We start from the raw sequence: 57,671 nt of genomic DNA on the forward strand, positions 1-57,671 counted from the left end.
TTATAGCCAAACCATCGCAAGTCTCACAGAGCGAGAGTTCACTGTGACCCAAACGGCCCAAAACCCACTCAACCAAATCGCAGAGATAAGCACAACGAATCCTGGCAAAAAAGGCTTAGCACCCGATGCTATGGATTTGGGCTATACAGTTCGATTGGACTTGGGGCAATCTTTATCCCCAAACATTGGTTTGTCTTCGGTTCCAAAGGTTCCAGTTGCAAGACAAACCTATTCTCTCTTCCAAGCAAACTCTCAGCTCAAAGTGGAAACCTCTGTAACAGAAGTGGATGTCGCAAGCACCTTCCAAAAGACAAGCAATGGGATTTACCAGTACAGCCAACTCCTTTCCATGAATGAGAACAATGACCGGTCCGCACTCTTTGAACAAAGGAGGATGATCAACCAAAATGCATATAACATTGATTGGGGGGCAAGGTCCGTAGCTCGTTTTGATGACAATGGCAATCTTGAAGGGGATGCTAGATTCAAAGACATCCTTACCATTCTCACAGACACAAAGAAGTCCAAACCTCTCATCGACTCCTGTATGGCAGATACCAATAAGTCCTACCAAGATTGTTTTAACAAAGTCCATGGCCAAACTCTCGATAGACTGACAAAGATAGATGGAAGCCTCCGCTTTGAAGATGGGATGATTGTTCGTTCTCTTACCGAAAATGAGAGTAAGCTCCTTGGCCTCTCTCCGATCCAAGATCCAAAACAACCTGACGCTAGGCATGGAATCTGTTATATCAATCCTAATGACCCAGAGTGTGTTGCCTTGAAGTTACTACGAAAGGACTTTGATGTGGATTTTAACGAGAGCACACGAGTCGCGACATTCACCAAAATCATCAGCAATGGCAAAATAGGTGGCCGCAATGCCAAAGGAGAATACATCAGCGGGACGCAAGCAGAACGCAGAAGTATGTATCTATCGAGTGTAGATCCAGTGATGGCTCCGAAAGGCAAAGACCTCTTTGACATCTGGGGGAATGATGATTGGAAAGATCTGGAAGCACAAAACATGGCTGTCAACCAAACATTTTACAGCCGTAAGCTTACAGCTGATTCTAAAACTATCCAAAGCTCTGTTGCCTCTATCTTAAAAGTAGAATCAGAAAATGATGCCAAGTTCCGCAAAGCAAAACAAGACCAAGAAGCCCAAGATTCCCTCATCAAAGACCTGATCATCGCTTACATCTCGGGTGGGATGGCTGGTGTCAAAGGAGCCATCAAAAGTAAAGTAGAAGATAAAATCAATGCAAGCCTTGCCGAAGCCTGGGCACGAGCCTCAGGTGCCGACGAAGACCAGATTGCCTTACTCACACAAGCTGTAAGCTTTCTCCGTGGGAAGGTAGCTGAGAAGAAAATCAAAAAAGACATGGCAAAAAATAACCTAACGAACGCAGGTATGGCTGTTGTAGCCGGTGGATTATCTTATGCCACGGGAGGTATGTCGAATCTTCTCATGGCGAATGGCCCGATGGCTGCTATGAATGTATTCGGAGGTGGAGTTTCGAATATGTTTGGAGCTGCCTCAGGCCTTCTCTCGAATCCGATGGTGGTAGGTGCTACTGCAGCTTTTGGGCAAGCGGCGGCAAGTATCACTATGGGTGTCACAAATGCCGCCTATCGGGGGATAGCTGGTGACAAAAAGGCAGATGCCTTTACCAATAAGATGACAGGTCCAAAAGACAGACTTGCGGCCATCAAAGCTAATGAACAGTCCATTATCCAATCACATGTTACACAAGCTGTCGCAAAGTCCACCGGCCTTCCTATGGAAGTTGTTGGTAACATCATTACGGATTACAAAGGTGCTCAGGCCGCTAAAAAAGTAAGGAATGCCGTAAACGGAAATCCCTTTGCCAACATAGGCACTCAAGTCGTAGGCGCAGTGGGAGGGATCATCAAAACAGCAATCGTCGCGACAGGCATGCCAGAACGAGATATCCAGAAGTCCTTTTCCGATGGCAATCGTATGCTCTTTGCAGGCTCAAGGGACAGCACCTTGGAAGCCCAAACACTTGCCTATACCAACCAGGCATTTGGTATGAAAGCCCCTGGCACTAGCTATACATCATCCACTCCCACACTGAAAGACAAGAAGGGATTCGTGAAAGAACTCTTCCAGAGGGAGGCAGTCAATCAATTGTCTGTTGGCATGAGCGAAGATGAACGAGCTGTCTTGAACTCTGCTCTTCGTGGGACTATTAGTCGAGTGGAACAAAGCAAAGCTGACAAAAAAGCAAGGGCGGAGGCGGTTAGATCCACTGTCGTAACAGCTGTGACTACGGCTGTTACCTTAGGCGCAGCATCTGGATTGAGCGTTTTCTCTTCCATTGGGCAAACAGTATCCAATGGAATCAACGCGGTTGCTCGGTTTTTGGGATCTGGGTTTACCATGGCAGCAACAGCAGCACCCCACGTAGGTGCAGCCGTGATCAATGCAGGAATTCAGATGGCGGATGGCGCGAGAAACGGTGTAGATGGCATGACGGCTGGCTTTCTCAATGGGGCAATCGGAGTCTTTACTGCGGGCGGAGCGTTCGACTTTGGTGAGGTTACGGATGCTGTTACCAAAGTAACTTCAAAGTCTACCTTGGGTCTAGGTGTAAGCTATGATAGGCAAAATGGATGGGGAGGTATGCTTGGTGTTGGTGGAGCATCAGCTAACGCGAGTATTTCTTTCTCACAAAGGGGGAATACAACGATTAATGGATCTTGGAACACAGGTTTCCGAGGAGTCCAGGTAACCGCATCCAGCACGACGAATGGAGAACAGACGTTAGGTGCGAATTTTAACCCATCCAATGAAGGACCAAGGCGAGGTTGGAACATTGGAGCTAATTATGATTTCAATGGTGGTGGGGCATCTGCCAACGTTGGATATACAGATGCTGCGACAGGTCTTGGTCTGACCTCAACGATTGATAGAAATGGTCTTTCAACATCGTCATCTTTGAATGGAAATAATTATGGCACGATGACCCAAGATGGGTATACAGCTGAAGAATTCAACTGGGCGCAGAATAACATCAACATGGCACAAAATAGGACAGATGATCTTGCTCGTGATGCGAATTCAATAGATGTATTGAAGAAATCAGGAATGTCGGATGCGGATATTAATGCCATGTCTCCTGAGGATAGAGATAGGGCAGCCAATAAAATCCTACGAGAAAAAGAGAACAAAAAACTGCAAGACTCAGGTAAAACTCCAGAAGAAATCGCAAGGATGACCGAATACGAAAGGGAACAGGCACTTGATCGACTCGAGGGAGTGGCGACCATCGACAACTTTACTGCTGACGACATCGCAAGAGCAGCCTTAGGATTGGTGGGTGCGTTTACAGGCATCGCGGGTCTTGCCTTTGCAGGGGGAACAACTGGAAATAATGTTCCTAATAGATCTCATGCGGTAACTCCTGAAGTATTGGCTAGAAATGAGGAAGAGGATAGTGAAGTCGCGGTAGATAGTGATGGTAATCCTCTTCCACCAAAACCTATGAAAATGCCTGAGAGAGTGGCAGACATTGTTCCACCTAAGCCAGCAGAACAAACAAAACTTCCATCTGCTCCAAAACCTAAGGCACATCCTGGAAAGGAACCCGATGTCAAGGCTAAACCACCAAAGGCGGAACTACCGCCTAGACCAGGCATAGCAGCAACAGTTCCAGTATCAGATTCGAATAACGGAAGTTTGACTGATCGACTTGTGAAACTTGGGAAAGATGGGTTACAAATTGCTGGCGATGTGGTAGGTGCGATTATTGGACCAGTTGATCTTAGCGGACAAGATATTCCAAGGAATCCACAATCTTCTAGAATCTTAACAGAATATTCAGCTAATCAGAGTAAAGCGTTCCTTAAGCATGCAAAAGAATTGGATACCAGAATAAAAGCGCGAATTAAGCCAGAGAATTATTCTCCCGAAGGAAAGGCCTTGTTAGCTGAGCGTAACAATTTGAACGATCAGATGAGCATCATAATGATTTTTGGAGATTATAAAGAGAAAGATCTACAGCTTAGAGATGCTGAGAAAGCAAAAAAAGTCTTAGAGCAGCAAATCAAAAAATTTATAGATGAGAAAAAATCTCCAAATTCACTAGAGGTAAAAAGCTGGAAAGATGCACTTGCTAGAACAAATAAGAGTATTTTGGATCTACAGAAGTCAATGAGTGACCAGCTGAAGCCATATAGCAGCAAATTAGCGGAAGTAAACCGAAAATTAAATGACTATGAGAAGGCATTTGAAAAATCGGCGAAGCAATCCGAGAGAAATAGAAAGCTAGTAGAGATCACTGCTGAAATTCTCGCTAGTGAATCCGCTGATTTTAATGGAGACGAAAAGTCAAAGCTCCAAACTTTATACGACAACTATCAGAAAGCTGTAAAAGATCTTAACGCAGTGGCTTTAGACCCAAATGATCCAAAATCACGTGATAAATTTGACAAGGCTATAAAGGCGAGGAAAAAAGCTGAGAGTGCGCTTTACGAATCCTCTACAGGAAAAGATATCCTTAGGACACTGGACTTATCGACTCGTCCAGATGTGGATTTAGATGTAAAATATCCTGATTTGGATGATAGTTATGTAGTGAAAGAAACAGTTTTTAGTCTCAACAATGCACAGCGTAAAATGATTCACGAGCTGAGATCTGGTCTGGAATCACGGGATATCCAGGATCCTGTTAAGAGGAAAACAATTGCTGAACTTCAAGAGAAAGCTGAGACGGCAAAAGCAAATCTAGAAAAAAAATTACAAGAAGTGTCGCCAAAAATTAACCAATTGAATATTGAATTTAGTAAGAAAATGGCTGAGATTAATGCTGGAAACTTTTCTGAAAAAGTAAAAGAATCCAAAATAAAATCACTTACTTCAGAACATAAAGGAAAAATGGACAGATTGACTCAGAAAGAAAGCTCAGAATATGCTACAGCGGATGCAAAATACAAAAAGGAAAGAGTGTATGCAGCCATTTTGGAAGATCCAAGCTTGAACACCAATCTCCCATTAGACAGCAAAGACACTAAACAATTACCTTTTGAGAATACGAAAGCAGCAATTTACGACCTTTTTTACTCAGGAGATGAAAAGAAAATGGCTTCTGCCGCCAATGCCTTGTTTGATTCTAAGATGAATCTTGGACAAACTGGTCCGTTAGGTGATAGAAAACTAGTAGATAAGCTTGTCCCCACTGAGGATAATACACTTCGGGAGGGAACAGGTCACATCCGCACCTTTGAGTTCATGGGGAAAGAGATTATGATTCCAGGAGTTGCCGGTGAAAATATCAGTAGTGATTTTGGAGTGCGCCATGATCCGACTACAGGAAATGATGCGAGACATGGTGCCCTTGACAATGCAATTCCCGTGGGGACTCGGATCGGGTTTCCTGTTGGAGGTGAAGTGATTGAATTCAGAGAAGGTGGTGATTCGGAAATCAACTCTTTACACAAAACTGGTGGCCAGTATGTTGTGATTAAGATCGATAACTCTGATCTTGTAATTAAAGTTCAGCACAATAGTAAGCTATTGGTACCGAGAGGTAAGGATACGAAGGTCTTACCAGGGCAAGCGATCGCCTTATCTGGAAATTCTGGACGCTCTACCGGCCCTCATGCGCATATACAGTTTGAAAAAATATTACCAGATGGTAAGCGTGAATTATTTATTCCAGAAAAAGCTGAGGATTTGGAAATTTTAAGAAAGGCAGGGTTAGTTAGATGAGGATTTTATTCACGATACTCCTAATTACTGGTATGATGCATTGTAAAGAGAAAGCGGGTGATGAAGGGCAGTCTCGTCGAGACCAAGAGCTTTCCGTTAAACCAACACCATCACTGGAAGTGATTCCGGAGATGCCACCTCTCGTGATCACTGATGGCTCCATTTACATAAAGCCAGAAGAGGACCCTGAGCTCAAACTTGATATGAAAGAAATATCGATTGGAGAATTCATGTATCTCTTCGCAGAGAGGTATGAGAAAAGCCCATACCGAAGGATTAGTGTTGTGCCAATGGTCGCAAACTTTAAAACGGTACATTCATTTACACATGGAGATATTGATTTCTCTCTATATGAGGATGAGAATCAAATCGTTCATTACAATCTTTATTTTGGAGATTATGAAATGTACGGTGAATATGCATCGACTGGAATAATTCAAAAAGTACTATGTCGGAATTTAGACAAGGCAAGAAAAGAATGCAAATTATTTGTCAAACAGGATGTTAAAAGATCTGGCGGATATCCATATTTCCCTTACGACGCGTTTTTATTTTTTGTCAAAGATAATTACCTGTTTTATGTAGTGGGCATGAATAAAGAAGGAGTCTTCCATAATGCGGGTGTATTGGGTTTTAATTTTAGAGGAAATGATTTTCCAAAGGCTTCATTGATTTATTTAAAAAATGCATTTAAAATTATGTACTCTGAAGACAAAGATTTTTATCCCAATAAGGCATTCGTAACGAAAGATGATATTGAATTCTTATTAGAGTGAAATGCATTATAAGAAGGCAGGGTTAGTTGTTAGATGAAAAAATTAATTTTGACTCTCCTAATCTTTTGCTTACACGACTGTAAAGAGACAAAACCTGAAGTGAGTAAAGCGACCGTAAGTCAACAGATGGATGAGGTCAAGACTGAAACAGAAGTCGTTCCAGAACTTGGCGAGTTGAGAATTTCGGCGGGCTCCATTACTTTAACTTCAGACGAAATTCTTGCATTTGATGACGGAATGAAGGATATTTCTATATCAGATTTTTTAGATTTTTTTGGATTAGTCCATCCAGCAGTGATTGGAAAAGATATCACGCTAGTAGACCTGAACGGAAATGAAATTAATCCAGTCAATTTTTATCAGACGATGAACTTCTCGATACGAAAAGAGGGCGATGGAAATTTTACGTATAATCTCCATTATCCATATTCAGAAGATGAATATTTTGATTCATTGGGAAAAATTCGAAGTGTAAAGTGTCGAAATCTTGATCGCCCTAGAAACGAATGTAAAATTTTCGTAAAAGCAAACAAACTTTCAAATAGTTTTCCGAACCAATATTTTGATTACAGCTATTTTCATTTTATCGTCAAAGATAAGTATCTCTTTTTGGTTCAGGGATTCGATGGCAAGGGCATTGGGCAAATGAGCTTTTTTACGTTTCAAGTAAAAGGTGCCGACTTTCCAAGAACTAACTTAGAATATCTTAAGGCAGCCATCAAAATCCTGAATGCTGATGAAAAGAATAAACATATTTTAAAAGACTTTAAGCCAGATGATCTAGAGTATTTTTTACAATAAAAAAAAGGATTTAGAGCCTGGCTGAGCCTCGCAAAAACTATAATATTGGACACTTTGTTCGTTAGAACGATTATTTACCCCCGCACCTCGGATCGAAGCGGAAATCCTTTGCAAAGCAAAGATTGGAGCGAAGAGCTGGATCGATTGTTGACAAAAGTTACAATCCACTAACCCTTCCGAGGTGCCAAAGCAAACATATATAAAATGTAGAATTCGATCTTCTAGGCCGTTTAGACAAACTTTGTTTCCATCGGAAGCGGAGTCCAGGGAGGGCGTAGCGCCGCCATTCGAGCAGGAGTGCGAGACAGGCGGGAGATGGAAACAGATGTTTGGCGATGATTTATGATTTCACTCTGGTTTGTTTGTTCGCCTTTTTACACCTTTCTTGGCAATTTGACCATTTCATTCAAAAATCCTAGGTCTGACGGGGAATCAATATTTTCCACTTTTTTGAAGACGAGCTTGCCGTGATCTATTTTGAGCTATTCTAAACAAAATTAATTGTTTGTAAAAAATCTTGCTCTACCTGCTCCTGTACAGCTGGTATTTGCTGCACCAGTCGTGGTATAGGTACCGTCATTATAGTAGGTAAAACTGTAAACAGTATCTGCACCTTCGGCAAAAAGCCAGGTGCAGCGACCAACTATTGTTTTAGCAGGAAACCTTGTGGCGCAAGATGACGTGCTATAATTTGTAGTTAAGGTTGGGCAAGAGTTAAGAGTCGAACCGCTTGGGTAGTCATAGCAGTCAGTGGATAGTGTGGCTTGACAGCTGGCTTTACCAGAAAGGTGGTTGTTTAGAACGATAAATTGGAAAGTCAAATTTGATTCACTTGTTGTCGAAATTTCAAAAGCATACTCTTTATTTGCTTCCAATGCAATGCTGTTAGCCTCGCCACTATTTGTTAAAAAGCCGGATGTTTTTGTCTGCAATTGAGTAGAAGAGTCTAATTTGGAGGTTGAATTGAATAGTTTTAACGTAATCTCAAAGCTATTGGATTTTCCGAAACCCGCATAATAATAAGTAGCTGCACTTGTAGTGGTAAACTTGAAGTATGCAGGTGAGTTCCTCCTAGCCGATCCAGAAACCTGGGTTCCTAACGTTAAGGTTGTGAAGTTTGGCGGAGTGGTCGCTGTGCCGGACGAAGAAGAGCCAGAATTAGACGAAGAAATTCGCTGCAATAAAAGCAAATTTGTAATACTTTCACTTTCATTATTTTGTGATGGCTGATTGCAGGCTCCTAGTAAGAGAATACAAATAATAAAGGATATATATTTCATAAGACTTTCTAAAAATATTTAGATAAAAAAACAAGTTCTTTTTTTCGCATAACAAAAATGCATTTGCAAGGTTTTAACTACAAAAAATTGAGTAAATACCCTACGTTTGGTGAATCAGATGTGAATTAGAAAATTTTTTCTAGGATCAAATAAATCAGTTCTTAAGTATTCTTATATTATCGAAGACAATGAAAAGAAATAGGACATAATCACTGATAACGTCGGACTCATGCCAAGATAAACAATGAGAACATCCAAATGGATTATGGGCCTTCCATTCAATTATTTTGAAAACACTCCCCAGCTATGCCTCCGATCCTCTGTGGAGAGTTGGGATCAAATTACAAATTTCTTATGGGATGCAACTGGAAGTATAATACAGGCATTCTATGATTTCTAATTCTCTCCTTCGAAAAACTGAGAAGTTCAGAAAATCTATCAGAGAAATTTAATTGACACTACAATCTTCTCAAGTTCCGCAAAGCCTCCATTTGCCTCATCAGATCTAAATCCGGCACCGATTATAAAAGATTGGCGCTTATGGGTTACTATCCAAATTGCTGAGGTTATATCATAGGACGTACTACCTTCAACAGACAATTTATACGAGTACTTAATAAATGCAGACTTGTGACCATCGAGTTTGGTTAAAACAGGTTTTGACAATAGTTTAAAATTGGCAAAATTCGATTTCATCGTCTTTGCAATCGATTCTAAATACAGTTCAGGCTTTTCAGGATCGACCACTGCTTTAGGAGCAACATTAATTTTCAAAGATGGATTGATATCATCATACGGATTCTTATACTTTAAAATTGAGAAAAATGGAACTTGTGTGTATTTCTTGAGTAGGGCATCAAATTCCTCGTCCGAGGACTTAACTCGGTTTAGATTTTCTGTAAAATCTTCAGATGAACTATCATGCCAACTTTTAGGTTTTTCAATTGAGAAACCAAATGCCTTGAATGTAACTGTCTTTGTGTCACGTGCAAGTAAATGCGTTGAAACAAGAAAAAGGAAGGTAAATAGAAGATACTTAATGAAATTCAAATTGCTTACCGGAAGTACAGAAATCTTTTCCTTTGAAACCTTTACAGAATCTTTGGACGCTTCCTTTTAGAGTCCAAAGAGTAGTAAAATTGCTCAAGTCAAAAATCTATTAATCTATAACAAAAGCTACATTTTTTGAAAGAGGGATTTGTTATGGGAAGTTTTTCCTTTTCTCATTTAATGATTAAAATTTAAGAAAATCGATAAGCAAACTAGACTTTTGAAAGATTCACTTTCCTAATATTCTAGAAACAAAAAATAAGATCATACCGAAAGAGACTATCCAGGCCAAAAGAGCTCTACGATAGTTTTGTCTGGAACTCCAATGCATCGATCGAATGTATATAACTGCAGAATACACAAATCCCACTGCTAACACGAGTATCAAGGCACCAACATACACTCCTAATCCAAAAGTACCTATTGGCTTGTCAAAAGGGAATAGGGCATTGATCAGCAAAAAGGGAAATAGTAGAACATTCACCAAAGCTACTGAGTTGAGGATAGCTGATAAATTTTTTATGAAAGAGGGTTTTACATCTTCAAGATATACTAGGAAAAGATAAGTAAATATTGAAAGAAATCCCACCGTCAAAATAAGTGCAAACACTAGATAGATTACATTGAAGGGGTATAAGTTTAAATAGGTTCCGAGTCCCGTAATTCCTTTTTTTGTATATCCCAATACCATTTGTTCATTAAGAGCTGAATAGTATCGATATCCTATTAAGAACAAACATAGATAAAAACCTACGTAATTCAACATAGTGAATGTAAATCGTTTTATCGAATCCATGAGTATTTGCTTATCTTCTGCCGGATTCTCGAACGCCTTCTCGAAATCAGGTCGAATGATTCCTTTCCATTGTTTTAAATATTTTTTAAACCAGTCGGTTCTTATATCCAAGGCTAATTCTTTATTCATTTTCATTTCCTATTTGTAGATTTAATTGCTTTCTCACCATCATTCGGGAATGGCCTCTTTTTCTGTGATCTCTGTATCACCATGTTTGCTAATATTATCCTTATAATATTGGTTTTTTATTTCATCGCTGCTTTCAGAAAAACTTCGTGTTTTCATCTCAGTCGAGTTTTGGCTTCCACTGCTTTTGATATCATTTTTCAAATCGTCTAGTTGTATTTTCCCTTGTTTATCAAATTCTCCTTGTATTAGGGCTAGAAGTCCAAATCCCGCAGTCCCTAGTGCACCATAGGCGGCACCTATCGGTCCTACCCATTGAATTTCTGGATTCGTAGAGAGAGTCTGTCTAACCCAATTAGCCTCATTCATGGTTTTGTCATGCGGAAACGAGGCCGCATCGGAATTATTCACTCTGAGACCTTCAGCTAACTCACCGATTCCAAATTGGTCAATTCCCCATGACTTACCACCTAACCATCCATATTCCGGAATGGCAATATCAGCAAAAAGGTTTATCGTCGCTTCTGATATTCTTTCTTCTAGATTCAAATTTTCTCTACGTAGTTCTAGAGTTGCTTCACCTTTAGGATCTTCTTTAGTTCCGTAATGGACTATACCTTCAGCAGGTCTAAGTGGATCGATGATTCCCAACGTTAAGAAATTAGCCACACTCTTGGTTGTGGTTAGCGCTGTTCCCACTAAACCTGCCGCCCCTGCAACTAAGTCCCGCACCATAATGTCCCCAAAATTATAAAATCCATTTCCGATTTGTTTCAATCCTTGTGTAATTGATCCATATTGACCTAGGGTGATCAGTCCAGTTGCTGTTTGCAGACCTCCGCTGACAACATCGCCTGCAGATCCGAGCATACCGCCTATCAATGGGATATTTCTCAACATTGATCCAATTTTCGAATCATCTGCTCCTCCCCAGAAGGAGGAGTACTCTTTAGTATCCGCGGCCAAAGGTGAAGAAAAATCAAAGTCGAAAAAGCTTGTTTCTTTTTGTATTTTTGTTTCGAGATCATTCTCAGAATGACTGATTTCATTTATCTTTACATTGTTTGCTGGGGAGGATACATTTGGAAGTCCTGAAAGATAAACTGGACTCGATTTATCAGAAGCAGGTTGCGGATTTGGGCCAAGGGGAGCTAGTGGGCCAAGAGGTACCTCCAAATTTAATTGGTTCCTGTTGTTATTAGATTTCTCGGTAGGTCTTGTTTCTGTTTGATTGTGATCTCTGTCAGATTTCTCAGTTAAGAAATTTTGTAAACTATCAGCCCCAAATTCCAGAATGGTATCTTGGAACGTTTCATGAGCCTTTGTTGCTAAAGGATCTTGTCCCCGAAAAAGTTGATCACGACTATTCTTAATTATTGCGAGACCTGATGATTTTAAAATATTTAAGAAATTTTCTTGATTGAATGTGAATTCTCCGTTTTCTAAAGAGTTTGAGGTCACCTTTATTCCTTCTTCTACAGTCGCGATTCCAGTCTCAATCAAAACTCCTTTCGTGATTGAACTAAATGTAGAAGAGTTTTCAGCAACAAACTTTTTTGAAAGAAGACTACCTAAGGCACTTTGAACATAAGACTTACTCATATCTTCTAGGAGATTTTTAGTTATAAGAGGCTTTTGTTCTTCATTAACCCAATATCTTCCTTCACTAATGTTTTGAATACTTGTTGCTAGATTTGAGAAACCATTGGAGAAAAAATTTGAAGCAAATGTTGAACTTGCTCCTATTGCTCCATCAACCATTGCTTCACATGCTACGTTTGACAAACATCTAGATACACCAACTGAACCTGGTCTGCCCCCTGGTGCTCTCATTAACATTGCTGTCAATGCGATCTCACCTACCGATTGTGAAAGATCGGAACCATTTCCCACACGATTCATTAAGGCTGTTCCCAATCCATTATCCATGGAATCTAACAGCAGTTCAGCAAACTGACGATTGTATTCATAGACAGAGAGGAGGCTTGGCGGTCCATCCGTTATGGATCCACTTACTCGCATTTCATCCCACAATTCATTGCTAAAACTTCCGTCTCTCAATAAATTTCCAACATGATCTCTACTTAAAAACTCTAGACCATTTCGAACTAAACTACCAAGGGTTCCATGTTCAGGTCTTTGATCTCCACGAATTTCGGCCCTTTGAGATGTCAAGCTCGTTGGGTGATTAGTCTGATTTACTATTCCATGATTCCTCTCAAACGCGACTCTTTCAGGATCAAATGGTGGCAAAGCCAATATCCTTTTCATATCATTGATCTTCTCAATCTCTACTTCTTTCTGAATGATATTCGTCATCTGCTCAATGGTCTTACCTTCGCGCATTGCTCGATCACGAACTTGATATACATCCAATCCAGCACGATTCGTTACAATTCTATCCTGGATCAGTTGGCGATCATACCCTGCCAATTTTTGAGCACCAATGATTGCGGCCGGGCTGAGTAAATAGTTTACATCGATTCCATTGGCATTCGCAACCGCAATGACGTCTGCCATAGTTAGCTCGCCACCCGAGGCAGCTTTCAGTTCATTTAACTCTCGCTCCATTTTTAACCAAGCGGCTCGAGCTCGATTGGCACTAGCTGTACTTCTTTCCCCATAACGGCCATCTTGTGCCGCACTATGACTTAGCATGTAAAGAATTGAATTCACATTCAGTGGAGCATTTCCCAACATATTGTTGATGATCTCCTTCTTATCTGCCTCACTTATATCCATGCTGTAAACAGAATTGATGGCAGCAGCAGTGTCACCTGATGAACGATAAGCTTCCATTTGAGCCAATTGTTTTTCGTTCCAAATTTGTTTGTCAGTGGAAAAGCCATTTCCTGACATTAAATTTGCCGTTTTTTCGAAGAAGTTATCCATTCCATTTTGATATATATCTTTAATCCCATGACCAAAATCCTTTATGAAATTGTCTACATCTACTCCAAATGACGACAATAAATTCCCAATTATATCTAGATCGCTATCATTAGTACTCTTTTTCCCTTCAGCCTTCGCAGAAACTGATGCTTTTTCATTTCGAACTCTTGCATCGTTCAAATTGTCTGATACGAAATCATATGTAGGAGCTTGGTAACCATTTTCGGTTGTGGTTCCGAGTTGAATCACTCCATTTGTTAAGCGGTTTTTCGATGTTTTTGTATCATCTTGATTTTGGCTTTCCACCTGAATACTCGCACTTGTCGAAAGTCCAACCTTTCCTATGTTAGCAGAAAGCACTGCTCCACTTTCTTTTTCCGTATAACTTACATTTGCTGATATACCGGCTTTGGAATCCCAACCTGCTCCTAGTTTTACTCCTTCCATTACCTGAGTATTGTAACCGACATTCACAGATCCATTAGCTGCATTATAGGATAAGCTAGCATTCCCAGCAGAAAATTTAATTTGTGTTCCTTGGTGTTCCGTAAGGGTGAATCCCATATTGCCACTTGTATTTCCAATACCTAAGGCCGCACCCCAGCCACCTTCCGGCGTGTAGCTGATACCTACTCCCATTCCCGCCTTATCCATAAACTTGGATGCATCACTGATAAAGGAACCATCAAAAGCGCCTGCTCCAATAGTGCCTATAAGGCCATTTGCAAGTCCAGCTAACATACCTTTTGTTCCATTTGCAGAACCCGCTGCCACTTGGATCCCTGTTCGCATAACTGCCGCTCCCACTTGCGTGGCTGTGCTTGCCGCTGCACCGAGTGCTGTTCCAATGGATTGCATGACACCGGCAAGTCCACTTAGCACACCGGATGCCCCTAAGGTAACAACTGCCATCGCAGCATTCACTGCTGTTTCTGCTTGGGCTTTCTTTTGGGCTTTTTTGTCGGCTTCCCTTTGTTTACGTGCTTGGAATTCCTTACGGAAGATTGCATCGACAAAATCTTTATCAAAGCCTGTTCCCTTTGCAATCTCTGCGATCATAGCTCTTTGTCCAATTTCCTCAGCAAAGGCTTGTTTGTTTTTTAAAGTCGGAACATTGGATGTGTATGTTGTCCCTGGAGCCGCCATGCCCAAAGCCTTGTTCAAAAAGGCTTCAGACTGAATTTCCGTATACGTTGTTTCTAGTGAACCGGAGAAGGCTAGTTTATTTGAGTCACTAATTAATTTTTGAATGTCTCGATCTTTAGCACCGAAGGCAACGGCAGCCGATTTTACCATACCCCCAACTATTCCGACAACTTGTCCACCAATGGCTGCCACTGGATTCGCATTAATTGCTTTCCTTACCTTCTTTGCTTTTTGCGCACCGTCGTAGTCAACGGTAATTTGAGATACTAGATCTTTTGGAAGCCCTGTTGCTGTTGCGATCGCATTTGAGGCGTAATTTCTAATCATGGATCTTTCTTTACTTTTTAATTCTTGATAAGTAGCCTTAACATCGAGGCTACGGTCCATTCCCTCTTTAATCGATTTACCTGCCCCGAAGGTGACAAGTGGACTTTCAAGAATTTTCAATTGAGAACTCACCGTTGACATTGTAGCAAGAGCACCAATCGGATTTACCAACATCCCAAGTGGGCCTGCCATATTCGAGAGCGTAGATCCTATTTTTCCTAGCGTATTCGCATTCGATCTTCGTTTGATTTTATCTGCTTGCATTCGGCCACGAACCAAAGAAACAACATCCGACATCATTTGGATGGACTCATCCGTACCACCCGTTGCCTTAACCAAAGCTGTGGCTATATTCGTATTGATCAGGTCTTCGATTTTGTTCTTAATGGTTGCATTTACGCTAGCCATACCTCCAGTGATATAGGCAAGCAATAGCTCTTTAAGATTTGCTTCGAGCTCTTCAGCAGATTTTTTCTTTTCTTGGAATATTTTTTCATTTTTCTCCTCTACGTGAGAGATACTTTTCTGCATCTGGGCAAGAGCGAGTTGGTCGTTTTCAAATTTTCCTTCGATTCCTTTTTCTTTATTTCCAAAAAACTTCTCTAAGGCGGAAGAGGCTAGGGATTCAACAGAATGCCAATCTTCATCCTCCCATACCTCAAAGAAATTTTTATCTTTGTGAATGTTAACCGGAGAAATTTGAGACAACATAAAATAACGAGTTTCTTCGGTTTTGCCTGATATGAAGTTCCCATCTCTATCTTTACCAATGAGCTGACCATTATTGATTGTTTTTGTGAGAGTCACAAGACCCAGGCTATGATCTACCGAATAGTCATAGTCTTTTTTCAAAAGATCTGAACATTTTGTTGGCTCGTAATAACAACTTTCTATTTTTTGTTTTTCCAAATCCGTTAGAGATCGAACAATTTTTCCGGATTGGATTTCAAGGCCCAAGGAAGCTAATTTGGCAATGTCCTGATTGAATTCATTTTTATAGTGGGCAGATTGTCTTTCTTGATACGATTTTTCATTCGCTATACATTGATTGTACGAGGCAGATCCTCTAATACATACCTCTCCTGGTGCCTTCTCGGCATAGGAGTAATTCGAAATCCGAGTCAATAGGTCATGCAAGTAAGAATCTTTAATTCCTGATGGATATTCTCCTGATGTTTTCAATGAACCATCTGCAGGATCAATCTTTGCAAAAACACGATCATCGTAATTTACTGAATACGCAATTTTATGAATAGCCGCTAATTGTTCACGCTTGATTGCTTTCTCATTCTCTTCATTCTTCGCCTGGACGTGCATATACTGTCCGACTCCGACAGTGACGTTAGTCAATTTCTCTTTTAAGTCCTGACCGTTTATCTTGATTTCAGTTTCAATTTTTTTATCTTTCGCAGCGGTTAAGATCGAGAAAGATTTTACTGTATTTGGCTCTCCTGAAAGGGGGGAGGAAAGGTTAAACCAATTTCCGCCAGACGGTGTGGGCAAGATGCTTGCGAGATTTTTGGCACTACTGGAATTCGATGCACTTGGAATCAGCAAAGAAGTTTCCAATCCAGAAATTTGCTCTTGGACAGATGACCGAAGATCAGAAGTTGTGGAACTGATCAACTGTCCAACATTTGAAGCTGATATCTCCTTCTTGATCCAAGTGTAGCCTGCAGATCTATCATACGCAAAGCCAGTTTGGTTGCTAACAGATCCAGGGAGACTAGTCTCAGTGATGCCTAAGGCTGCCCTAACAACTTTAGGCTCGATAAACGGTAAACTATTGGGCTGGTTTGTAATGTTTTGCGTAACATTTTGAGGTTCATTAAATTGAAATTCTTGTTTTGATAGTTCTGCCAACTTCGTTTCATATTGATTTGCTGTTGAAAATGCCAATTGAGATGCATCGAAGTTCGCACTCCTTTCCAACTGGGAGACTTTTTCTGAAATAATTTTCTCATACTCGCTTGGATTCTGAGATTTTGTAGCCTCCATATGCAACTTTTCAATCTCTAACCATTTCTGCTCCCCTAACTTTCGCTCATTTTCCATTCTTGCAATCCAAGCAGATCGATTGTTAGTTACTTCAGAAATGGATTTTGTATAATCTTCTAGAGCTTTTGCTTTTAGATCCTCAGCGGCTACCTTATACTGTTCATAGAATGAATTATAACTTGCCACATGCGATTCCCAATTGCTGATTGCAGGAAGGATCTCGTCTCTAAATTGTGTTAATTGACCATTTAAAGATGAAAAATTTCCGTTCCAATAAAGAGAATTTTCCTCTGCAACCGAATCATACATATTGTATGCAACGGAATACCCGATCTCTCCCATTTGAAACCAGTTTGTCCACGCCAATGGTATAGGTAATAGAGTACCTCGGTTTGCACCCCAATGGGTAAAGCCTGCTGGATTGGCTCTAAAATTACTCTCTTCGTTTTGGACATCTATCCATGCAAAACCGTCACCGTTTGCTCCCCATCCCTTTGTGTAGATATTCGTCCCACGAATTGTAATTTCCTTTCCACCGAGATTTGATTCTAATATGTTTTTCAATTCCTGGTCATTTCCGCTATGAATAGCTCTTACGATCGCTCGTATCTCAGGATTTGAGACTCCACTAAATAAACCTTCAGATGGATTATCTAAAGTCCATTGTGATCTTTGGAGTGAACTTAGATGATGAATAGTATAATTCCCATTTACCATTTCACTTACATAGTTATCAATATTTCCGGATCCGTACAATGTAGGAGGCAACGTTGTTTGCGAAGTATTTATTCTGCTGGAATAATCCGCATACCTTTGGTTTGCGAGATTGGATTGTTGATCTAAAAATGAAGTTATTTGTTGTGAAATAGCCGTAAAAATATTCGTAACATCTAGCTGAGAATTGTTAAGTTCTTGATTCAAAGAATTAACGAATGCTTGTAAGGTTTCCCCAGCAGTATTTAGAATGCCTGTCGATGCTGAACGATACAAACACTGCTCGACACCACTGCATGGCTGGTCTAGAGCAGATTGAAAATTACCAACAATCCCTCTTATTGTATCCTTAATAACATTTTTATATTGGTCTATCGCATTCAAATTAGCCTGGAATACTGCTTCAGATTCATCTAGCGAGTTTGTAAAGCTTTGGTATTTTTCATTGATTTGCTGAAGTGAGGCAGCGAAATCGTTTAAGCCACTTTGGAAGTTTTGATCAAATCTATATTCCCATTGTTCATTTGCATTTTTGATATGATTGCTGAAAGAATCTATATCGTTGCTGCTTGATTCTACCTTGATTCCCAGATTTGAAAGGTATGCTTCATTGACCTTGTTGGTTGACAATCTCTGCAAAAACTCGGACTTGCTTTCCAAGAAATGTAGGTTTGCTTTTTCTTCCCACTTCTGAAGTGCAAAAGTTTTCTGGGCTTCAAGCTCGGTTCGAATATAATCTTGGTATGCTTCCGTGCTATGAAATGCATCTGATTGATTGACTGTTGATACGTAGTCAAATATCGCTTGATCCGCACTGTCCTCCCAATATGCTTTATAAAGCCCTCGGTATGAACCTACTTGTTCTTCCCAATGAGCTGAAGATTGCAAAAAGTAAGACCTACCATACACTTCATCCATTAGTGAGGGAGAGTAATCCGAAAGTTGTAGTTGAATGACTGGAACTGGTTGCGCATACAAAGGAAGCGAAATGAAAGTTGTGAAAACCATTCCTACGAGCGCAAGGAAAGCCTGCAATTGAACCAGCAAATTCTTTGTAGGTTTTAAGTTCTTACGTATTGTTCGATCCATAGGATGCCTCCAACAATCGTAAGTGTATTTGATTTCTGACTTTTAGGCGACCTGCATCATGAATCTGAACGTTTTTTTTAAAAAATTGAGATACTTTTCGAACATTCTTTTTGGCATTAGTGAAGATCTGGGAGAATATTTACAAAAAATAAGGCTGCCAGGAAACATTTAACATAGATAGAATGGCCGTTTACCTAAATGTCCTCCATAAAAAATGAGTTGCTGGATCTAAATGCCTCCTGAATGCAAAATAACTATTAAGAATGGCGTCCGTTTTTCGAAACACATCACCTTACGGAGGAGAGATAGACGAAAACTTTAGAATCTAACTACTATTGCTGAAGAGACCGCTGCAAATTCCGGACGCAGAAATTATTAGGAAAGCGAAACATAATTTTCATCCCACTTGAAATCTAGCAATTTCTTTCAATATTAGAGTTTATGAAGTTTCTAATGTATGGAAACAAACGAAATGGATCCGACCAGGTGAAGTAAATACTCCGATTGAAAAGAAACGCGAGGAAGCTAAACAACAGCGTAGGCGACAAGTAAGTTTGCCAAATCACTCGGATGAAGACAAAGCCAAAATCGAAAAAATGATATCGAAGCACAAGGAATTTGAAAATCGCGCACGCGAACAGAGGCGAGTGTATGGCTCCGGCCCGATGTTACCAAAGCCTGGACTGATTATGAGGGTTTATGCGAAGGGGAAGGTGAACGTAGGTGGGATGTTAGCGGAAATAAAGAAGGTTGCGGAGGATGGTAAGACTATATTTGCGGAATTGACTTCAGGAAAAGTTTACAGCTTCCCAATTGATCAGCTGCAATTTGCAAAATCGAAATTGGCAAATGATCACCTTAGGAGGGATAAATGACAGGTTACGGATACGAAGGCACTCTCAATAAAAATGAATCCAATTACGACTACTCTGATCTAGCCATAAAAGTTTATCCAGATGAGTGTAGAAGAATCCTTTTTCTCGGTGAAATCGAAGAATTTGCAGAATGGGAAGATAGGTATGACTACAATCCGACTAGGTCGTCAAAGTTCGTCGTTCGCTTGCGGAAGAAAAACGTATGCGCTGTGCAAAAGTGGATGCGTGTGATTCCATGGTGCGGGAGTAGGTTTATCGATCTTCGAGAGAGAATGGTAGCGAAATTCAGAGAGGGGGTTTTGGAAGCGGTGTTTGTGAGGACACCTTGGGGTGGGCTTGCACCGAATCCAGTTGGATTACAGGCATGGAGAGGAATGGGAGTTGGGGGAGGAGTTTTTCCTGGAGCTTAGGAAATCGATTACACAACCGGATACGAGGTCGAAGTCCCGAAGCGAAGCGGTTAGTCACTATTAGCCGCAGTTCTACATTTAAGTTATTTGATTATTTTTGGTTAAAAGCTCTTTATATTCTTCCGCTGTCATGGGGCAGTTTATAAAATCGAGTAACTCTTTTTTTGTATTAAACTTTAACTGTTTTTTTAATTGTGCAATTAAACTATCGTTGTAGGTTTTGTAGCTTGATCCAGTTGATATTTTGGTTCTTATCGATGTTAAAATTCCATTATGTTCAAAGTAATAGAAACGATGATGGGACTCTATCAATTTGAAGCCTTTTTTGATTAAAGATGATTCAATTTTATCTCTTTCAATATCTCCCATAGAGTAATATCAAATCAAAAGCTCTTTATATTTTTGTAGAATTGTCTTAAGTTTGGCGTCAAGTTTACTAGACTCTAATTTATTAATGTTATCAAAATCCTCATATAGAAAAGCCAAAAAGTTTTCTACTGCTTCCTGATATGTTATACCTTGTTCAGTTATATCTAATTCCTTATTTAGAACTAGATAGTACCCATCTTCAATTTCAGTTTCTACGAGTAATCCCTTCTTTAAACGATCGCTAAAAATTAAAGAAAATTGCTTTCCTAAGTTTCCATTCTCTGACTTTGCAATTGCCTTTGTATTTATCGAAGAGGCATGGTTTGCTTCTGAAGAAAATGTATTATCTAGTAGAATATAATTTTCCATATTTATTTATCCTGCTGTTTGCTTTATTTGGTCTACTATCAATGCTCTTGATCCAATCAGTTCTCCATCAATGTGGAGGGATAGATTATATTTTCCAGGTTTTGGAAATGCCAGTCCACCTAAATTAAAACTTAATTCTACAGTACCTTCTGCATTAACTGAATCAAATTCTCCATTAATTGGAAGAATCACCTGATTGGCCTCTATATAAGTTAGTGTAAGAGCGAAATTATGCTTTCCGACAATATTGGTAAATGCTGTGTAAATAGCCCATGGAGGAAAAATTGCAGGAAACGTTCCCGACATAAACCTATCAAAAGTCCCAATAATTCCCTTTTTATTATTATTTTCTGTAATCACTCTGTCTGCGAAAAGCATGGCGAGAAGGACTGGTTCACTCATATATATTAGATTCGGTTCCTTCTTTTTGTGAGCAATAATATTCTTTGAAATTTTAACCTTTTTCGAAAGTTTCTACCGAATTGCGGCTAACGAAATAGCCTTAACGACGAAGGCTGGCCCTGAGTCCCAACGGGACGGTAGGGACTGGAACGACACTTGCGAATGCAAGGGAAGTGGCAGAAGTCTATGTGGCATAGCCCGAGCGAGGGCGAAGACCCGAAGCGAAGTGTTAAGGCGCTGTTATGCGCAGTTGAATTTTATAAATTATTTTTTAGAATTGCTAACAACTTTCTCTGACTTTTTAGTCGTTGCTTTAGTTGGAACTGATTTTGCGGACACACTATTTTGAAAACTGGTCGCCACTTTCCCGAAAGCGGAAGAATGAGCAGAGGTTTTATCTACTTTGTGACCAATTGACATATTTGCTAATTTGCTCATGTTTTACTCCTGATTTTTGGCAATGTAGAACTGTTTCATCCAATTCAAAAAATAGGATGAATAATATGTCTGAGATACCCGAAATCGAGTCAATGAAAAATTTATCATCTAATTTACCTTTGAAGTTATCAATGCAAAGAAATCCTAGAATTACTCTTTCATGCGGCTTCTCTTTATTTGGGACTAATGAAATTGGGATTACGGCACAAGCATTGTAATAATTATTCCATTTTGGATTAGAATTTGTGTATTTTCCCTCGTCGAAAAGAGATTTTAGATTGTTCGATATAAATTTAGTATCTTTGAAATCAGGACTACAAATTGTATTAAAAGCTGTATTGTCTGTAGCATAGTAAATTTTAGGATGTTTTGCATCTATAAAATCACTCTCTTTACGTTCTCGGTAACTACTGGAATCTCTAATAAATGTTTTAATCAAAATATCATTATCAATTTTTTTAATTAACTTTATAGTAATCGAACAGTCATCCTGAGTTACTTTATCACAATAGATTTTGATGTTATCGGCTAATGTAATTAAAAATTGAGTTAAACTATTAAAAGTATTGGTAGCAATAATTTCATCCACTTTTAATTTTTTCTTAGTAACCATATAATTCAATTCTCTAAATGAATAGATGATATATCTCAAATGGTGTAGGACGTTATGGATTAACTTGCTTTGTGCTGTAATTATTTTTATAAAACTATTTAATTTTTCTTCGATTTTGTAATGTTCGACTGGAATGGTAACCAATCGGTTTACTTTGAATCCATAGTATAAATTTGTTATTACTAAAGATAAAGATAATATCGCTACTGATAAAGCCATGGATATGAATGGAATTTTAAGTGCCTCGAGTTCAGGTGAGGTTTCATTAAAGTATAGGAATGCAATAGGCACTATTCCGATTATCAAGCCGATTAAACTTGATATTCCGAAAACCCATGTAAATAGTTCATTTAAAAAGTTTTTCATAATTTATTCCATTTAGCATTACGCACAAGCCTCAACGACGTAGGCTGACCCTGAAGACCAACGGGAGGTTAGGGACTGGAACGAAACTTGCGCAGGCAAGGGGAGTGCCAGAAGGGGAATTTGCCGCAGGCCGAGCGAGGGCGAAGACCCAAAGCGAAGTGTTAAGTCGCTGTTATACGACGTGCTAAAGACCATTTAGAAAGTTCTGTGCCAATTCATATAATGATTGTCCATCTTTATTTTCCCAATAGAAATTTCCATTGTCGTAGAAATATTCTCCATTGAATTCTGTAAATATCTTGGAGGTTAGAGGAGATATAGCATATTCATTATTATCAAAATTCCATCTCACATTGTTGCTTCTACCTAGTTTTCCAGTAACAATGCAGGTGAGTTTATTTTTGTGATCTTCGAAATTTATTCCGATTGGTAAATTTCTTTTTAGAAAAAGCAGATCATTTTCCTTTATTAATCTATTTTCAATTAGAAGATTAAATGTACGTTGATAATACTTTCGAGCTCTATCTTCTTCCTCTTCCTTTATTTCCCGAACGATTTCTCTATCTGAGCTAAATAATTCGAGAAAATTTGACAATTTAATAATATTAAATGATTTGCCACCAGAATAGTCAAAAAATTCAGTAATCAGTTCAAATCTTGGAAAAAGAGCTTGTTGTTCGCTTCTATAGAACCAATCACTTTTTTCATCACCAGAAATGAATACTAAATCTTTTTTTTGTTCTGCTCCAATCTCTAGAATTGTTTTCCAAATTAAATAATCTCCAATGCCTAGATCTTCTTTTGCACTGTCTTTGAAACCTGGAGGGATTTTATGTTGATAGCGTTTTTCAAGTTCTTTTTTTATATTTATCTTTATTTCTTGGCTTAAATCTAAATCTTTTATTACTTCCTTTTTAAATAAATTTCTATATATTTCGGATACTGGATCATTGAAAGACCAAAGCTTTATTTCTTTAGCTAAAAATGTTATCTGTTCATTATATTTTTCTAATCTATAGTTAATTTCCTTCTCTAATCTTTGAATTTCTTGATAAGAGGCAAGATTTGACAAAATAGGATAATTTCCAATTTTTATTGTTTTGGAATTATTTTTTTGACGATTAATTGTTTGAAATAATTCTTTAATTTTGTTTGGTCTGTTATTCGCAAATTCCCTTGCAACTTGGCCTGGAATAAATAATCTTAGCTGATCTATGAGATTTTTATAGATTTCCGTTAGTTTTACCAAGCTTCCTGAGCTTGTAGAATAAGGAATCAACAAGGCATTTGTATCTATAACAAAAATACATTTTTCTTTAATTTCCTCAACTGAGATAGATTTTATTTCAAATATATCTGAAGCTTTCTTGTAGATTTCATTATTTATGAAAATATCATTTGTCATTTATTTTCTCCTTTTTTTCGCATGTCGTATAAAGAAATAGCCTTAACGACGTAGGCTGGCCCTGAGTCCCAACGGGACGTTAGGGACTGGAACGACACTTGCGAATGCAAGGGGAGTGCAAGAAGCCTATGTGTCGCAGACCGAGCGAGAGCTTGTCCCGAAGCGAAGCGTTAAGGCGCTGTTATCTGCAGTGCCAGTTTTTTAAGTAAGTAGATTGGTTGGAATTAATTTTAGTTTTCCATCCCACCATTTTTCTACGACATGCTTTTGATACCATGGATATGGTAAATCTGCATGATCAGTCAGTATAATTTGGAATCCTGCATTTTTAACAAACGATTCTAATAATTTAAACATTTTAATCACTGAAATATTATCTGTATTTTTTACTTTTTTGTCTCTAGTTTGAGGGGGGAAGAATGCTTGAGTAGGTTGATCGAAGAAAATGAAGTTTGGTATTGGTAGTTTTTGTTCTGCAAACCATTTGTGGAATACCAGGTAAGTAATTAGATGGATAGATACCCAGTTTTCCCCGCTTCCCATCGTATTCATTGGTATTGGTCCTTCCTTAGTATCTGCAACTACCGTTAATTTTTTTAAATCAAATCTGAAAGGATACTCTGAGTGTTCTAATTTTAGATTCTTAGCGGCCTTAGATATTTCACTTGAAATCAATGAAAGTATTGAATTTAACTTTTGATCTATAGATTCATTCTCAATTTGGGTTTCAAGATTCGAGATTTTTTCCTTTAACAGAATTAAGTTAGAGTTTTCTGGTTTATTTGGAATGAAATCTTTGATAGTATCATAATAGTAGGAGATTCTTCCTCTTACTAAATTTTTTAGATTTTGTTGATCATTAAATTCTTGTATGCGTATAGTACTATTTTTTAATGAGATTATTTGTTGGTTAATTTGATTAAGATCGTTTTTTAAAATTTCTTTTTTTTCTGCAGATCGATTAATGAGTTTTTGAAGATGAGGTAAGTCGGAAGAAAGTTCATCTAATTGTTGGTTAATTCTTCGTAAATTCTTGTTTATTTCAATAACAGTTGGGATTTTTTTATTTAACTTTGAATTACATAAAGGGCAGGTTGGATTTAGACTTAATTTCTCTGGTATTAGTCCTATGCTTTCTAATCTAGATTTTTGTTCACGATTTTCATTGCTATATCCGCTTGCATTTAACTGCAGATTTTTATACTCTTCAATATCCTCACTAATTTTCTTATATTCTTCTCTGAGATTATTATGAATTGAATTTAGTCGATTTAATTCATCTTGAGATTGACTTTCTGGAATTCTGTTTTCATTTATGTTCTCAATTGCATTCAATAAAATTTGCTTTATCTCAGCAAAATCAGCAGAAAATTCTGTATCTTGATCTAGTAAGCCTGCGGAAATTGCCTCAGTTATCATCGAATGTGCCGTTGATACCTCATTATCAATATTTTTGAAATTTTTCGTTTCTTCTGATTCAATTTTATTTAATTCTATTTTTAATTTTTTCAATTCATCTTGTTTCGCTAAAAAATCTAAGGACACGGCGCCAAGAAAGTAGGGCATATAATCTTTTATACTTTGAGGTAAGAAGGGCTCACCTTGTCTATGAAACAAAAGATTTTTATTGGCTATTTCTCCTTGCTCTTGAAAACAGTAAATGAGTGCTTTGGAAATATTCGCTAAGCCAGTTTGTCTCGTTTGATTCGGTTTTAGTTCGTGAGAGTATTCAGTTATATTGCAGAATTCATTTAAAACTGTAGTAAGGCCTTCTAAATTTATATTCTGGCTTAATTCAGTATTGTTTTCAATATTGATTCGTTTTCCCCTTTCAATATAGATTTCTTCTGACGTTAAATATCCATTTTTTGGATTTTTTCTCGCGATGAAAATTTCTTCAGATTTTTTTGACAATATAATCCCGTACCAAAGTGTATTGTTAGGTATAACACCAGCGGGTATACTGCTTTTGCTAGCTGCCATACAATAGTTTACAATATGAATTAACGCTGATTTTCCTGTTTTTGAGCCACCGGTTATAATATTTAATGTATTTAACTCAAAAGATAAAATTCTAATTTTACCATTTTTTAAAAATAGTATTATCTGTTTTAATTGAACATTCAAGGTTTTACTCCTAGCAAAGCAAATATTGTCTCGGGTTTTCCTGATATAGAAATCCAACGCCCGCAAAATGCTGCTTTTTCAAAACATAGATTAACTTCAGGAGTAAAACCAATGTTATGGTAGTCTGACTTTTGGATCGTTTTAACTGGAGTAAGATTTTCATCTGAAAAACGGAATAGATCGTGGGAACAGCCAAATAATATCGCCTCGGACACATAAGGTTTTAGAGATTTAGTGCGCTTTGGATATGATATTCTAAATCTAGTATTTTCTTCTTTGGCTAGCCAACTTCCAAATTTAGTCCCAAGAGTTTTAGGAATTGCGAATCTAGTTTGTTTGTGCAGTACTATAGATGCTATTAAATACGAGAAAACGTACGGCATATTTTTTTTTGACTCGTGAAAAAATCCCTGTGCCGAAAAGTAAATTATTAATGATAAGAAAGCTGGGTTAAGTAAGTTAGCTTCCTCTAAATTTCGTTCAATCCAAATTTTCATCTAACTTATAGCTCCAGATCAAATTAAAGAGTCTAGTAAAGATCTGTAGTCTGGATGCCAACCTACTTTCTTATTATCAGATAAGATCTGTAAAGAACCTCTGGTTATAAATGCTTCATGGCAATTTACTCTTATTGGAATATTTGCCTCTTGTTCAGCCCATCTATATAATTTTTTAGCTAGTTTAATTTTTTCTTCATTAGAAGTATTATCTTCAAGTTCATCAAAAGTTGCCTTAAATAAAATGTCCCATTCTTCTATTAATTTATTTTCATATTTTTCTATATCCCCAACTAATAATAAGTCTTCCCTTATCCATCGAGATCTTTGTTCAATGGCTCTATAGTAATTGTTGACTGCAAATGGGATACGATTAGTATTTATATTTGCAAGTTGTAACTGCTTTACAAAAATATAATTCTTATATATTTCATGATCTACAATTGCATTTACTAATTCTGAATCGATCGGAAGGTTGTCTTGCTTAAATCCTTCCCGTAATTCATTTATTTTTGAATCGATTTCGTTACCTGGTATCATAATATAAGAATTTGGATTTTTAATATCTTTTAGAATTCGCGAAAACCACCATCCTTCTAGATATTCGATGAAAATATTTAATTTTTCTCGATCACAAATTCCCCATAAAGAAGAGTGTAAGTTTTTAGTTATTCCAGCATGATCAATTGCATTATCAATAACAATAATTGTATCTAATAAATTAAGTCTTTCGTTCTTATCTAGAGCTTTAAAATCTGAAAATATTTTTTGAAGATCCTTGTTTTTTGAAGTTAAGGAAACATTGTGAAAAATTTGCTCGGCAGTTGTAACATTTCTATTTTCAAGTTTAAGAAAACTTAAAGCACTACCATCAGCTGCTTTTGAAGTAGTAATCAAATATCTTTTTATGTCGGAATTGTTGAAGCCAGATTTCAATTGATCAATCCATATTCTAACTGATTTCCAAATATCTAAGCTACTATCTGTTAAATTCGCAAACCTATTTAGATGAAGTTTTGTCTGTAATAACTCAAAACTCTTTCCTTTTGATTCGAAATGAATATCATCCAGCGATTCAATAAAAACTATTACGCATGGATCGTTTTTTAGTCTATTGAGTGTTTCCAATAATGCCAGTCTACATTGATATAGGTAACCAGCCAATGAAGGACTCGCCGAAAATGCATTTACTGTCATTTTGATTTATCTCTTTTTATCAGTTTCGGTAGATTCTTGTAATTTATTAAAAAAATGGCATTACAGATAACGAAATAGCCTTAACGACGTAGGCTGACCCTGAGTCCCAACGGGACGTTAGGGACTGGAACGACACTTGCGCAAGCAAGGGGAGTGCCAGAAGCCTATGTGTCGTAGACCGAGCGAGGGCTTGACCCGAAGCGAAGCGTTAAGGCGCTGTTATACGCAGTAGCGTTTTAGAGTATCAGTCATTATAAGGATTCGAAGACGTCTGGTATGCTTGCTTCAGCAAATAATTTGCCAAATTCACTTAGTTTTCTATCTGATATCACTCTTCCACCAATTTGCATTCCTGTAGCATTTCTAATTGGTAAATCATTCTGCGTTTTCCAAGTTCCGGCTATTGTTAAGCTATTTAAATGATCCATGTACATCCAAATCTTATCAGGAAATGAAAGTTTATTTAATGGAAATTCTTCTTTTGTTGTACGAAGATTAATTATTTGATTGTTAACGTAATCCCATTCTTGCTCTACTCGATAACTTTGTCTTTTTAAGTAGAACAAAATTATCGCTTCATCTTCGCTTAATTGTTGGATAATTTTAGGAAATGCAGGATGTGCTTTATCTTGAGTTGTCTTATCTATAGCCTTTGCTAGTAAATTTGAAAACATTTCTCCGATTATAGATTCATTTTCAATGTATACCATCGATTCAATGATAGGACCTACTAACTGCGGATGTCCTTCTACTAAGTTTTCTTCTTTGACTTTCCCGGCGACTTTTTCTAGGAACGCTTTCCACCTATCGTGTTTTGCAGCCAAATAATCTATACCAGCAAAGGCAAATCGTGCTACTTTCACTGAATTTTTTAAAAGGTCGCCAATCTCCTTTACGGATGGACTTAGTAGATCTTTATAAATTTCTTTTGCTACGATCTTAGACTCTGATTTTCCCATTATAACTTTCCAATTTATTGGTTTATAAAAATACTATTGAAATGCAAGTTTATACAATTTTTTTCCTTGGTCACTTATTTTTATTTGACTTCCATTTCTTTGCGATAAGCCAGCTGTTGTTAAGTATCCTTCCCGGAAATCTCGTGGAACTGAAATATTTTTTTCTAGATCGGTATTATTTAAAATTTCTTTAAGAAATTGAATTCCAAGTATATGTAAGTCGTAAACAGTTAAAGTTAATATATAAAACTCATCCCAAGTTAAAATACCATTTAGATATTTGTCGAATAGTTTTGAGTATACTTTTATTTTTTCCTCTTCAATTGATTTATCTATAATTTCTAGCAGATGATTTGCAATCTTTTCTCTTTTATCGGGATCGCTAATTTCTAATTTAAAAGCAGCAAATGCTTCAGAATTTTTTACATTCTCAGATGATTTGATGAATAAGGTAAATTTTCTTATAAAAAGTTGATCCTTAATGGTGAATCCAATTTTCCCAAGACTAATAACTGAACTAACTATTGGTATATCTTTTAATACACCGTCCACAAGGTCTAGATTATCAATTGCTACTTCACCCAAATTTGAAAGAATGCTTGCAGTTTCTGGTGTGATACTATCGATTAATTTTTTGTTTGTTTCGAATTCCATTATTATCCTCTATTTATTTTGGTATGACTTCAAGAGATAGGTAACGGTTATGCGGCGTGAGAAGGGTAACGCTTTTTAGTAACCTTTCTTGGTTTATGAACTTTGTATGAATCTGGGTCAGAAATAAGCGAGAAGAAATCATTGTCTATAACACCTAATTTGTTATTAGCAAACCAGATGGAATAATGATCACCCTCTCTTTTGATTCCGACATTGAACCCATTGAACGGATTACCGATCATGATGAGATGTCCAAGCCAATTGATGTAACCTCTGTCGTTAACATGTCTCTGTTTGAATCCAAAAGGGTAAGTGAGTAAGAGATCAGCGTTAGGATCAAAAAGCTTTTCTGACTTCACATAGACTTGTTCCGGAGTTTTCATGTTAAGAGACTCGTGTGGTCTTTCTCTGTTAAATTCAATTCTCCATTTATCGAAGATTTTTTGGTGTAATGTAATGTTTCCAACGATCTCATGTTGTAGTTCACGAGCCATGTCTTTATGCATACGTTCATGAGCGCCATTCTGGTAAGGTTTTCCTGGTTCAATCCGATCGAGCTTAATCCCCAGAGAGAGCCACCAAACAGATAGCTTGGTTAGACCTAGAAGGGATTGCATAGAAGCAAAAGGCGGTCCGTTGTCAGATCGGATGATCTCAGGAAGCCCATAGATCTTAAATAACCTAATGAATTCGGCTTTAACAGAAGGGATATCGCCTTTGCTCAGGGTCTTGATGGACAGAATGTATTTGGAATAATCGTCTCTGATTGTGAGAGGGTTAACCTTTTCTGAATCAGCAGTATACCACCATCCTTTGAAGTCTACAGTCCAAATATGATTTGCGTGAGTAGACTTTTCTGGTAGAGAAATCCTTTCTCCCAAAATGTTTGACTCTCTTTCTCTTCTTCGGTAATGTAAGTCCAGCTTTTTGGAAGATGCGATCAAGAGTAGATTTGTCTGGAGGTTTTACATCTGGAAACTTTCTCTTGTAAAGTTCGAGAATCTTCTTTGATCCCCAAAACTTCTTATTGTTCTTGAGCTTAATGAGCTCGAGAACGACATCTTCCGGAATCTTCTTTGGTGAGCTCTTCGGAGTTCTCTTCTTGTCGAGAAGCCCAGCTTTTCCCTCGGTTAAAAACCTTTCTTTCCATTTGTATCCACACTTTGTAGATATCCCGAATTCTGCACAGAGCTGAGTGAAATTAACTCCTTTCTCAAAGCTCGCCATAACGAAATCCAATCTTAAATCCACGACCTGATTCTCCTTCCAAGGCATCCCCATAGCCCTCCTAAAAAGGTGTTCTAGGGGATGAGAAACCAGAAAGTGTTACCTATGTCTTGCTACAAAAGTGTTACCCATGTCCTGAGGCATACATTTAAACACTTTCGCATAACGAATTAGGATTACCGACGTAGGCTGACCCTGAGTCCCGGAACGGGACGTTAGGGACTGGCACGTTACTTGCGGATGCAAGGGTAGTGACAGAAAGCCTATGTGTCGCAGACCGAGCGAGGGCGAAGACCCGAAGCGAAGCGTTAAGGCGCTGTTATCTGCTGTGCCGCGCCCCCGATGTCTAACCGAGCGAAGCCACGGAAGGCGTCGCCGGTTAGCGAATGCCTATCTAATCTTTGTCTTTAGAAAACTCAGCATTCACTTCACCTAAGGCTTTTCTTTGCTGATTAGAAAATTTGCGAAAGTTTCGAATAGTTTCTCTAAGACCTTTCGTGGTCTTAATTTGTCTTAGCAATACTTTGCATTGATCAGATTGTGAAACCAATGTATTTTCCTCTTCCGGTGTAAGATATTTGGTTGGTAAAACTGAAATTGAATGATTCAAGAGTCAGTTAAAGTTTGATTTATACTTTTGCTTGAGAAGCGTTAAAAAAGAATGCGGATAAAATTCGACTCGTCCTGGAAAAATGCCATTCATTCCTGTAGGTGTAAGTTTTAGTTTTGCGTCCCGAACGCGTAGCGTTCGGGCGAACCGGTTCAAAGAACCGGAGCAAGCTAAATATGAAATTAAGTGATGACAAATGGCCCTCATCCCGATCCTGTGTGTGCAAATAAAATATTCGCTCTCTTTCATTCTATTCTACTTAGCTGCCGCCAATAGAATAAAAATCAAAGTTTGCCGTCAAAGATGGAAATTCATTGACGTTAAGGGCTTATTGGGCGCTTTTCTAATTAAAAATTACCCATACGATAATTCCAATTCTTTTTTCTCTAAAGCAATCAAAAGATCAAGTTCTTTCCACTGTATAAACCAATCATCTATCTCATTATCCGATAACTCTTTCTCAAAATCCACTAAGGCAAGCGATGCAGAAGACATATGAATCTTACACATATTGAGAATTAAGGATTTTCTATATCCATTATCAATGAAAGGACAAGCTATGGTATCCAAAAACAAATAAGCTAATTCTGCATTTTCATTGATCTTTTCTAAATTTTCTAACTTTTTATCTATTATCTTTAAGGCTTTATCCTTTAATAAAGAATAATCCTCATTGTTTTTCACATAGTATAAAAAAGACATCAGATCAAAGTAACTGACTTCATCTGAGTCAAAATTAAATATACTATCGATTACCTGAATGGGCAGAAGATATTCATCTCCCAATTCTCTAATTGCCAACAGAATATTTAATTTTTCTAATGGAACAAACGCTATGTAATCATTATCTTCAAATTTATAGTTATGAAAAAACTCCCGAGAAAGCTCAACCGTTCGTTCTGCAATAAGCTCAGCGTGCTGCGGAAAATGCCCCTTAAAAAACCGGTTCACCATAATTAAAATTTGGCATAGTTTATATGAAGAGTTCACCGATGGCTCTAATGCATAAAAATAAAAAGAAGCCTCTAAAATAAGTAGAAGACTATTTTTATAATCTCCATGTTTAGTTTCTGGATCTGCTTGACGAGAAATACCATCCATAATTTCTAAAGCCCTATTTCTAAGTGATGAAATAATGTATCCGCAAGCAATTGGAAAGCTATCCTTCATCTCGGCGCAAACCGATTTAATCCTATGAATAAAATTTCTCTTGAGCTCATCAAGATGGTGTATTTCCAAAGGAGAAGAAACGTTGATATTGCTAGAATCTTTTGTTTCGAGAATAAACTTATTATAAAATATTTTAATCTCAGTTTTTACGTCTTGTATTACTTTCGATTTGACAGTAAAATATGGTCTTTTGTACTTTTCTACTTTTAACTCATTAAAATATAAATTGTATTTTGACAACTCGTCGGAAATTTCTTCTCGAATTCTGCGAACTGTTGATTCACTGTTAGAATAAACAAAATAATCATCTACATAACGACGAAACACGTAATTGTCGTTGAATGATAATTCATATTTGGTTTTCAAATTATTAATTACAGTAATATCAATTTTCTGGAGAATAATCTCGGCAAATATCCTGCTAACCTCGGGGCCAATAAGAATACCATTGGTTTCCCCATGATTACTATTCTGCATGAGTTTATCAAAACTAGCACCGAAAGAATTTGCTTTCTTATAGCGCTTTGTAAAATCTTTTGTCTTTGTTGCCCATGAAATAGTGTGCGTATAAATTGAAGAGAAACACTTTGATATATCTAGAAGCCAAAGATTGGAAAATCGCTTTTCATAATTAAGCATTTCCTCCGAATCAAAATATTTATAGATTCTATCATACCCTTTATACGCAAAGTAAGAACTTGGATGAACAATTTCAGATTCTTCATTTTCTAAAAGAATTTTATCAGAACGAAATTTACTGATTTTTTTGGCACGATCACTTTTATAATAAAATGAGGCTCCTACTGAAACGGGGGCTCTTAAACTTACTTCGTTTCGAGATGTATAATAGCAGATAAGACGACCATATGTTTCGTAAAATTCCACCATTAATAATTGTGAAGATGGGTGCAATAATGATAAGATTCTAATTGAATCAGCGCTTTTTCGAATTTTATACTTATATGGTATTTTTGCCCAATCGGAATTATCTCCATCTACTCCAACAATATATTTCATTGTTTTCAATTCAATACCCGAAGATAACTTGCGATAAAAACCTTCATTCGAAAAAATGATCGGAACTTCATATGGAGATGTCTCTGAAATAATTACGCGATAATAGTCGCCTCGATTAATTTTCTTCAGTCTCTTTTTAGACATATTCCCAACACCGCTTTATCTTGCTTAACCTACTAGGAGAAAAATAATGAAACACCTTGTCTTTAAACCCATTCCTGAAGCTAAGCTTAAGCAGATTGCGTCGCTCCTGTTGGCTTAAGATTGTAGAGATTTTCGAATAAATTTTTCCCTTCGGCACGAGCAGAATATTCCGAAAGAAATTATCGAGATTTGGCAACACTTCACTCTCAGTATAATTTATATATTTGTAATTGTAGTAAATACCGCTTTTTCTTTTTATCCCATTTCTTCTATCTAATAAGGAAAAATTACCCGTTATGAATTTTACTCTATCAGTTAAAAGTCTTAGATCTTGATTACGATGATAGTCTAATAGAGATTTAATCAGTCGAGATTTGAATTTATTTTTTTTGCCTTCTGATATATCTATTTCAATACGTCTCAGGCTTTTTTGTTTATGCTGATAATCCTCCAGCAAGGTATGTAACTTAAAATGATATCCTAAATAATCTAAAGTTTCGATAATATCTGTTGAACCTTTATTCCCAGTTTGATCAACTGTGATAATCTTTGTCTTAGTTGTATTAAAGGAAAGTCCAGTGGGCAAATCATCTTTCAGCTTCTGCTGTAATTTACTTATATCACTTACTGGGTCGACTATCAAAATTATATCATCCACAAATCTTTGGTAGAAATATATACCTTGAAGATTCGAAATAGTTTTATCATATTCATTCAATTCGAATTCAGCTAAAGTGGCACTTAATGGTAGCCCCCTGGCCAAACCAGTAATTTGCTCTCTTTTCAAAAAGCTAAAGAAGCTTTTCAATAGTTGGTAATTTTGTCTTGAAAGAAATAAGTTCTTATTAACTTTTAAAAGAATTGAGTCTGTGTTAACAGATTCATAGAAACTTTTTATATCTAGTCTAATTACCGTATAAGGATGCGTTTCTTTTAAAAGTGAAAGTAAAGTAAATATAATACTATCTCGATCAATCAGCTTAAAGTTGGAAAAATATTTTATATTTTCATTTATTTTTCTTAAAACAAGCTCATCAGAAATGTCTTCCAATTGATAAATTTTCTTTTTATTTTTAGTAGTAACGTTCAATCCAACAGGAGTTGTTTCAAAGCCTTCTTTTGCTCTCTTTTGCGCTAGAGCTAAAACTTGATCTTTCACCGAATTATTGCTAAGTCGATTATCATGATAAATATCGCTCCTATTGATAAGGCGAGATAAACTTACTTTACTAAATGTTTGATCAAACTTCATTTTTAATAATATTTAAAGCCTGCCACGGATGGCAGGCGCTATAATGAGGGGGGCGCGGCATTGCAGATAACGAACTAGACTTACCGAAGTTCCCCGACCCTGAGTCCCGTCGGGACGTTAGGGACTGGCATGTAGCTTGCGTAAGCAAGGCGAATGCCAGAAGGGGAATTTGCCGCAGGCCGAGCGAGGCCTTGTGCCGAAGCGTAGCGGTAAGTCGCTGTTATGCGATGTTCTGGTTTCTTACAATTCATGATAAATCGCTATTGGATCGATTATTATTTCGTTTTTTAGTCTGCCAGAAAAGTGTGCTTCTACACCTGAAAAAGCATTTAAGATTTTTTCTAAAACTTGTTTGATTACTTCGTCATCATCATTTTCTGAATCGACTTCTCTGTCTATCCTGTCTTGAACTTCTTCTATAGTTTCACTTTCAGATTGAGTAATAATTCCAACTAAAGTTAATGGTTTCTCTGTTTTGAGTGCGTATTTTTTAATCAGCGCATTTTCGCTTTCACGTAAGTATTCTCTGTTAACTATTGTTGAAAACAATATATCTGGCAAAAGGATTCGAAGCTCAAGTATATCGCGATATCCAAAGTTTAACAGGTATTTAATATTCTCTAGAAATTGAGGATCTTGGTATAGGTTATTTTCTTTAGCTAATCGGCGTGCGTCTGCTAAGTATTGTAATTGTGCCTTTAGTCTTGCTATTTGATTACGATCCTTAGTTTGTTTTGCTTCTTCATCGACTCTTTTGACTATTTCTTGTCGTGAATCATGAGTACTTACATAGGTAAGTGCTTCACCAACTTTGTTAAAATCTTCAATTACGGAGGAAAGAAATTTTGAATCGAGAAATTTCGCAGTTCCTGTTACTTTGATAAAAGTTTTGCCTCTAAAAGAGGAAATTGCAGTATTCGAATTGGTCGCATCTACAGTAAGGAGCCTTTCCATTGAAACTATTTGTTCTTCAAAAAGAGTATAGGCGAAATCATGTAGAAATTTCCTCTCCATTTTTCCTTTTTCCATTGTTGCTATTTCACCTATGCTTCTGCCACTAAAGAATTGAGATGTCTGAGTTTGTGTTTTGGAAGAAATTTGCTGATCTGAACTTAGAATATAATCTGTCATGCCAGAAAATAGCTGAGATGAAAATGAAAATAGCTTGTATTCATCCAAATAAAGAAAAGATCTAATTGGTGAAGTTTTAACTGGCGGTTTTTCATCTTTTGTATGAGTTTTTGCAAATTCTTTGATTCTATATTCTTTATATAAAGATAGAAATAGAAAAGCTAATGTAGCTAGAGAAAATACTCCAGATGTAACCGTTATGGCAATATCAATCATGTAATTTTTCCTCTTGATGATAAATTCTCCATGTATACAGCAAAATAGATATTGAACCAATGGCTGACCCAGCCTGAATTATCTCAGGCCTAACAGCATTTGGTTCAATAATAGAATAAATTGAAACAATTAACATTAGTGAACAGAATATAACGTATAAAATAGATATTGCAAAAATAGTTTCAGCAGTAATATTCGTATTTCTTTGTGGACCAAATTCCTGAATATTAGAAATACCTAAAACTAGACCAAAAGTAATAATATCTGATTCACTTAAAAGAATAGATAACTGGGCTTTCTTAAAAATTGCAAAAGCTATGAGCCTTGCAAACATAGGAATTAGTCCCACTATTACAGTATATAGAAGCCATCGTCTTTTTGTTAATTTATTATTTGGCATAATTATATTGTTTCAGAATTTCGCATAACGTGTCAAGCTAGCCGAAGTGCGAGGGTAGCGAGCATTTGCCCGAGTTCTGATGCGGCGCGCGCACTTTTGATATTCCTAATTCTGCGCGCGTCCGCACGAGCGAAAGAATGAAGCGAAGCGAAATGATTCGCGAGAAGAACGAGTGGCTGAGCACCGTAGCGAAACGAAGTGCAGCGGAACGGCTAGCGGAAGTTATGCGAAGTCCGGCCGTTTTGCTTGGATACGAGTGCCATTCCGGGATGGACGGTGCACGTAGAGAAGCCGCGCGCCGACAGGGCATTCGCAAGATGACCTGGCTACGCGAAGCTGAAAGACCCTATTGAGGAAATGGCCTTACGGGGACGCTGCTGCAAAGACATGAGTAATCAGATGCGAATACTTCCTTACCCGCATATCCAATGCCGCACGTGTTACCGAACATGCTATGGGTTGGGATATTATACCCAGGCCGGATTCCCGTGTTTGTAGCGTTGTCCGTTCCACAGATGTGAAAGGCGTGCTTGGCAGACGGATTGGAAGCGTCCACATAGACCCCGCTCAGGACGGCACCGAGGTTTACGGACGAGCACACAACGTCACATGGGCGAGCCGTGGGATTTGTAGCCGTCTTAGCAGGAACCCAGAAAAGTGTTGGATTAATACCCGCCTGTCCCGGGTTAGCGGAGACATTTGTTGTCCCGAAGACGACTAACGTTACTGCGAGTCCTAGAGTGAATTTGAACATGGTGTACCTCCTTTTGGTTACATGTCATTGACATTTCTTTTAGAAAAAGAAGTCCGATTGCTGGATAAATGTGATTGCATCTGCTCTCAAGCCATTTCGGCAGACCGCATGACGGCCGGATTTCGCATAACGAACTAGTCTTCCCGAAGTTCCCCGCCCTGAGCCTGCGTAGTAGGCGTTAGGGAAAGCGGGGAATTTGCCGCAGGCCGAGTGAGGCCTTGTGCCGAAACGTAGCGGGAAGACGCTGTTATGCGCTGACGCGATTTCACAAATTTCCGAATTATTTATTTTATTTTTTTTAAGAGTTTTTCTTTCCGTTCAGAGTAAACATCTGCTTCATGTTGAAAAGCAATTGCTTTATCACAGATCTCAATTGCTTTTAAGTATTCTTTTTGTTTCTCATAAATAATTGAAAGTCGGCTGAACGCAGGTATTCTACCTATGAAGCCAGTTTCACGTATTTTTTTTCTTCTTGTGTTGAAAAAGGGATTTCCATAATTTCTGCATATTCTTTCGCTCGTGCGATTTCAGTATTAATATACTGATTTTCCATTTCAGCTAAACTTTCAATATCTAAGAGACAATACTTTATACAATTGTCTAAATATTTTTGATCAAGGTCTCTGTAGTGATAATAAAAATCCTGTAGCGAAATTAAAGTAAAATGTCTTTGAAGTAGATTCCCGTTTGTTTTATTGAGAGAATCAAGCAGTTCATTCTCCCTTTTTTCATCAAATTTCGGTAAATCCTTCTCATTTTTTTGTTTAATAGACTTATCAATTAAGCCTTCTTTCCTCATTGCAGTAATTTTTTCTTTTACTATTTCATGTGTACTCGTAAGTATTTCATTTAGTATCTTCTTTAGTTTTATACTTGAAGAAATAATTGGAACTGGAAAAGACTTATCTCTTATTGAAGTGTTTGCAAAGATAGGTAACTCTTGCTTTGGCAGTTTGGTCAGATCCTCTGAATTTAAAATATTTGAGAGCAATATTTTTTTTTGTCCATATGTATCGAAAATTTTGTTTTCCATCACTTTTTCGAATAATTCTGGATATTTTTTTATGTAATTTACGTTTGAAAATTCAAAAGTTTTTGCCATTCTAATTATATCTTTAGAGGAGATGGGTAGATTAAAACTCAAGTAGCATAATAAAAATAGATTATCTGAGAAAGCATATTCAAATGACTTGTCAATAGAATTTACAAAATCAAGTGCTATCTCGCCTTTTTGTTTTAACATGCTTATTAATACCAGAGCGTTAGCGGAATAAGATTGGAATGACTTATTCGAATGCACATCACGTAGTTTGATTATGACATTTAAGGCTTTTTGATAATTGCCAACCAGTAGATGTCTCTCAAGACCATAGTATAGAATAAATACAAATCCAATATCGATATTAGGATTATATGGATTTTGCAGAAGATTGATATAAACACCTTTTTGTTCCGGTGTTAAACCAGAATACGTTGGAAAATAAGGTGGTCTTTCGATTTTTGAAATATCCGAAGGTAGTATGATTGGTTGTTTTGTATATATCAGGCTTGGCTCTTCTTGACCAGTCATCTGAATTGTAATATTATATCCGTTGTAATGAAACGTATTCCTTTCTGAGTTTTCATTTGTGTAATTTTTTAGAGGACCATCTGCAAACCAAATTAAATTTTTCAAATCTTCATGTATGCTAATAGGTGGATTTTTAAAATTTGCTATTTCATTTGTATGGTTTTGTGCTGGTTGGTTTTTGCCGTGAAGATTCGAGGTTTCCTCTTCTTTTTTATTAAAGATATCAAATAATCCCATAAGATTTTCCTTTTAATTTGTTAATTTTATGAAACCTATTTTCGCGTTTGCGCATAACAGTTAATTCCAGACTTGCGATTATTTGTCTTAATCTCACAACTGATGACAAGTATTATGCGCTTTATTAATCGAAAACTAAAAAAATCGGAAAAGCGTAAGTGAAATCATTTGTCCTAGAAATTGAAGAGACCAAGGTTGAAAGCTAAGTTCTCTTTAAACAATATTCTCTAATCTTCGCGATATGCTTGGCTACACTTTCAATTTCAATTATATGCTACAAAAGTATTACCTATGTCTTGATTCCTACAGTCACACAATGATATATAACGCGCTAAGCAAGAAGAGGATTTAGAGTCGGAGAGAATCCTGTGTATACAGGAGACATGACGGAGAGGAACATAGCGATGCCCAATGGAGGGGACAGTCCCGAAACGTAGCAATAAGGTGCTGTTAGTCGCCTCTATTGCAATTTAAATTCAACTACAGTATATGCTTTTTTCTTTGAACTCGGTTTGACTCTATATTTTCTCGTACTAACTAGACATCTTGTAAAGCATGTATCTCCAAATTGATAATTGCCGGAGTGAAACGGCATGTTTTTACTTCATTAGCATTCGATTTTCTGTTAACCATAATTCTATTTTTAAAGATTTTCGATCAGATAATCTTAGACCACTAAAACCATTTGTTCTGTTTGTTAACATTTCTTGGAGAATTATCCTTTTACTTTCTAAATTCACTTCATTGAATTTTTTGTTTAAACTGTAGCCTATATAAGGGAAATGATCCTCGGATTTTATAATCGGCTGACCAGGTGTAAGCTCATTAAGGTATAGTTTTAATTTTTCTTTGGTTTCAAAATATTCATAATTTAAAGGATCTGCTAAATTTAGTATCTGATTTATTTGATCAGAATGATAGTTAATTAAAAGATTTTCAAGATCGACATCTTTATCTAAGTCTAAAACATTTTTTAATCTTTCAGACAAAGTATCAGCCTCCCACTCACTCTTAATATATCTGTCTGACTTACTAAAATCTAGTAATCCGTTGTAGAATTCCGAAACTAATGTATAGGTGTTAACGATCGGATTCATTAAAAGGTGAATTTTATTGTATGCATCTGTTAATTCCAGTTTAAAATTGCATTTGTTGTCATTAATCTTTTCATAACTAAGTGTAGTTCCAGATCCTTCTTCATCAATAAAAAATGAACAGAATTTTTGACCTTCAATAATTTGTTCAAGCCAGCCGATTAGCTCGGGGAATGGGTCCAGCCAGTCTGAGGCTCGAATTTGCCAAATATCTTCCTGGGAAATTACATCAACATGTATCCATCCTGCAACTGAGTCTTTATAATTTACTTTAATATTGTTTTCCATTTATTCCGAGTTTTTTTAAACGAGTTCGTATAACGCTATGTTTGTTTAATCTTTTTAACTTCGAAAGAGAAAATACAAAAGACCTAATTTTGCAAAACATTTTTTCACGTATAACATTTCTACCATCGTAAATTGGCAAAATTTTGAGTAGTTCTCGTTTCAACTTCTATTTTGACACAATAAGCAACGTTCGATAATAGTTATTATGTCGCATAACTACCGTTATTTGGTAAATTGAGATTTTAAGTTAAGCTTATCGAAGTCCAAGCAAATGTCAATCATTTCTTATGGCATGTCATTGTGCTAGAAATTGCATAACATATTGATGTGGCATTTTCGCAGCGAATAACTGCACCAAGAGCGGAGGCAAATCCGCCTTCCTCCTGATTATCTGTAAAGCTTTCTATTAATTTTACAGCCGGAGAGTTATCACCAGCGATGATTCGAATTTGCTTACACACTAAATCATTCCCAGAGATCTCTTTGATTTTTGCATCCTTACTGAAAATGGAAGAAGTGATAGTTAAAAGGAAAAACAATAAGACAAATTTCTTCACAACCAAACTTTCCGAAAGGCGAGATTTGGGTCACCAAATATCTCGGACTAAAAAACCGATCCATGACTTCATGAAGGAATAATTTCGATGCACGAAGCTCTTCAAAAAGATGCCTTTTTTATGGAGAAAGGCTAAACTCTGGAGGTTTCTTTCTTTTCCAATAATTTTCGATACTTAAAAACAATTCGGCATTCTTTTGTTTTTTTCGTTTGATGAAAATGCCATTGACTAGAAATTCCTTTTTTTAACGGCTCTTATGCAAACGATCGTGCAAATTCTATCCAATCCTTTCCCAACTGGTGCAGAAGTCACACATTCCCACTTCTGCCTAAAAAGGCGAGCAAATCCATTTTTCTTCAGTGATTTCATCCAATTGAAAATCGTATTCGTCTAGGTCGGATTTTTCATTTTATATATAAGGGAAGGGGTAGAGAATTACGGTTTTGGGCCCGAGAAAATCAAAATTATTTCCAAAAAATAAATTCTGAATCTTTATTCCAAGGATAATAGCTTATATAGCTTTGTGCATTAAAATCGCAGAAGATGGGCATAAATCTCTAAACTGAGATGTTTTTTGTATTTGAACAGGTGCATTTTTTCTATTCAATTCTTTAAATCCAAATTTAGCAAAATACTTATCTGCTGATGTAGTGAGTAAGTAAATTTCAGAGACCTTTTCGTTTCTTGCAAAATCGAAAATCCTATTTATCAGAGACAACCCTACTCCATCTTTTCGAAATTCTTCTTTAACACAAAGAGATCGAAGCAAACCAATAGAATTAAACCTTTCTAGCGCAACGGAACCTACAATTATATCGTCAAACTTTGCAACAATAAACTGAATGGAGGAATTCGAATCAATATCTTCCACAGGCAAATTATACTCTTTAAGAAGTAAAATAATTTGTCCCAAGTCGTCTATTTGGGCAGGTTCATACCGAAGGTTTTTCATAGTCGAATATTCAAGTAGTCTTTAAAGGTTCACTTGCGGTTTAGATTAAACTCTAAACATTTTTATCTGCCATTGCTGGCATCGTTATTTCTTTTACGCAAGAATAAGGAGTAGTGGCTAAAACAAATTTTATAGCTGCGATCACATCTTGAAGTGGGATAAGAGAGCCTCCAGTTTTTTCTGCAATGAAATCAATATCTTTTTCACCTTGATATTCTGTTGCCAAATACCCTAAATTTAAAACAGTCACCCCTATTTTGCTTTCCCGTAAATTTTCTCTTATTGCATGCGCTATACCGCGAATAGCAAATTTTGAAGCAGAAAAAGAAACTTCTCTCCCATTGTGATTATCTAATCCCCAAGTAGAACCTATGAGGATAATTTTTGCATTCGTAGACTTTTTCATATTTTCAATGAATGCTTGAATTGATAGTATACATGATGTTATATTAGTTTGAACAATCGATGATATTTCCCGAGAAGTATTCTCTTGAAAATTATATTCCTCTGAAAATGCGGTAGATTCCCAAATACCAACATTATAAATCAAGCAGTCGATTTTTGAATCTCCAATAACCTTTTTTATATCATCTATAGCCTTGACCGGCATTGACAAGTCAGCTTTAATCCACGTAATATTCTCTCTACTTTCATTGATTAAAGGATTACTCCTAGAGACACCAAATACGACATCTTTAGGACCAGGGATCTCATCTGTTATTTCCTTCCCGAGGCCTTTACTAATTCCGAAAATGAGAAAAGTTTTACCTTCCATCTATCCTCATGATTTTCTCATCAGGAATCCAACCTTCCTGATTTGTATTCACATTGCGGACCCAAGTCCAGCCGTTCATGGACTTAACTTTTTCAAGCTTAGCGCCGACATCAGCGTTCAATTCTTTTGCGCTATACTCTCTTAAAATTAGACCTTTTTTTTCTTCGTCTTGGCTTTCAATCAATTGAATTAATTGCTCTGGGACCCATCCGCCTTTTCCATTTTTTTTGCTCACCCAGATCCAGGTTTTCCAATTTTCCTCCGGAGCATTGCTCCCAACTTTGACAACTTCTCCCTTGGTTAAATCTATTGGATCAGGGTATTCTGTTCGATGCTCTTGGATACATTTGTAAATGTCTTTGTTAAATTGATCGATTTGATTCATAATCTCATGGTTAAAATGTTTTATTTATTCAAGAAGCAAGAATTCACTTAACTGGTTTTGTCAGCTTCTTAGAGGAAATTCTTCTCGTATATATTTAGCCAAAATTTCAAGCACCAAACCGCGAGCAGTATCCTCCCCCCTACCCCTGGACACAGCTTCGCCCCTTGAGTCCCATGCCCAAAACAAAACAGTTGTTTCATTATTATGCATGTGGCGCAAGTAAATTTCCAACTAACGGGAATTTTCTAGGCAGGGGTTATGCGATTTTTTGGATGTTTGGGTAATGCTGATTTTTTAGGCAGATTTTGAGAAACTATGCGATTAGGAAAAATCGGCCATCTCATTCTGATCAACTCCATTTACTGTATTCAATCGCGGAGACTGGCGATATCAAGGTCATTGCTGGCTGAGATTTGAAAAAAATAAATTATCCTGAAAAGCCCAACTTTTCCTGCCTATTTCTGAATCCGCTTCTGACAAAGCGGTGGCGTCTTCTACTTTGGAATTTTTCTACAACACAACTAATCCTCGCTTATCGATAAATCTCCAATCGTAGAATTTACTCAGTATCCAGGAGTAGAATGCCAGGAGTGACAATTTGAACACAATATTTTTGGCTAGTAAGTAAAATTGTTTGCTAAAAAAATAATATGTGTTATACGTACGTCATGAAAATAACCTTTCGGCCGTTTATTCTAGTCAGTAGCCTTTACATATTAGGATGTAATAACTTCCCAGTGCGCATTGCATATGCCCCAACCGATTTTCCTTCTGCGGTTGAAAATGTCTATGGTCGCGACCTTGCTCGTGCAAAGCACGGTACCTCAATTGGCACGACTAAACTTTTTTTACAAGGAGTTGACGATATTTCTAAATTGAAGCCACAAAAAATCAACCAAACCGATGCAACCCAAATCCTTACGCAAGTCGATAGCTCAATCGATATAAATTCTCCTATTGCGGCAACCATAGCATCGGCCGAATTAGCCTGCAAAGGTAAGGCTTCAGGCAAGTTGAAAAATATTTCCTTTCAAAACTCTAAAGAAGAGGCTGACCTTATTTTTTATCCGCCGTCAAACACATGGAATCTTGTGTTGTATGAGTCGTTGAACGTATATTGTGATCCTCTAAAATCTCAGCTGCGTAAACAGGCTAACTTTGGGGAATATGTCATTGTAGGGATAATACGTACTTCCTTTTCTTTTACGGCAGACAGTCAGACTACTACCGGAGCTTCAATTGGAGCTGGCTGTAGCATCCAAACAATGTCCGACTCTCAAGCGAATGTAAATCTTGAAATAAATGGAATCACATCTTCAAAAACAACTCTGTTGGCCTCAGGATGGAATCTCGTCTATTGGAAAGAGCGAGAAGTCTTTTGCGCTAACGCAATTGTTACGCTACGCGAACTATGCAAAGAGAAGTCTCCGCATATAGAACAACCTGTTTGTAAAGCAAAATGGTGGCGGTCTTAAAAATTTTTGATCTAGCCAGAGAAGCTACGTAAGTCGGCTAGGTGGCTGTGCAGATTACGTAGCTTGGTCTGCATCCGTTTTTTTACACTTTTTCTTCTTTTAATTTTCTTTTATGATTTTTCCGTAAAGCAATTTTTGTGCGATGTTCAACTCGCGAATGGCATCACAAATTATTTTGTATGATCTTGATTTCGCCACAGAGGATTAGTATCGAAGATCAATACAAATTCACTAGTTTCCAAGGATTCATCAATCGCAAATTTAAGCTCAAAGTTTTCCGCAGAAAATTTTTCCAATAACGCAAATTCAGAAGTTTCGGACAATTTCATTCCACTTTCATTTTTTACTTTATCTTTATGTAAATTATTTGTGATTAATTCAATTTTTCTCATACTCAGTGTATTCAGAATCACAATGTTCGGATATATTCTAAACTCTTCGCGAAAATCATATGAGGCTTGGAATAACTCATCATCCCAGTAGTAATAATCTTTAAGAATAAATTCTTTTTGAAATAATAGACTTCGAGGAAATTCATCCACTTTAGCCATTTCTGCATACTGGGACCTGAGAATGCGATCGGTCAATTTTTGTCTTGCGTGTTCAGACAAATTCGTGTGCTGGAGAAGATATCCTTCAATAGACTTTGCATGCGCCTTCACAAACTCATAAGTTAGATCATAAACCCCGTCTATTAGAAGACTTAATTCTTTCCACTCGATATAATCTAATTTCAACTGAATACCTGGCCCTTTCTTTTGGATGTACTTTTATGATTAATTTGACCAACTCCCATTTTTAGTACAAGTCAATACTTACTTTATTAAACCCTATTTAAAAGTTTTTTTACAACTCACAGAAAACCAAATGCTTATTATGCGGATTTAAATTCGGCGTTTCAATTTTATCGTTTGGAATTTTTATCTTTTTTATAAACATTCGATTTATATCATAAGGTCTGCCCAGACCGAAACGAAAGAGAGGTTCGATTTACTTTTCCTACTAGCTCAGGAAATATTTCATAATCAGAGCCAAAATATTGGGCAGTTTTTTTAAGAAAAGGTTTTCAAATAGTTTTCAAACTTTTGAAAAAACCCTTAAAACCCCAGCTACGCATTTAAAAAAGGCAACTATCGTTTGAAAACTCTTTTGGCGCTTCTAACTGCGATCGTCCATTGAAACGCTCTGAGAGTTTTCACCATTCAATGCAGTGCCTATAACCGTTTTACAACCCGAACTAAATGGGTTTATTGAAATGTAAAGAGACAGCTATTTCTAAGTGCACCAGCTATCTGTATACTTCATTTCGAAATTTAACTGTGTATTTTACAGTGCAAATTCATTTCCAAACTTTTCAGCTAATGCTGTAGACAGGGATTGGACAGCTTGCTCTATCTTTCGGTCTTCTTCCTCTTTGTCATCTGACTTCGGTAGGCGACCTGTTTTTTCCAAGTAAGCTAACGCTAGTTTTCCCGCTTGGATTTTTTGGTCCCTATCATACTCGCCTATAGCGATAGATTCAAGGATCCTAAACATTCCTATGGAAACAGGTATAGAATTTTCTCGAATCTCAGTTAACAGCTCAATTTCTATTTTCCCTACATACTCACGAAACTTTTCATTATGTTTGTAATTCCATCCAAACCAGTCTCGGCTTCTACCTAACTTCGGCCCGATGTGGGTTTTAAAAATCCCTGCCCTGAATAGTAGAAGACCTGTTTCCTGTAATGCAGTGACTTCCGGAAACTCGCGATCGGCAATGACTGCCTTTCTATCAGAACCTGCCTCTAAAGATTTCCGTCCCCTACTCGCCCTGGTGCTCTCTTCCGTTCCATGACTCTGGAATTTGTTTTCAGTCGAGTTAGTAGAGTTAGTCAGGTTTTCCCTATCCATAATCTTTGAAACTCTTTGGTTTACCTTTTTTTCACTAGATGTGATTCTTCGAGAAACTTTCTTATTTGGTGCCATCGGGAAATGGACAAAGGCCGGTCTCTTAAAAAACGTCAACAACTTAACAGAAAAATGATATCATTCGACTCTTAGGGATTTCCTACCTTAGGGAATTTTTTCCCTAAGGTTCCTTGTATCGCAAAAACCCTGGGGTTTTTCACTCACAGAATTCTGTAAGTCAAAAACAGGCCTTTTTTGATTTTCGAAACGATCGCCTAACACCTACAGGCAGTTTCTGTAAATCAAAAAGTGGGGGGTTTTTCACTCTCTGTAAATCAAAAACACCGTCTTTTTTGCGATACATATAAAGAACTTCTTTAAGAACCTTCCCCAGAACATACTCTGTAAGTGAAAAAAGGCCTCTTTTTCGATTACAGAAAGAAATCTTGAAATTTTTCTAAGATCATAATCAGACTTCTTTTCTCTCATCATTCCTTCTGATTGTCTAGATCGCATTTTAAGCCCTTCGGGAAGGTTTCGGTATTCAGAGTAACCCAAAGAGATTTAAACCGCTCTGGAAGCATTCCAGGAGCTTTCTGGAGGTGGTCTAGAGAGATTAGAGAATCGCAAAGGAAAAAGACTTTGCCATTTGAAGTGTAAAGATTCGGTTTCACTTCGATTCTCTTAAATTCTATTCCGAATTCCCGACTAAAAAACATCGATTTCGGTCGAGTTTGTCGGGTTTGTCGAGTTTCAGCACTAAAAAGCCTTATCTCACTGGATAATCTAATGTCTGCGTAATTCCCCTGAAGTTAAGGGGTACCATCCGCAGGAGATTGATTTCGTATTATTCACCCAAGCGTATTTGTTTAGGTATTTTTTTTAAAAACCAGTGAACCAGATTTTCAGTATTTAGAGGGAACTCTGAATCGTGATAACAAGTATCTTTCGGAGTTTTGAATAGATAAAATACAAAGAGAAATATATTCTTGACCTAACAGTAGGTTATGTGAGAACATTGAGAAGTTCCGATTCCGTTGGTTAGATGGAAATGCCATTTGCCAGAGTTTCTGGGTCATTTTTTCGGCTGCCAAATTTCAGAAAACTCGCTTAACTTTCAGTATACGATGAATAAGTTTTATAAGAATATAGTTAAATGAAACAATTGAATACAGGCAAAATTACTTTGTTATCTCTCGGACTCCTTGGTATACTCACGCTCCTCGGGGTGTCTTTTTTCTATAGGTATCATTTCCCGCTTCTCTCAGACGATCATTCAAATTGGGGTCAATTTGGCGATTTTTTTGGCGGACTTTCCAACGGAATACTTTCTTTTTTGAGTCTCATCGCAATTCTTTATACTCTTCATCTACAAAGGGAAGAATTAGCCTTAAATAGACGCGAATTAGAATTGAACCGAGTAGAGATGCAAACTGCCAACGAGCTTGCTCAAAAACAATCTGAGATCGCTGAGTTCCAATTACAGAACGCTATCCGACAAAAAAATGAACAATTCCTAATGGAATATTCAAAAGTATATACAAGTCTTGAAAACGACTTAGTAGACAAAACTTCTTCGTTAACTGGCATTGGTTTCCTAAAGTTTATCTCTAAGGGATCTTTAGCTATTACGTTAGAAAATGAAAAATTAATATATCGTAAAGGTAAATCAATCTCAGCGAAACCAGTGTTTAAATTTTTTCAATGCTTAGAATATTTAATTCAATGGGATTTTCAACAATCCAAGCAGGAGACTGGCTTTAAAATTTCTGAAGGGGACCATAAAAACTTTTCTTCTAGCTATTCTACTCTCATCCAATCATTCTGCCCAAGTGAGGAAATCGTTGAATTGAAAGAATCAAACTTTCTAAATAAACTAGGATTAAGTGAGAAAAGATTTCCGAATATTGCGAGATTTATAAGTGATTAAAAAGGCCAGGACTAAGAATCCACTTGATCGAAGCGATATTTACGCAGTCTGTAATCTATTTCTCTCTCTTATAGAATCTGAAATAACCTGAACGATCTCTTTCTATTTAATTATGAAATTAAGTTTCTCATAGAATTGACTCTCGCCTATCTTTGAATACAATACCGCAAATTGCTCGTCTGCGAGTTGCCGTAAGTCCGGGAGGATAAATCTGTTCCATCGAAATAAATTCACACATCTTCATTCATCTTGAACCTCCCATTTTATTGACGGCTATCTTTCAGGCTACTTTACGAATTTTGTCAACTTCCTTATAGAGAAAATAAAGAGAATCACGAGACGCTAATCGAGCTTATTTCTTGAGAACAAGAAAGGTCGATATTTCAAGTAAAACATCTGCTTTTAGTTTCCTTCTTTTCTTAGAAAAAGAAAACCGTTCTTACTTGCGATCTCAGGCCGCACATGTGCTACTTTTCCTACAAATGCCGTCCTTATTAATGCTCATTCATGGCAATGCTAAATAGCTCCGGTAGTAATGACTCAAATTTCCCTGAAGTAAATCTGGGTTTAAAACCTTGCTTAACTCGTCAAACGTAGATTTGGAAAATCTTATCTTTACAAAATCCTTAAAGCCTTCCCATGATTTATGTTGATGTTTAGATTGTACTTTAAGAGTACAAGACGGCCGCTTTTCATCCTTGGCTGGAGTGGATCCCTCCCCTACTCTGACCTGACCTGTGGTACGTCTCTGCATAGGATTGGTATCCTGGACAGCACTCGCATGAGATTCAAAGAGGATAGGAACAAGAGTCCTTTTTCTTCCGTCAAATCCGACCTGTTTTACAAAACCCAACTTCTTTAACTTTGAAATCATTCGCGTAATTGTGTCTGGCTTTAGTTTCAAGACACGCGCAAAGTGCGCATTGGAAGCAAAACAGCCTCCTGACTTGTGAAGAGAAAATATCTCAGCATACAGCATACGCTGTGAGTGCGTGAGATCCAATGATTCCATCCATACAGGAATCCATAGACCTGATCTAACCATGTTTTTTTCCGTTTGCTACATCAAGACACGCCTCCGGCCAGAGCAGATGAGCAGTTTTTTTGTGCCTTTCGGAAATGGTGAGATTCCCGAATGTGTTTGTTTCGGCAAAGTGGTAGTGCCGTGACTAATCGTGTCAGATAGTCGTTTGCGAACTTATGATGAGCCCTAGATTTTGTCAAGGATTAAAAGAGACATAATTAAATTGAAGTCTCATTCTGTTGTAAGGGGTAAGGTATTTACCTTAAAAGGTTTGCAATCGGAGGACTACCACATCCTCCGATTGCTGTATTAAACACACTCGGATTTGAGATAGTTCAACTAAATAATATACGGCCAAACGCGGTACAACAATTTTATTTTTCTTGGAAAAAAAATTGTGCCGAAGTTTGGGCAACGTGTCGGCAGTAAAGGTAGATGTTTGCGTGCAATCTGTGAGCAAAAAAAGTAAAATTTCCTATAAATCGGAGAGAACTTTTTCGATTTCACCTATTCTCTTTTTGGTTTTTGAGAGTATTTTTTCTTTCTCCTTAGTAAGAAAATCTTTTAGAACTGTTCGTTCCTTTAAATTAAGTCGTTCGCCTTTATAATGTTTTTTAAAAAGCATTCTTGGATCAAAAGATTCCTTCGGATTTATTTCTTTCTCGTCTTGGCTGCCTGCAGAAATAAATTTGATCGCAGATTTTAAATCGGCAATCGGTTGCCGATTTAAAGAATCTCGATTTTTGTAAATGCTGATATAATTTCGAGCAGATCTTTCCGAGAATGGTAGGTTTTTTTCAATCCAAGGTATCCAATTTCCGTGACCAATGTTTTCTTTTATTTTATGTAATTCTTCTCCTAATGCCATGGCATTTTGAAGAACATTTTTCATTCCACCTATAACAGATTCATGCAAATTGATAATCATTCGCACTTTTTGGTCCTGATATGATAAAGGAGAGTTTTCTTTTTGAGATCCCGGTCTTTTCCCTGTTAGAGAGTCAAATCTTCCCATCTACTTAACTTCCTCAGCCAATTGTTCAAAAAATAAAGAATTTTTCTCGGTCAGTGCTTTGCCTTGGTCTATTGAACTTGCAATCGATTCACTTTTTGGGATGAAGGTCTTCGCAAAAATTAGTCCAAGTTCATCAAGTTTGTCTGACTTCTTTTCGGACACCATGGTTCGGACAGGGATTAAGGAAATTTTGCCTGATTCCAAAGACTCGTTTGAATTGTTAACTACCTCTTCAATTTCTTGAAAGCCTTGGATATTCCATCGCGAAAAACCTACCGGACTTAAAACTAAGTCCGCAGCATGAATGCCAAGGTATAATTCTAAACACAAGGCAGGTGGAGTATCAATGATTACATAATCAAATCGTAGCCCTCTGATATGTTTTCGGAATCGGCTGATAAGGCCAGCATCCCAGGAGAGGCCAATTGCAGTTTTTGAAAGCCTGGGTGTGGCAGGGATTAGATGGATCCCATCTATCCAAGTAACAGTATGCAGCGAATCTAAGTCTTTTATACCAGTAAGGTATTTTGCAATGGAGTTGGCCTCGATATCTTCCACTCCTAGGTCTCTCAGGTAGAAATCTGTGAGGTTGTTATTGTGATCTAAATCAATATGCAAGATCTTTGATTTTGAAGATATTTTCTTTAATGCTTGTCCAAGATAAATGGAAAGAGTAGTCTTTCCAACACCACCTTTGAGCGAAGAGACTGTGATAATTTTCATCTACAGCATTCTGAATAAAAATGGCAATGGATGACAAGGAAATTTGTATTTGGAAATCGATCGAAAATTTAATTAAAGAATATTTCGACAAAAGACAGATATCAGCAGATTTTCAAATCTTATTCGAATCAGTAGAGGCAAAATCAACCACCGCAATAGAAAATCATACAGATTCTTGAATGACCGTAATTGAAAAAGATACTTTATCTTGAAGGAAAAATAAAACATTTTTCAAGAGTTCGCAAGGCGAAAGCCGAATTGCTTGTTCGGGGGAAACTAAATTGTCGACTGGATTATGTCTCTTAATGTGACATAACAGTAAATTATACTTGCTAGACTAGGAATTGAAGGAGAACCTTCGGTAAGGAGATTTTTGTGCTTAGTATTCAAAACATTGTTCAGTTCGGGAAGGCTTACGGTTTTGCAAATTACGAAAAATTTAGGCTGCATTACTTAGTTGCATCAACTCGAACACCAGATGGTCAGGATGGGTATCTTGCTTACGGTTTAGAATTAGGACTGACAGCTTTCGGAAAAGATCCTGACTCGGCAAGGAATGATCTTAGGGCAATTGCGAGAGAATTTCTCTCAAAGGAAGAACGAACTCATGAAGAAGTCTTTTACCTCCTTTCCAACACAATAGGAGAGAAGTATTGGGCTCTCTATAGACAGGTGTGTTTTTTGTTTGGCGACCCGGATTTTGAGAAAAATAAAAATCTGACCTCTGAAAATAAAAGATTAAAAGAAGATATTGCGGACCTACATGAAGATTATACGATTCAAAAAATAGAGAAGAATCAACTCCTTGAAGAATTTGAGAAAATGAAAAAGGAATTTGAAGATTTAAAAGATGGCAATCTAACTCATGGGAAATTTTGATATTTGGTATAATTGGATTACGGTAAGGAGTATAATACAGTCCAAATACCCCACTCGGAGTTTTGTAAAAGATAATAGGAAACCGCATCCAGGCTTCTTGCAAGCCTGTGATTTTTATGAATTTCAATTTCCCAATAAAAAATATAAATCTACCTTTGTGGTATATTCATTTAACAGAGTGGAAGTGGTTTCGGAATTTAACCTCTTGAGCCAATTACTAAATCTACAGATGCAAAAATCCGATTTTGATTTAGCAATAATTAACATATAGACAGTATTTCCTTATGTCGCATATCTACTTAATTTTTGTATAGTGCCTTGTCCCATCCATCTGATATTTTGTATGTGTGTTGGATGAAATAATATTAAAGGGAATTCTTTCGGATCTCCTAATCTCAGTCATATTGGATGGGGTAAATCCAGAGGAAGAAATACAAAAAAGAATTATAGAAATTCAAAACTTGAATAGGGTAGGGGACGGAGTCTTGGGAGATTGAAAAATATATGTACTAATATTATGCCTGTTATATTTTAAGGAAAAAAGAGGTGCCTAAAAAACCCTAATGAGCTAGTTTTGGTGGAAATCTTCTGGTGAAGATTGGAAATGACCTAGGCTGGGAGAGGAGATTTAGTTTGCGTTAACCTCAGCTCCTTTCCTGGCTTAGTTCAAAAACGGCTTTTCCAAATTGTAAACTCATCCTTGTGCACTAATTCAGAATCACCATTGTTAACTCCGACAAACAGTCGTAATGGATTTCACTATATCTTTTAAAAATCAATTTTTTCAAATGGACTTACCTCGGATTCTCTATCGAACATAGAAGTCTTTTGATTATTAAATGATAAAAAATTTGGCATAATATATGATCTTTCGCAAAAAATCTTTCTACTAAATCAGAGGATTGTAGCTTTTTTCTATAAAATGGTTCAGTTTCATGAATTCGGACGATTTGTATAATCCTTTTGATTATAATAAGAAATAATTCTGGAATTCGGAGAACTCAATATGTGGATTAATCTACCTACCAAAAAATTTCCAAAAAATACAGATTTTTCATGCACATCGTTGAATATCGATTCGGTGCTAGTCGAAAATAAACTAACGAGAATGCGAATATTGGAATTTAACATTTGCTTTTGTATCACATGAAAAAACCAATTCTTTATACATTCTTCATAGGGATGGGGATTTTTTTGAAAGCATTCGAAATCCATCCGAATAGCACAATCGCAGGCAGTGAACCTCTGGTGATCAATATGGAAGAGGCAGAAGGGATTGGTCTTACAAATAGTGTGATTCTTGCTAGTTTAAAAGACCGTCGCGAAGTTTTTAAAATGATCGCTACAGAGAAGTGGAGAAACTATTTGCCTCGTGTGGGAATTAGCTACTTTGGTCTAAAAAATGCGAACGTAAATCAACCGGATAGCCAATACAATGATATACGAGTTCAACTTAATCAGCTTTTGTATGATGGTGGAGAAAATGCTTTAGAAATTGAATCAGCAAAGCTCCAAGAAATGCTCAATGGAGAAGACTGGAAGATCGCGAAAGAAAGACTCCTTCTAGATGTTCGAAAGGCATATCTACGTTTACTTGCAAGTGAAGTAAAATTCTTTGTCGCAGAAAAATCATATCTCAGGACTTTAAAGCAGCTTAATGACGCAAAAGCAGAGAGAAGAGAAGGATTCTTAACAGAACTCCAAGAATTAGAAATTTCTAATAAATTGCATGAGCTAGAGCTGAATTTGATCAAAGCAAAATCACAACATTCGCAAAATGAAATTGAATTAAAGAAACAGATGAACCTTCCTCTTGAGGTTCCAATTAGATTAAAAGACTCACTGATTCGAGACTATGTTTTATTACCCCCGAATCTAAGCGGAGACGAAGAATCCTTGGCATTAGATCAAAAGCCTGAAGTCAAAAAATCTAAACTTGCGATTGAGAATTTGAAAACAAGGAAAGAAATCACAGAAAATTATTGGAAACCAAAACTGTTTGTGGGTGGCTACTATGGACAGAACATTAATGGAGCCTTGCCTGTAAAGAATGATGTTTACGGCTTTAGTTTTACCGTGCAGACACAGCTCGGAAGCTCTACTAACCAGACTAGCACAAACTATGGTATCCAAACGGACGGAACGGGGATTCAAAGAATTCCTGGCTTTGGGCCCCAATTTGTGGGAAGAGGGGAGAATGCTTTTAATAGCAATACCTTAAACTTGTTTGAGGATCTAAGCTACTCTCGGAAAATCTATGAAGGTAAAATTGCTCTCTCTGATGCAGTACGCTCCAACCAACTTTTAGAAGTAACTGTGCAGGCAGAAGCATTTAAAGCCAAAGAGAAGTTAAAAGAGTCTTGGAAGACTCTTTCTGTGATAAATTCCAAATTTCTAGTCTGATTGATGACTTGGAAGTCTGTTCAATCCAAATTCACAAATGGATTTGTGAAGGAGATCGATTTATTAAGTGCTGAATTTGAACTCATAAAAACCATCGATGAACTTACCACCTCACTTGCTTTATATCTAGAATCAGGTATGGAGTATAGTTTTGCCACGGCGCAACCTATCTCGGAAGTTAAATTCTATGAGATTCAGAAAGATAGAGGAAATTCTATTTTATTCGAACTACTACAGTTCGAGTCAAGCTTTCGACAAGAGAACCAACCAGTAGAAAGCAAGTCAGAAAAAAAACTCAAACCTGAGAGAAAGAAAAGTGATTATGACTTTTTTTTAGAGGAATAAACTAAGAATGAAGCGTATATTCCATTATTTTATTTGCGTATTTGTCATTCATCTGAGTTGTAAGAACATCAATTCAGATGCCGAAAAGATGTTAACCTTTTTGCCAAATGACAACTCCCCAAAGGTGCTATCTGCCATACCTGGAATGGGGGACAAGGGATTGCCTAGAACGCAAAAAATTTCCATACTCTTTGATAGACCTATGAGCATCAATACTTGTGTGCAAAGTTTTTCTATTAGTCCGGCAACACAGGGGTTTTATGAGTTAAATGATTATAGTTTGGTGTTTACACCCAGCACTCAATGGAACTATGGAACCTATACCTATACCTTAACCAAAAATTGTGAATCCAAAGAAGGCAATGATTTGAAGGAAGTGTATTCAGCTTCTTTTACAATAGGAGAGACAACGGTTGCTGGATCATTCCCTGAGATTTCGAGCGTTTTGATTGCGACCGGATCTGTCAACGATTGCAACAATGGGGGCTCCACCCAAGAAAATATACTCAGCAAAGCATTAACGAATGTTTGTATGGGCTCACCAAATACAAATGCTATCACTTTTAACTTCTCTCGTCCCATGGATAGGGCAGCCACTGCAACCGCAATTGCATTTTCTCCTTCATTTTCAGCAAGTTTTACATGGGCTTCCGATACAACACTTGTAGTTTTACCTGATGCGCCTTTCTTATTTAACGCAAGAATTTCCTTTAATATTTCAACACAGGCCCAGGATACCCAAGGGGTCAAACTTCAGATACCAGCCTCTGGCAGTTTTTTTGTAGGGACTGGAAATCTTGTTCCTGTTGTTTCCAGCTTAGTGATCAGCGCAGATACACTTGCCAATTGTTTGAATGGGGTCGGCGTGACTGCTGATTTAGTGACTACATCCGTTAACAATGGTTGTATGGGAAATCCAAATACCAATACATTTACGATTACCTTTTCTCGGAGTATGAATCGGATTCAGACCCAATCCAATGTTATATTTTCTCCTTCTCTGACAGGCACCTATACCTGGTCAGCAAATAACCAAGTTTTAACCTTTGTCCCGGATGCTCGTTTGAATTATGGCACTCGCTATACGATAACCATTGGTACGGGTGCTGTTTCCACAGATCGCATATTCGTGGATGGTTCGTCGATTTACAGTTTTACAGCAGGAGGTCCTGTCAACAACGCACCCACTGTGCAGGCAGTTGGAGTAGCCTCTCAAGGCTGTGCGACGACTCTACCTGGAACTGGAAGTGCAACAGGTGGAAACTGGCTGGCAGGGACTTGCTTTTGGGACAATTCCTTGTCCATATTGGGACCGTCTTCTTATCAGTTCCGAGCAGGGGATACTGGAGGAGGTAATTGTGCAGATGTGAACACAGATAATTTTCGGCTTATCTTTTCAAATTATATGGATTTGAACAGCACCATCAATGCGATACGATTGAGGCGCTTATCACCCCCTAGCACCGTTGTCCAGTTATCAACTTGGACATGGTCAGATTGCCAGGCAGTATTTCCTTTCGGTTGTCGAGTCGTTGATCTAGTGTTTGCTGAATTAGAATCCTCATGTAACGGGACCACTGCATTTGGGAATGCAGGAACTGGCGGAGATTTCAATCTATTGCAGTCAAATACAGCACCTGCAGGTTATCCTTATTATATGATTTCCGTAGATACTACTGCCAAAGATGTGAACAATGTGTCCTTTCCTTCTACATTTAACTTTAGTATGGAGGCTAAATGAAAAAATATATTTCCTTTCTATCGATCTTTTTTTTGCTTTTGCAATGCCGAGAGGCCGATTTTCATGTCCGTGGTGCCAAAGTTTCCAAGGCTCCTCAGAAACGCATGATGATTGGGTCGATCCAGAACCGAGATTACAAAACCCCAAGATCAATCGCAAAAGACTTTCGGGATTTATTTTCCTATGAAATGATGCAAAAAGGATACTCACTTCTACCGATTCCCTACAAATTACTGGATCCACAAGTTGATCTGAGTTCGGAAAAATCCTCTCTCCCTCCAAGCCTTAGAAAAGTCGCTGGTGAAGCGACTATCTCATCCAATCATAATGAAAGGTTATTAGATAAAAATGAAATTCGAACTGTTATAGGCAATGAATCTGTGGACTACTTTGTTCAGGGAATTGTCTCCATTCAGTCAAACGAACGAGTATTAGATAAAAAAGACTATAACTATATATTTTTGCATATCTACGATGCGGAAGGGAACATGATCGGCATGCTCAATTCTTCCTTCGATGAAAAAATATTAAGTGAATCTGCATTGATGCGTAAAGTGGCCTTTTCCTTAGCTCAGACTTTTGAACAGAGTATGAAATAAAATGAGAGTATGTTTCGTATTTGCGTTCCTATGTATCTTATCTTGCCAAGGTGATACCGAGGCGCTGAAAAAAGAGTATGGACTCGGAAAGGTAGAGTTTGCGAAAGGAAACCTAGATGGCGCCAAAAAGCACTTCCAAAAGATAATTTCGGAAGATACAAGCTTTGAAGATGTGCCTTTGTATTTAGCAAAAATTGATTTTTATAAAGGTAATTTTGAAAAGGCAAGTAAGGACCTGTCGGAACTTATAGAGGATGATACTTACGGCTACCAAGCTTACTTACTCAAAGTAAAGGCAGATTATGCTTACAGAAAGGATCGTTCTGTCCTCCTCAAAGAAGTAGGAGAGGCGTTGAAAAAAGATAGTAGCAATCTTGATTTGCTAATCATCGCCGCAAAGTTACATGAGGAACTTGGCCAGTTACCGCAGACAATTTTATATTATGGCAGGGTCA

The 57,671-nt window shown here is 37.3% G+C and carries 43 protein-coding genes and 1 pseudogene (1 of these 44 running past the window's edge); 13 read left to right on the forward strand and 31 right to left on the reverse strand.

Features of this window, described 5'->3' with window-relative positions:
- The first annotated feature begins 43 nt into the window (after positions 1-43).
- Genes DI060_RS18280 through DI060_RS18290 form a run of 3 tightly spaced genes read left to right on the forward strand, consistent with a single transcriptional unit; the run spans position 44 to position 7,314 of the window.
- A complete protein-coding gene (locus DI060_RS18280; RefSeq protein ID WP_209452083.1) occupies positions 44-5,737 on the forward strand; it encodes a peptidoglycan DD-metalloendopeptidase family protein in 5,694 nt (1,897 codons plus the stop codon).
- The gene (locus DI060_RS18285) at positions 5,734-6,513 is read left to right on the forward strand and encodes a hypothetical protein (RefSeq protein ID WP_108978455.1); all 780 of its coding nucleotides are present in this window, start codon (positions 5,734-5,736) and stop codon (positions 6,511-6,513) included. The genes DI060_RS18280 and DI060_RS18285 overlap by 4 nt, the downstream gene beginning before the upstream one ends.
- A 33-nt stretch (positions 6,514-6,546) precedes the next feature.
- Complete coding sequence (locus DI060_RS18290; RefSeq protein ID WP_108978456.1) at positions 6,547-7,314, forward strand: hypothetical protein; 768 nt, start codon at positions 6,547-6,549, stop codon at positions 7,312-7,314.
- A gap of 497 nt (positions 7,315-7,811) precedes the next feature.
- On the opposite strand, the gene DI060_RS18295 is transcribed toward DI060_RS18290, so the two are convergent.
- The 4 genes from DI060_RS18295 to DI060_RS18310 form a co-directional block, all read right to left on the reverse strand.
- Complete coding sequence (locus tag DI060_RS18295; protein WP_108978457.1) at positions 7,812-8,594, reverse strand: hypothetical protein; 783 nt, start codon at positions 8,592-8,594, stop codon at positions 7,812-7,814.
- Between the two features lie 438 nt (positions 8,595-9,032).
- Positions 9,033-9,644, reverse strand: a complete 612-nt coding sequence (locus DI060_RS18300) for a hypothetical protein (protein WP_108978458.1) — start codon at positions 9,642-9,644, stop codon at positions 9,033-9,035.
- A 229-nt stretch (positions 9,645-9,873) separates the two neighbouring features.
- Positions 9,874-10,569: a hypothetical protein gene (locus tag DI060_RS18305; RefSeq protein WP_108978459.1), complete on the reverse strand. Its 696-nt coding sequence runs from the start codon at positions 10,567-10,569 to the stop codon at positions 9,874-9,876.
- Between the two features lie 39 nt (positions 10,570-10,608).
- Complete coding sequence (locus DI060_RS18310; RefSeq protein ID WP_108978460.1) at positions 10,609-18,732, reverse strand: TIGR04388 family protein; 8,124 nt, start codon at positions 18,730-18,732, stop codon at positions 10,609-10,611.
- Between the two features lie 554 nt (positions 18,733-19,286).
- On the opposite strand from DI060_RS18310, the gene DI060_RS18315 reads away from it, so the two are divergent.
- Entirely contained in the window at positions 19,287-19,607 is a 321-nt protein-coding gene (locus DI060_RS18315) for a hypothetical protein (protein ID WP_244594505.1), read from the forward strand.
- Positions 19,604-20,017 (forward strand): hypothetical protein, encoded by a 414-nt coding sequence (locus tag DI060_RS18320; protein ID WP_108978462.1) that lies wholly within the window; start codon positions 19,604-19,606, stop codon positions 20,015-20,017. The genes DI060_RS18315 and DI060_RS18320 overlap by 4 nt, the downstream gene beginning before the upstream one ends.
- A 78-nt stretch (positions 20,018-20,095) precedes the next feature.
- On the opposite strand, the gene DI060_RS18325 is transcribed toward DI060_RS18320, so the two are convergent.
- From DI060_RS18325 to DI060_RS18445, 22 genes and pseudogenes are all read right to left on the reverse strand, one after another.
- Positions 20,096-20,386: a hypothetical protein gene (locus DI060_RS18325; protein ID WP_108978463.1), complete on the reverse strand. Its 291-nt coding sequence runs from the start codon at positions 20,384-20,386 to the stop codon at positions 20,096-20,098.
- A 9-nt stretch (positions 20,387-20,395) separates the two neighbouring features.
- Complete coding sequence (locus DI060_RS18330; RefSeq protein WP_108978464.1) at positions 20,396-20,755, reverse strand: hypothetical protein; 360 nt, start codon at positions 20,753-20,755, stop codon at positions 20,396-20,398.
- A 6-nt stretch (positions 20,756-20,761) separates the two neighbouring features.
- A complete protein-coding gene (locus DI060_RS18335) occupies positions 20,762-21,157 on the reverse strand; it encodes a DUF6941 family protein (RefSeq protein WP_108978465.1) in 396 nt (131 codons plus the stop codon).
- 394 nt (positions 21,158-21,551) lie between these two features.
- Positions 21,552-22,574, reverse strand: coding sequence for a hypothetical protein (locus tag DI060_RS18340; RefSeq protein WP_108978466.1), 1,023 nt, complete (start codon positions 22,572-22,574; stop codon positions 21,552-21,554).
- Positions 22,575-22,758: 184 nt separating this feature from the next.
- Positions 22,759-23,979, reverse strand: a complete 1,221-nt coding sequence (locus DI060_RS18345) for a PIN domain-containing protein (protein ID WP_108978467.1) — start codon at positions 23,977-23,979, stop codon at positions 22,759-22,761.
- Between the two features lie 201 nt (positions 23,980-24,180).
- Positions 24,181-26,106 (reverse strand): DUF3732 domain-containing protein, encoded by a 1,926-nt coding sequence (locus DI060_RS18350; protein WP_108978468.1) that lies wholly within the window; start codon positions 26,104-26,106, stop codon positions 24,181-24,183.
- Positions 26,103-26,603 (reverse strand): three component ABC system middle component, encoded by a 501-nt coding sequence (locus tag DI060_RS18355; RefSeq protein ID WP_108978469.1) that lies wholly within the window; start codon positions 26,601-26,603, stop codon positions 26,103-26,105. Before DI060_RS18355 ends, DI060_RS18350 begins: the two co-directional genes overlap by 4 nt.
- A gap of 18 nt (positions 26,604-26,621) precedes the next feature.
- Positions 26,622-27,800 (reverse strand): ABC-three component system protein, encoded by a 1,179-nt coding sequence (locus DI060_RS18360; protein WP_108978470.1) that lies wholly within the window; start codon positions 27,798-27,800, stop codon positions 26,622-26,624.
- A gap of 251 nt (positions 27,801-28,051) precedes the next feature.
- Complete coding sequence (locus tag DI060_RS18365; RefSeq protein WP_108978471.1) at positions 28,052-28,759, reverse strand: Abi-alpha family protein; 708 nt, start codon at positions 28,757-28,759, stop codon at positions 28,052-28,054.
- A gap of 33 nt (positions 28,760-28,792) precedes the next feature.
- Entirely contained in the window at positions 28,793-29,413 is a 621-nt protein-coding gene (locus DI060_RS18370) for a hypothetical protein (RefSeq protein ID WP_108978472.1), read from the reverse strand.
- 47 nt (positions 29,414-29,460) lie between these two features.
- Positions 29,461-30,357, reverse strand: a complete 897-nt coding sequence (locus DI060_RS19100; RefSeq protein WP_244594506.1) for an integrase core domain-containing protein — start codon at positions 30,355-30,357, stop codon at positions 29,461-29,463.
- Between the two features lie 49 nt (positions 30,358-30,406).
- A pseudogene (locus DI060_RS19235) lies at positions 30,407-30,694 on the reverse strand (helix-turn-helix domain-containing protein); the annotation flags it as partial.
- A 910-nt stretch (positions 30,695-31,604) separates the two neighbouring features.
- Positions 31,605-33,581, reverse strand: coding sequence for an antiviral reverse transcriptase Drt3b (drt3b, locus tag DI060_RS18390; RefSeq protein ID WP_108978473.1), 1,977 nt, complete (start codon positions 33,579-33,581; stop codon positions 31,605-31,607).
- Positions 33,574-34,833 (reverse strand): antiviral reverse transcriptase Drt3a, encoded by a 1,260-nt coding sequence (drt3a, locus tag DI060_RS18395; RefSeq protein WP_108978474.1) that lies wholly within the window; start codon positions 34,831-34,833, stop codon positions 33,574-33,576. The genes drt3b and drt3a overlap by 8 nt, the downstream gene beginning before the upstream one ends.
- Positions 34,834-35,073: 240 nt before the next feature.
- Complete coding sequence (locus tag DI060_RS18400; protein WP_108978475.1) at positions 35,074-36,180, reverse strand: DUF6414 family protein; 1,107 nt, start codon at positions 36,178-36,180, stop codon at positions 35,074-35,076.
- Positions 36,173-36,580, reverse strand: coding sequence for a hypothetical protein (locus DI060_RS18405; RefSeq protein ID WP_108978476.1), 408 nt, complete (start codon positions 36,578-36,580; stop codon positions 36,173-36,175). The genes DI060_RS18400 and DI060_RS18405 overlap by 8 nt, the downstream gene beginning before the upstream one ends.
- A gap of 1,193 nt (positions 36,581-37,773) precedes the next feature.
- The gene (locus DI060_RS18420; RefSeq protein WP_108978479.1) at positions 37,774-39,141 is read right to left on the reverse strand and encodes a TerB N-terminal domain-containing protein; all 1,368 of its coding nucleotides are present in this window, start codon (positions 39,139-39,141) and stop codon (positions 37,774-37,776) included.
- A 599-nt stretch (positions 39,142-39,740) separates the two neighbouring features.
- On the reverse strand, positions 39,741-40,523 hold the full coding sequence (locus tag DI060_RS18425) for a hypothetical protein (protein WP_108978480.1): 783 nt from the start codon (positions 40,521-40,523) through the stop codon (positions 39,741-39,743).
- A gap of 278 nt (positions 40,524-40,801) precedes the next feature.
- A complete protein-coding gene (locus DI060_RS18430) occupies positions 40,802-41,080 on the reverse strand; it encodes a hypothetical protein (protein WP_108978481.1) in 279 nt (92 codons plus the stop codon).
- Between the two features lie 511 nt (positions 41,081-41,591).
- On the reverse strand, positions 41,592-42,032 hold the full coding sequence (gene arsN2, locus DI060_RS18435; protein ID WP_108978482.1) for an arsenic resistance N-acetyltransferase ArsN2: 441 nt from the start codon (positions 42,030-42,032) through the stop codon (positions 41,592-41,594).
- 52 nt (positions 42,033-42,084) lie between these two features.
- Complete coding sequence (locus DI060_RS18440; protein ID WP_108978483.1) at positions 42,085-42,807, reverse strand: SDR family NAD(P)-dependent oxidoreductase; 723 nt, start codon at positions 42,805-42,807, stop codon at positions 42,085-42,087.
- Positions 42,797-43,192, reverse strand: coding sequence for an SH3 domain-containing protein (locus DI060_RS18445; protein WP_108978484.1), 396 nt, complete (start codon positions 43,190-43,192; stop codon positions 42,797-42,799). Before DI060_RS18445 ends, DI060_RS18440 begins: the two co-directional genes overlap by 11 nt.
- Before the next feature lie 737 nt (positions 43,193-43,929).
- Here DI060_RS18445 and DI060_RS18450 point away from each other — a divergent pair.
- The gene (locus DI060_RS18450; protein WP_135355104.1) at positions 43,930-44,667 is read left to right on the forward strand and encodes a hypothetical protein; all 738 of its coding nucleotides are present in this window, start codon (positions 43,930-43,932) and stop codon (positions 44,665-44,667) included.
- A gap of 170 nt (positions 44,668-44,837) precedes the next feature.
- On the opposite strand, the gene DI060_RS18455 is transcribed toward DI060_RS18450, so the two are convergent.
- Both DI060_RS18455 and DI060_RS18460 read right to left on the reverse strand, forming a co-directional pair.
- Entirely contained in the window at positions 44,838-45,404 is a 567-nt protein-coding gene (locus DI060_RS18455) for a hypothetical protein (RefSeq protein ID WP_108978486.1), read from the reverse strand.
- Positions 45,405-45,993: 589 nt separating this feature from the next.
- A complete protein-coding gene (locus DI060_RS18460) occupies positions 45,994-46,560 on the reverse strand; it encodes a hypothetical protein (RefSeq protein ID WP_135355105.1) in 567 nt (188 codons plus the stop codon).
- Between the two features lie 1,153 nt (positions 46,561-47,713).
- Between DI060_RS18460 and DI060_RS18470 the strand changes: the two genes are divergently transcribed.
- A complete protein-coding gene (locus DI060_RS18470; protein WP_108978489.1) occupies positions 47,714-48,487 on the forward strand; it encodes a hypothetical protein in 774 nt (257 codons plus the stop codon).
- Positions 48,488-48,992: 505 nt separating this feature from the next.
- Here DI060_RS18470 and DI060_RS18475 read toward each other — a convergent pair.
- The 3 genes from DI060_RS18475 to DI060_RS18485 form a co-directional block, all read right to left on the reverse strand.
- Positions 48,993-49,532, reverse strand: coding sequence for a helix-turn-helix domain-containing protein (locus tag DI060_RS18475; RefSeq protein WP_108978490.1), 540 nt, complete (start codon positions 49,530-49,532; stop codon positions 48,993-48,995).
- A gap of 454 nt (positions 49,533-49,986) precedes the next feature.
- Positions 49,987-50,526, reverse strand: coding sequence for a DUF3102 domain-containing protein (locus tag DI060_RS18480; protein ID WP_108978491.1), 540 nt, complete (start codon positions 50,524-50,526; stop codon positions 49,987-49,989).
- Entirely contained in the window at positions 50,527-51,249 is a 723-nt protein-coding gene (locus DI060_RS18485) for a ParA family protein (protein ID WP_108978492.1), read from the reverse strand. It abuts the gene before it with no gap.
- 375 nt (positions 51,250-51,624) lie between these two features.
- Here DI060_RS18485 and DI060_RS18490 point away from each other — a divergent pair, with 375 nt between their 5' ends.
- The 6 genes from DI060_RS18490 to DI060_RS18525 all read left to right on the forward strand — a co-directional run.
- Entirely contained in the window at positions 51,625-52,128 is a 504-nt protein-coding gene (locus DI060_RS18490; protein ID WP_108978493.1) for a hypothetical protein, read from the forward strand.
- Between the two features lie 1,194 nt (positions 52,129-53,322).
- Positions 53,323-54,531, forward strand: coding sequence for a TolC family protein (locus DI060_RS18505; protein WP_167837050.1), 1,209 nt, complete (start codon positions 53,323-53,325; stop codon positions 54,529-54,531).
- Between the two features lie 3 nt (positions 54,532-54,534).
- The gene (locus DI060_RS18510) at positions 54,535-54,876 is read left to right on the forward strand and encodes a hypothetical protein (RefSeq protein ID WP_108978497.1); all 342 of its coding nucleotides are present in this window, start codon (positions 54,535-54,537) and stop codon (positions 54,874-54,876) included.
- A gap of 7 nt (positions 54,877-54,883) precedes the next feature.
- Positions 54,884-56,617, forward strand: coding sequence for an Ig-like domain-containing domain (locus tag DI060_RS18515; RefSeq protein WP_108978498.1), 1,734 nt, complete (start codon positions 54,884-54,886; stop codon positions 56,615-56,617).
- Positions 56,614-57,216, forward strand: a complete 603-nt coding sequence (locus DI060_RS18520; RefSeq protein ID WP_108978499.1) for a lipoprotein — start codon at positions 56,614-56,616, stop codon at positions 57,214-57,216. Before DI060_RS18515 ends, DI060_RS18520 begins: the two co-directional genes overlap by 4 nt.
- Position 57,217: 1 nt before the next feature.
- Positions 57,218-57,671 carry the 5' portion of a tetratricopeptide repeat protein gene (locus tag DI060_RS18525; RefSeq protein ID WP_108978500.1) on the forward strand. 143 nt of this gene lie beyond the right edge of the window, so 454 of the gene's 597 nt are visible here — the first part of the coding sequence; its start codon is at positions 57,218-57,220; its stop codon lies beyond the right edge, outside the window.

The organism is Leptospira ryugenii (assembly GCF_003114855.1).
Taxonomy (GTDB): Bacteria; Spirochaetota; Leptospiria; order Leptospirales; family Leptospiraceae; genus Leptospira_A; species Leptospira_A ryugenii.

What these genes read in the sequence shown, in the direction of transcription:
- DI060_RS18285 (WP_108978455.1), top strand. Translation starts at nt 5,734, where the DNA reads ATGAGGATTTTATTCACGATACTCCTAATTACTGGTATGATGCATTGT.
- DI060_RS18290 (WP_108978456.1), top strand. Translation starts at nt 6,547, where the DNA reads ATGAAAAAATTAATTTTGACTCTCCTAATCTTTTGCTTACACGACTGT.
- DI060_RS18295 (WP_108978457.1), bottom strand. Translation starts at nt 8,594, where the DNA reads ATGAAATATATATCCTTTATTATTTGTATTCTCTTACTAGGAGCCTGC.
- DI060_RS18305 (WP_108978459.1), bottom strand. Translation starts at nt 10,569, where the DNA reads ATGAATAAAGAATTAGCCTTGGATATAAGAACCGACTGGTTTAAAAAA.
- DI060_RS18310 (WP_108978460.1), bottom strand. Translation starts at nt 18,732, where the DNA reads ATGGATCGAACAATACGTAAGAACTTAAAACCTACAAAGAATTTGCTG.
- DI060_RS18320 (WP_108978462.1), top strand. Translation starts at nt 19,604, where the DNA reads ATGACAGGTTACGGATACGAAGGCACTCTCAATAAAAATGAATCCAAT.
- DI060_RS18325 (WP_108978463.1), bottom strand. Translation starts at nt 20,386, where the DNA reads ATGGGAGATATTGAAAGAGATAAAATTGAATCATCTTTAATCAAAAAA.
- DI060_RS18330 (WP_108978464.1), bottom strand. Translation starts at nt 20,755, where the DNA reads ATGGAAAATTATATTCTACTAGATAATACATTTTCTTCAGAAGCAAAC.
- DI060_RS18335 (WP_108978465.1), bottom strand. Translation starts at nt 21,157, where the DNA reads ATGAGTGAACCAGTCCTTCTCGCCATGCTTTTCGCAGACAGAGTGATT.
- DI060_RS18340 (WP_108978466.1), bottom strand. Translation starts at nt 22,574, where the DNA reads ATGAAAAACTTTTTAAATGAACTATTTACATGGGTTTTCGGAATATCA.
- DI060_RS18345 (WP_108978467.1), bottom strand. Translation starts at nt 23,979, where the DNA reads ATGACAAATGATATTTTCATAAATAATGAAATCTACAAGAAAGCTTCA.
- DI060_RS18355 (WP_108978469.1), bottom strand. Translation starts at nt 26,603, where the DNA reads ATGAAAATTTGGATTGAACGAAATTTAGAGGAAGCTAACTTACTTAAC.
- DI060_RS18360 (WP_108978470.1), bottom strand. Translation starts at nt 27,800, where the DNA reads ATGACAGTAAATGCATTTTCGGCGAGTCCTTCATTGGCTGGTTACCTA.
- DI060_RS18365 (WP_108978471.1), bottom strand. Translation starts at nt 28,759, where the DNA reads ATGGGAAAATCAGAGTCTAAGATCGTAGCAAAAGAAATTTATAAAGAT.
- DI060_RS18370 (WP_108978472.1), bottom strand. Translation starts at nt 29,413, where the DNA reads ATGGAATTCGAAACAAACAAAAAATTAATCGATAGTATCACACCAGAA.
- drt3b (WP_108978473.1), bottom strand. Translation starts at nt 33,581, where the DNA reads ATGTCTAAAAAGAGACTGAAGAAAATTAATCGAGGCGACTATTATCGC.
- drt3a (WP_108978474.1), bottom strand. Translation starts at nt 34,833, where the DNA reads ATGAAGTTTGATCAAACATTTAGTAAAGTAAGTTTATCTCGCCTTATC.
- DI060_RS18400 (WP_108978475.1), bottom strand. Translation starts at nt 36,180, where the DNA reads ATGATTGATATTGCCATAACGGTTACATCTGGAGTATTTTCTCTAGCT.
- DI060_RS18405 (WP_108978476.1), bottom strand. Translation starts at nt 36,580, where the DNA reads ATGCCAAATAATAAATTAACAAAAAGACGATGGCTTCTATATACTGTA.
- DI060_RS18420 (WP_108978479.1), bottom strand. Translation starts at nt 39,141, where the DNA reads ATGGGATTATTTGATATCTTTAATAAAAAAGAAGAGGAAACCTCGAAT.
- DI060_RS18425 (WP_108978480.1), bottom strand. Translation starts at nt 40,523, where the DNA reads ATGGAAAACAATATTAAAGTAAATTATAAAGACTCAGTTGCAGGATGG.
- arsN2 (WP_108978482.1), bottom strand. Translation starts at nt 42,032, where the DNA reads ATGAAAAACCTTCGGTATGAACCTGCCCAAATAGACGACTTGGGACAA.
- DI060_RS18440 (WP_108978483.1), bottom strand. Translation starts at nt 42,807, where the DNA reads ATGGAAGGTAAAACTTTTCTCATTTTCGGAATTAGTAAAGGCCTCGGG.
- DI060_RS18445 (WP_108978484.1), bottom strand. Translation starts at nt 43,192, where the DNA reads ATGAATCAAATCGATCAATTTAACAAAGACATTTACAAATGTATCCAA.
- DI060_RS18460 (WP_135355105.1), bottom strand. Translation starts at nt 46,560, where the DNA reads ATGGATAGGGAAAACCTGACTAACTCTACTAACTCGACTGAAAACAAA.
- DI060_RS18470 (WP_108978489.1), top strand. Translation starts at nt 47,714, where the DNA reads ATGAAACAATTGAATACAGGCAAAATTACTTTGTTATCTCTCGGACTC.
- DI060_RS18475 (WP_108978490.1), bottom strand. Translation starts at nt 49,532, where the DNA reads ATGGTTAGATCAGGTCTATGGATTCCTGTATGGATGGAATCATTGGAT.
- DI060_RS18480 (WP_108978491.1), bottom strand. Translation starts at nt 50,526, where the DNA reads ATGGGAAGATTTGACTCTCTAACAGGGAAAAGACCGGGATCTCAAAAA.
- DI060_RS18485 (WP_108978492.1), bottom strand. Translation starts at nt 51,249, where the DNA reads ATGAAAATTATCACAGTCTCTTCGCTCAAAGGTGGTGTTGGAAAGACT.
- DI060_RS18510 (WP_108978497.1), top strand. Translation starts at nt 54,535, where the DNA reads ATGACTTGGAAGTCTGTTCAATCCAAATTCACAAATGGATTTGTGAAG.
- DI060_RS18515 (WP_108978498.1), top strand. Translation starts at nt 54,884, where the DNA reads ATGAAGCGTATATTCCATTATTTTATTTGCGTATTTGTCATTCATCTG.
- DI060_RS18520 (WP_108978499.1), top strand. Translation starts at nt 56,614, where the DNA reads ATGAAAAAATATATTTCCTTTCTATCGATCTTTTTTTTGCTTTTGCAA.